Genomic DNA, 53,044 nt, shown 5'->3' on the forward strand with positions numbered 1-53,044 from the left:
TATTATAAAAATATTGATGTCCTATACGAGAAATTTTTGATGAAAGTTAACGATAGGCTATCTCCTCAGGAAAAATTAATCTTTGTTTTAACTGAAGGAATTAAACATTTAGAAAAATTGGGTTCAGAGATTTTAACCATCGTATTATTAAATCAGCTTTCTCAAAAAGAACAGATTCCATTTGTAATGAATGAAAATAGGACAATCTATCGAATTGTTCAACAAATAATAGAGGAAGGCCAACAAAACAATTGTTTCCGTCTTGATCTTAGCTCCCAAGAATTAACTTTTCTTGTCCTTCAATATTACAAAGGTATTTTTTTAGACTGGTGCCTTCTCAAGGGTGAATTTAATTTCTTAAAAATAGGAGAAAATGGGTTAAGGTGTTTTATAAGAGGGATGATGTATGAAGACTCTGATTTTAATAATAGTTTAAGTGAATTTAATCAATTTTAGTTTCTAAAAATAAATAAATTCAATATTTTTTAAAGCTTAATTTGTTTTATTAAAATTCAAAGGGGAGTTTAATTTGAAGAACTTTGATTTAAACGATAAAATTGCGATTGTTACTGGAGCTAATAGAGGAATAGGTAAGTCAATGGCAGTAGCTCTGGCTAAAGCTGGTGCTATCATCGTAATTATTGGCAGAGATCAAGAGAAAAATGAACAATCAGTAAAAGAAATTCATGAATTGGGGAGTAAAGCAATTAGTATCGCAACAGATTTGAGAAATATTAAATCCATTTATGAAATGACTGAGCATGTTGTTAATACCTTTGGAAAGATTGATATTCTAGTTAATAACGCCGGAGTTTCTTTAACGAAATTCGCTCTTGATATTGCGGAAGAAGAATGGGATAGTATTATCGATTTGAACTTAAAATCTTTATTCTTTTGTTCCCAATCAGTTGCTAAAGTTATGAAGGAACATGCTTCTGGAAAAATTATTAATATTGCATCTGTAGCAGGAGCAGTTGGAGATATTGGAATTAGTCCTTATACAGCGAGTAAAGGGGCAGTAATTAATTTAACCAAATCATTAGCGTTGGAATGGGCAAGATATAACATACAGGTAAATGCAATTGGACCAGCTTATATTGAAACAGATATGAATCGTAACGAATTAAGTAATCAAAAGGTACTAGAAAAAATTGTAAACAAAACACCAATGAAAAGATTGGGAACCCCTGAAGAACTTGAAGGGGCACTTCTTTTATTAGCCTCACAAAGTAGCAGTTTTATTACCGGACAGACAATATTTGTTGATGGTGGTTGGTTAGCACAGTAGTTTTGGTTTAATATTTGGCGATACCTCATTTTTGTAGAGGTTGTTGTCCATTTTAAAGTACATTTTTACCTAATAAAGTAATATATAGGTAGTGATACTAAATAAAAAACTAGTTCAGAAGTTGCGAACTAGTTTTTTTGGATTACTTTATGGATTCTTTAATACCTTCACTCATATCATAATCAAAACAAAATTGGTATAATTCAATTATTTCTTCTTCAGTAGGAATTCTTGGATTGTTTGAAGGGCTTCCGCTTGCAATCGCATCTTTCGCCATTTTTCCTACTACTTTGTCTAATTCTTGTTGTTTGATGCCCCATTCCTTCATGTTTGGGATATTCAAATTCAAACAAAGTTTCTTTATTTCTTGTACCACACTATTGGCTATTTCCTTATGAGAATACCCACTTAACTCTGGTTTAATGAACAGGCCAATACTTGCTAACCTCTCAATGCAAGCTGATTGACTATATTCCAAGATTCCCGGTAGCAACATGGCATTGGAAACTCCATGCGGGACATGAAATAAAGCCCCTATTGGTCTGGACATGCCATGAACCAAACAAACAGATGCGTTTGAAAAAGAGATACCAGCCTTTAACGCTCCTAATGACATTTTTTCTCTTGCTTCTAGATTTTGACCATTCTTATATGCTTCTTCTAGATGGTCGTAAATCAATTTGATTGCCGATAAAGCAAGTGTATCTGTAAATGGATGTGAACGTCTTGAAATGTATGCTTCTATGGCGTGAGTTAGGGCATCAATCCCAGTTGCTGAAGTGATATGCTTAGGAGAAGAAAGTGTGAGTTTTGGGTCAACAATTGCTACTTCTGGTATAAACGCAGGTTGTTTAATCATCATTTTTACATCATTGCTTGTATTTGTTATAACTGTCACATCTGTTGCTTCAGAGCCAGTGCCTGCAGTGGTAGGGATTGCAATGAGAGGAATAGCCTTTTTATGAGCGTTTTGATTCCCCATAAAGTCACTAATCTCTCCTCCATTTGTAGCAATGACGGCGATAGCTTTTCCAGTATCAATACAGCTCCCTCCACCTAATGCAATAATGACATCACAATTGTTTTGTTTAAGTATCTCGAGTGCTTCATTTACAAAAAGATCAGTCGGTTCGGAATCAATGCTTAAATAGGTTGAATAGGTTATCTTTTCTTTAGTTAACATCATTTTGCATTCATCCACATATCCAAGACTCTCCATAACCTTGTCACTGATGATAAGAGCCCTGGTTCCTAGTTTCCTAGTTTCAATCCCTACTTGTTTAAAAGAATCATACCCATAAAAAATCGCTTTAGGCATATGGACACTTGAGATTGAATTCATCACTTTCCCTCCCTAGTTACAATCAACTTTTATCTTCTGCTTGCTAGAATGGTTGGACTAAATTGAACGTCCTAAAATATTGATTTCACTTATTACTTTATTCAACGATTTATTAGTAAAGACTACCAGTGTTCAAAAACATCTGTGACAACCTAACAAAATAAAAAACCTAGCATCTATGTGGATACTAGGTTTAATTACAAGCCATTATATTATTTTTGCGCTACAAGACGGCTGAAAATCTGGTCATCATTACGTATTTCTGGTGAAGGAAATGCCTTTTTGCTATGTCCTAAACCTAGTTCAAGAAATACTTCACAGTACTTATACATCACTAAACCAGGATTTATTACAGGTACCGGCAAACGTTCTTTTAAGTATTCATAAGACTGATGCATAGTTGTCGAGCCAAGAACGATGACATCTGCACCATCTTCGTTAATTGCTTTTAGGGCTTCATGCTCAAGCTTTTCAAAGATTATTTCTTCTTTTCCTGCCAATAGTTCAGAAAGATCTGGTCTTGTATGAATGGAACGCAGTGAGGCTAGTTTATGCTGTAATCCATATTCATTTAATGTTTTTTTGTAAAGATGGAACCATTCGTCCCACATTGTGATAACAGAAAATGTATGACCTAGCATACAGGCTACATGAAAGGCGATTTGTCCCGGACCAAACACAGGGATATCCAATCTTGAACGGAGTGCATACAATCCTGAGTCACTAACCGTATCTATACAGACCGCATCAAATCCCTCTTCTTGTGCTTTAAGACCAGCCTCGAAAACAAACATATCCATAAGCATTGTGTCATAATAACTGTCCCCAAGCGCTGCACCATTTTTAACAGATACGAATTCTACATCATATCCAGGTCGAATCAGTTCATCTGGCAACTGTTCTCGACGGTTTTTCACACCATTCTCATCAACAGGGATCGGTACAATAATCTTAATTTTTTTCGTCATCATTAGTACCTTTTATTAACCTAACACGTTTTGGCCGTCACTCATATACACATATACTTCTTTAAACTTTCCGTTCTCGTCTAAATAGAAGAAATTACAGTTTGTTAAAAAGATTTCCGGTCCCCCTTCTGTTGGAATCAATTCAACATTAAATTGGGAAGCTATACGATTATTTTCAACATCGACTACATGCCGGAAATCTTTATGAATCATTTTTGGTTCATAGTTCTTAAATAAATCGAGATACATTTGGCGGATTTCTGTATCTCTTCCTTTATGCACAGAATGTGCTGATTGAATTGTAAAGACTGCATCTTCACGGAAGTTTTCTAAAATTGCTTCAAGATTCCTCCCGTCTACATTTCCAAAATACTTTTCTTCCACCGCTTTTACATAAAACTCTTTCCCTCTTACTTCTGTCTGATTACTCATGTTACTTTCCCTCCCTATTTTTCTTAACATATTTTGTTGATTTGTAGAATTTATAGATGATCTACAAATCCTATTGAAAACAAGTCTATTAAAGACTTGCAACAATCTAAAAAGAGGACTGTGACAATAAGTAGAAACACTAGAATAACGGGATTGTAAATGTAATTTCGAATACTAGAACATTTGGCTTTTTGTTAACAATCAGAAGCTTGTATTGTAGACTTCTTTTTTCAGATTAAATGTATCACTTTGTATACAGTAATTCAACTGAATTTTTTAAATATTTAATCTAATATGATAAAATGAATATAAATTCCCATATTCACTAGGTTTTTAGTCGCTTAATTAAAAACCAACAAACTACTTTAAGACCAGTTTGTATACAATGAGTTCGAGTTACTTAACCAAGTAAGTGGTAAAATTTTTTAATAGAACGAGTTGATTTTACTAGTTTATTAGATAACTTTCTTTTCTTTCAATTCCCTCAAATATACATCACTATACCCAAGCAACTTACCGTAAATCTCTTCGTTATGTTTCCCCATTTTTTCTGGACCTGCATGTTTGATTTGCCCAGGCGTTCGACTTAGCTTCGGAACAACTCCAGGCATCGGAAATTCTCCTAGTTCTGGATGGTCAACCTTTACAATCATCTCTCGTGCTTCATACTGAGGATCTTCCACGATATCTTTTGCCGAATAGATTGGACCTGATGGTACACCTTTCTCACCTAAAATTTGAAGCAAGTCCTTGGAGTTTAGTGTTTTGGTCCATTCTTCTATTAACTTATCTAATTCTGCCATATTGTCGCTTCTTGCATGGTGATTGGAGTATTTCGGGTTATCAAATAGTTCCGGCTGCCCCATCGCCTCACAAAGACGTTTGAACACACCATCAGAATTGGCACCAATCACTACATAGGAACCATCCTTTGACATATAGATATTCGATGGCGCAACACCAGGTAGGATGTTCCCCATCCTCTCACGAACATAACCTGCCAATAAATAGTCTGGGATAATGCTTTCCATAACCGAGAAAACAGATTCATAGATAGCTGTATCAACAACTTGGCCTTTACCAGACTTTCCTCTCTCATGAAGAGCTGTTAAACAACCAATTGTGGCAAACAAAGCCGCCAATGTATCACCGATTGATATTCCAATTCTTGATGGTGCACGATCCGGAAAGCCTGTAACATATCGAAGCCCTCCCATCGCTTCCCCTACACTACCAAACCCTGCACGGCTTTTGTACGGGCCTGTTTGACCATATCCGGATGTTCTCATCATAATAATCCCTGGGTTGATCTCTGAGAGAGTTTCGTAGGATAAATTCCACTTTTCCATCGTGCCTGGTCTAAAATTTTCAATGATAATGTCTGCATCCTTAACGAGATCTCTAAATACTTTTTGACCTTCTTCTACACGTAGATTTAATGTAATAGATTTCTTATTTCTAGATTGAATTGGCCACCAAAGACCATGGTCACCTTTTCGTTGACCCCATTGACGCATCGGATCAGCTTTATCTGGCGGCTCAATTTTTATTACTTCCGCACCAAAGTCTGCAAGGAGGCGACCGGAAAAAGGACCAGCCAGAAGTGTGCCAAGTTCTAAAACGCGTACTCCATCTAAAGGTAATTTTTCATCTTGTTTTGACATAATATTCCCTCCTGAAATTAGTATGTTTTAAGTGTATTCCAAGTAATATCTTTTCTTGTATACAACCACACCTGTTTTACGAGTAATAAACGTGCACTTATCTAGTATTTTCATTTGTTTGTATACAATGAGATAAGTGTGTAAAAAGACAGGATCCCTTTACAAACATTTCGTAAAAGGATGCCTGCAGATGTCCCGAAATGAATGGATTTCTAATTCACTACTTTTTCACGATTACCAAAACTAAAGGCTTCTAACTCTCCTCTTTCTGCTCTTATCTTCGCACGAGTTTCCTCTGTTTTTACGTAATCAATCTCTAATTCATCAGTTAAAACCACACCATAAGATTTCTCAGCTTTTTCCTTTGAAACTAGACCACGTTTCACTTCCAATTGTACTTTCTCAGCTTCACGTTCAAGCGGATCTCCCCAGCCTCCGCTGCCTCCAGTTATAAATAAGATTTGGTCGCCTTTTTCCACGACGACATTATCTATCTTTGAAGCTAGTGGAATTTTCACACCATTTTTCTTAATTAGTACCTTTGATGAGGATGATCCTGGTTCACCGCCATTAATTCCCCACGGTTGGAGTTTTGAACGATCGTCATGGATGGAAACCGTTCCATCAGCTAGACAAGTATATAGTTTTTCATTACAGTTCCCACCGCGATGTAATCCAGCACCACCTGAATCCGTTCCCGTTTTATAAGAATTCACCATTAAAGGATAATAAGTCTCTAGGTATTCTGTTGGGATATTAACGAATGCTGGCCACCAAGAATGACCATCTAATCCATCACCGATTGGTCTGCCTGGAAGTCCTCCATACATGACTTCCATTAGATTGAAATAACGTCCTTCTTCATCATATCCAGAGTAGATGAAATATGGACTTGTTCCATATCCTGCTGCTGGGCTGTTTTCTGGAGTATTAAGGGAAAGTGCACCACTTAATACATCAAACAAACGACTAAGTGCATGTGTCCGACAACCTAATGCCGCAGGTGCCTTTGGTCTCATTAAGCAGCCTTCAGGTGTTTCTATATGAAGAACATCGTAGAAACCATCGTTAAAATTAATAGCTGGGTCAAATACCGAGATTAGAAAGGACCCGATAAACATCTTAAACATTGGCTCACTAAGGTAATAATTGATTGGACCAGGTGATTGTTTGTCTGTTCCAGTCCAATCAAAATAAGCATTATCACCTTCACGCCAAATGGTAAGCTTCATTTTAAACGGACCATTTCCTAGTCCATCGTCGTCAATATAATCTTCAAATGATACTTTTTCAGTTGGAAGGAAGTTTTGAATAAGCTGACGCATCATAATATTTGTACGTGCTAACAAGGCATCAAGTGCAGATAAATAATCCTCAACACCAAATCGATCACAAAGTTCTTTCACCCGTTTCTCCGCTGTACGACATGAAGCCACAATCGCCATTAGATCACTATAGTTTTCCATTGGCGTTCTTGTATTTGCTTTTACAATTTTAATAATAGCTTCGTTTAATACACCCTTATCAAATAACTTAACGGGCGGGAATCGAATCCCCTCTCCATAGATGGTGGTGGCTGTTACTGGCATACTTGAAGGAACGGGTCCACCCACATCCATTACGTGCCCAAACATCGATGAATAACCTACTAATTCACCTTTATTAAAGATAGGTAAAATAATCATCCAGTCATTCACATGCGATATAGAGCCACCACAGCTATATGGATCACTTACAAAAATAACATCTCCTTCAAAAATACCTTCCGGGAACTGATTAACTACTTCAGGCACATGTGAACCAAAATTCCCAACCACCATTCTTCCTTCTGGGTCCGTGATCATCGGAAAACAATCGTGTTGTTCACGAATGACAGGAGACATTGCAGAGCGGAATAGTGTTACATCCATCTCTTCCTTAATATTCTTAAGAGCATTTTCAATAATATCAACTGTAATTGAATCAATCTTCGCCATAGACTTATACCTCCTCTTTAATTAAAAGATTCATATGTTCATCGACTTCAGCGATATTTCCAGGTAAAACTAAGGTCGTGCTGTCCTTTTGGGTGACGATTGCAGGTCCGAAAATTTTATTATTTCGTTTTAATAGATTTCTGTCATAAATTGGAGTCTTCACAAATTGGCCATCAAAATACGCTTGATGATCTCGATCAATAATTGCATGGGTAGCGTCTTCATCTCCTGCTTCATTAATAGGAAGTTCCGGTGAACTTACTTTACCAATCGCAACCGCACGAATATTTACAATTTCCACTTCTGTTTCCATCTTAAATCCATATGTTTGTTCGTGAATTTGATCGAATCTATTTTTAATAGATACTAACCCACTTTCCATAATCTTACTTATCTGAATATCGATAGGTATTTCATGACCTTGGCGATAATAACGAACATCAACCTCATATTTAATCGTTCTATCTGATTCTGCAACACTCTCTTGACCTAGCCAGTCATTACACTCATCACCTAGAGCAGTAAGCTCTGATACGAGTGTTTGCGAATCTAACTGATCTAAAGTATGAATGAATGTCTTTGAGTATTCATTACGAATGACAGATTGTAAAAACCCTAATGCTGAAAGTACTCCAGGTGTCGGAGGTATGATAACCGGAAAACTTCCGGACAATTTACCGATTGCATTTGCATGTAAAGGACCCGCTCCACCTAAGGCTAACACTGAAAATTCTCTTGGATCATAGCCCTTTTCTACAGACACAACGCGAGTAGCACCGTACATATTTTCATTTACAATATCATAGATGCCTTTTGCGGCTTTATATATATCTATGTTTAGTTTTTCAGCTATTTTTCTAATCGCAGCCTTTGCATTATCAACATTTAATTTGATTTCGCCACCTACTAAACTTGGTGGTAAATAACCCAAGACGACGTTTGCATCTGTAACGGTTGGTTCTTCTCCACCACGATCATAACAAGCTGGTCCAGGTTCAGAACCCGCACTTTGTGGGCCGACACGTAAGGCTCCTGTTAATGGAACATGGGCGATCGAACCACCTCCCGCTCCAATACTTACTACTTCTAAGGATGGAGCTTTCACTGGGAATACACCGACTTTTGTCTCTCTTGAGACTCTTGGATTTCCGTCATAGGTTAAGGAAACATCTGTAGAGGTTCCTCCCATATCAAAGGAAATAACATTTCTGTAACCTGTTTGTACCCCAATCATTGCCGATGCCGTTACTCCACCAGAAGGTCCAGAAAGCATTGTATGTACTGGTCGTGAAGATGCCGCAGGAACACTCATTAAACCGCCATCAGAACGAACGATGCTAACACGGCTATTAATATCCTCTGCTTGAATTTTTGTTAAAATATTATTGAGATAACGCTGCATCGGAGGACGAACGTACGAATTCATAACCGTTGTTAATGTTCTTTCATATTCTCTAAACTCAGGTAAAATATCATGTGAAATTGTAACAGGTATAGTAGGATTAATTGACTCCGCAATTTCTTTTATTTGAAGTTCGTGTAGTGGGTTGGCATATGAGTTTAATAGACTAATTGTTAAACTCTCTACACCTTGTTCATAGAGGTCAGAAATTTTGTTGTGTATATCTTCAACATCTAATTCTGTATAGACGTCACCAGTTGCAGTCATTCTTTCTTTTGCTCCGCGCGTATAGATTAAATCTGCTAGAGGTTCTGGTTTTAAGAAACCCATCCAAGCACTGATTGGAGCTGGTGTCCATGAGCGAGCAACATGCAAAATTTGTTCAAAGCCTTCAGTTGTGATTAATCCTACCTTTGAACCTTTTCCTTCCAAAACCGCATTAGTTGCTACTGTTGTACCGTGAATAATAGAGCGAATTTCAGAGATATCAACATTGCATTCCTCACAAACCTTTTTTATACCATTCATTAGACCAATAGATTGATCTTGTGTTGTAGAAGGCGTCTTTGTACCATAAATCTCACCAGTTTCTTCATTTTGTAGGACAATATCTGTAAATGTTCCTCCTACGTCTACTGCGACTCTATACATGACTCATATCCCCTCTCACATTTATTAAATAGTTTTTAACAGACTCAATGCTGACAACGTCCCCGTATTTAGTTTGTATATCATATAGATTCGCTTCATGCGCACTTTGGGATCGGTCACCAACACACTCCTCCGGGATAACCACACGATAACCATGTTGAAGAGCATCCACAGCAGTTGCTCGTACACATCCAGAAGTCGTACAACCCGTTATAATGGTAGTATCTACATTCTCACTGGCTAAAATTGAAGCTAAATTTGTACCAAAAAAAGAACTTGCAAACTTCTTTACAATGAGTGGTTCTTCGTTCTCCCTCCTTCCAAGTCTCTCATCAATTTCAGTCCATTTACTGCCCTGGGTTAATACCTTTAATGCAGGTACTTTTTCTACAAAATAAGCACCATCCTTGAAATGTGGTTCATAGCAGACTGTTGTAAAAATGACCGGAATCTTATTTCCTCTTGCAATATCTAGCAGCCCTTTCGTAGCGTTTACTTCGTTATCTAAGTCAGATCCAAGAGCACACTCTACACTTGTAAACCCTTTCATAAAATCAACCACAATAATAACAGGTTTACTTCCCATTCCTGATGGTTTTCCAAATCCATTAAAATGCTCTTTTCGCAATATTATCCCCCTTTCAATTCTTAAACTACAAATATCTTATCACCATTGTATACAAAGTATCAATAGAATTTTCTGATAATACTAAAAAATAAATTATATAGCCGTTTTTCTATCACAAATCGACCTTTTTGTATCCTTTTTACAGCAGATGTTTAATTATCTGAATCTTCCATTGATTCCGAATGTCATTTTGTATACAATGGATATGAGGTGTTTTAAATGGATCCATTAACATATATCAAAGACGCAATCATTACAGGAAAATACGAACCTGGAAAAAGATTGACTGAAGAATTTTTAGCAAAAGAATTAAATATAAGTAGAACACCCATCCGTGAAGCTATTAAACAACTAGAATCAGATGGATTGATTACCCCATTAAAAAGGGGTGTAATTGTCCGCAACTTTACCAAAAAGGATATACAACAAATCTATGATTTACGAGCATTATTAGAAAGCTATGCGGCTAGTCAGGCTGCGTATTATCGAAATGATATGGATATCAAGAAAATGATCGGTGCTAATAACAGGTATGGAGAGATTATTAATAAACAAGAAGGTAAATCTGGTATTTCAAGTGTATATGAGATTGTGAAGGTGAACCAAGAATTTCACGAAGCTATTTTAACAGCATCGCGAAATGAACATCTCCGTTTTCATATGTCAAAGGTCGTTGTTGTACCTTTAGTGTTTCGCTCATTTTACTGGTACGACTCTGATGAAATGAAACGTTCTCTTGAAGTCCATAAAACAATTTTGCAAGCGATTCAAAATCAAGAATCTGAACGGGCAAAAATTGCCATGCAAGAACATATTTATCTTGGTAGGGATCATGTGTTAAAGCATTTAGATGATATAAAAGAAGAATTGTTGAAAGGAGAAACATATGATTGAAATCGTTGAAGTCGGTCCTCGTGATGGACTCCAGAATGAAAAAAAATTATTAACAACCAATCAAAAGGTACAACTTATTGAAAAGCTCATTAAAAGTGGAATTCGAACAATTGAGGCAGTTTCCTTTGTAAATCCAAAAGTAGTACCACAGATGGCAGATGCGGAAGAAGTCATGAAGCAAGTACCAAGGGTCGATGGTGTTAGTTATGCAGGTCTTGTACTAAGCCGGTCAGGACTTGAACGAGCACTTAATACGAATGTCGATGCCCTCCATATTGTCACGGCTACAAGCGATGAGTTTAACGTAAGAAATGCGAGAAGAACTGTAGCCCAATCTGTTGAAGAGTTGGTAAAAGTCATCTCTGAAGGAGCGACATCAAATAAAACAATTGTTGGTGTTTTGGGAACGGCGTTTGGCTGTCCTTTTTCTGGAGAAGTACCTGTGGCAAATTTATTAAAGGTTGCAGAGGCTTTTGTTTCTGCAGGTGCTAAGGGTATTACCTTGGCTGATACTACAGGACTAGCAAACCCATCCCAAGTTATTGACGTGGTCAAGACGTTTAAAGAAGAATTCAAAAATGAAATTGATCTTGGACTACATTTTCATAACACGAGAGGCCTCGGACTTGCGAATGTTTTTGCAGGCTACCAGGCTGGAGTCCGTCGTTTTGATTCGTCAATTGCTGGACTTGGAGGCTGTCCTTTTGCTCCTAAAGCTGTTGGTAATGTATGTACGGAAGATATGGTTAATATGTTCGAAAGAATGGGCGTCCAGACGAATACAAATCTGGAAGAATTAATTCAGACTGCAAAATATATGGAACAACAGATGGAACGTCCACTTGATGGCATGATAATGAAGGCTGGTATTGCGTAGCAAATTAGGTTGGATAAAAAACTAGTTCAGAAGCAAGTGAACTAGTTTTTTATCTATTTATTAATTTGTGCACCGTTGGTATATCCGCTGGAGCCCAATCCAAGCTGGACAGTTCTACGGGTGTCAGCCATTGTAGAGCCACATGTTCTGTCAGTGTCGGTGCTCCTTCTATTAATTTACAGGAATAGGTGGATAAATGAACAATACCAAAATCATATTCATGGGCGGTTTCATCAATCTGTGAACCGACCTCGATTTCACATAACAGTTCTTCTTTTATTTCACGTTGAAGTGCTTCCTCGGGTGATTCACCTTTTTCGATTTTCCCGCCTGGGAATTCCCACTTTAACGGTAATATGTTTTTTGGTCCTCTTTGGACACATAGAATTTTATCATGTTTTATGATAACGGCTCCTACCACATAGATATGTTTAGGCATGATTGATTTCCTCCTATTTACCAATCAAAATCTTCTGGGTAATCGTCCTTTATAGGTCGTATTTCAGTCATAGAGCAATTATATTCTCTCGCAGCTTCTAGTACTTCAGTCCTTACTCTCTGATAGTCGTCTCCTTTTTCAGCGATTCGTTTTACCATGACGGTAAGGTTCTTCTCACGTTTTTCTTTTGTCATCCTAATAAATTTACCGTTAAGCTTGTCTACGTATTGAGTGGCATATGATCCAAACGAACTGAAATTATCATTCATTAACCTTAAGATTCGGCCATGCGATGTTTCAGGTATCGAATTCAAGAGATGAGTTGCAATGGCAGCTTGAAAGCTCCGAACCGATGCAATGGAAGAATCCCAGATGGCGCGATGATCAAGTGTTTCATAGTAATTATCTTTTGAAACCTTTCTGGCATAGAGTTTAACAAAATCATTTAATGCCATCGTTACAAACAACAGCTCTGGCCAAAGCACATTAAAACCTAAATACACATTTTTGCTCGTTGCGATAAGTGAGTGATATTTCATCATATCTGTTGTTATGCCATTATCTATTAAAACGATGTCTCTATCACCCATTATTGAATGGCGGATATCATAGCATATTCCTAACACACGAATACGCGCACTTTCATAAGAAGGGTATTCTCCCTCCTCGCCTACAATCGCATGTAGAGAGTCGTACAATTTATCAAAATCAAAATGGTCCCCATATACTGCAACGCCTGTAAAATTCGGGGTATTTTCAAGATATATCATTCTAGCTACCTCATTTACTGTTGGAATATCCTTTTATCATAACGTACAGTTGGTCGATGAACAACCTGAAAACATAAAAAAGGTGCACCGTTAGGCACACCTTCATAGTTAAGTTTTCTTACTGTTTATTATTCCATGCCGATTGCATTTTTGACTTGGCCTGCTAAAGTGATAACCTGTGTCCCGTAAATAATTTGTAGTGAGTTTCCATTTCGAACAACACCTTGTGCTCCTAGTTCATTCACCCATTTTTCATCATTATCAACAGCTTTAGCGTCTTTGACTTCAACTCGTAATCGAGTGGCACAATTTGTGATATTGTCAATATTGTCGATACCACCAAGTGCTTTTATGATTCCTGAGATCTGATCATCTTTTTCTAGTTCTTTTAATTGTTTGTAGTCCTTTTTTGTGAACAGTTTAATCATACTTTCTTTATCTTCACGACCAGGCGTTTTAATATTAAATTTCAAAATTGCCCAACGGAAGCTATAATAGTATGCTGCAAAATAAGCTGGTATTAGGAATAACAAGGATAATGCATTAACCTTTTCAGTTTGTAGCAGGTTAGGGAACATATCACGAACAGCTGTACCTATAATTGAAACGTTTAGTGCTTCTGTAATCACATAAGATAATCCGGATAAAGGAACATGAATTATGAAATATAGTAATGGTTGTACAAATAAGAATGTATACTCGATTGGCTCTGTTACACCAATTAATACAGCTGTTGAAACAGCAGGGATTAATAAACTAGCTACCTTCTTGCGATTTTCCTTTTTAGCAGTCATATACATCGCTAATGCTGCACCTGGAAGTCCACCGAAATGGAACAAAATTCTTCCTGTCGTAAAGTTACGAACAATATACTCAGATTCATTAGGTGACCCCATTTGTGCAAGCATGATATTACGAACTCCTTCATATACTGTTCCGTCAACTAACATTGTCCCACCAACTTTTGTATATTCGATTGGGAACGCAATTAGATGGTGAATCCCTAGAGGAAGAAGCGCTCTATCCGCTGCACCAAAGACAAAAGTACCAATTAATCCGCTTGTCGTAATAAAATTACTTAAGCTAGAAAGCCCCATACCGATTACTGGCCACACGTAATACATGATAATTCCTACTGGTAAAACCACAATAAATGCCATAATCTGTACGAAACGTGGACCTGCGAAGAATGATAAAGCGTTTGGTAATTGCTTTTCACAATATTTATTATGGATAAGACTTGCAACAATACCTGCAATTATCCCTGAGAAGATTCCCATATTATAACTAAATATGCCTAATACATGACCAAATAAAGAATTGTAATTTTTTGCATCCTGCTCCGAATAACCATTTTGCATTAAAGCATCAATTGTGGTAGTTTCAGGTGTTAAATTGTTGATTGATAACATCGTATTAATAATTGTATTGATTCCAAGAAAAAGAACAACCCCTGCCATGGCAGCCCATCCTTTTTCCTTTTTCGATAGTCCATAGGCAATCCCTACCGCAAAGAATACAGGTAAGAATCTCATAACCATGAATCCTAAGCTATTAATGATAGTAAAGAAATCATGTAAGAAATTTCCTTCTTTAATAAGCCACCCTAAATGAAGTGCATTTACGTTTTCAATATTAGCAAAAGCGGCACCAATCCCAATAAATACCCCGGCTACAACAAGTAATATAATTGGAATCATCATTGAACCAGCAAAGACTTGAATTCGTTCTTTCATCTTTATCTCCCCCGTTTAAATAAAAATGGAATTGTCTTGATGATTTAACTTGTTGCTAATAGTCGTATTGCCTCACAATAAATAATGATTGCTTTATACAATGTTTCAATTCTGATTTTTTCATTAGGCTTATGGGTATTAGGATTATCGCCATCAAACGTTGGGCCAAAAGCAACACAATTCGTTAAGGCTCTAGAGTACGATATTCCCCCTTTTGTCATCACTTCTGCTTTCTTACCAGTAACATTCCGATAAGCTTCACTTAAATTTCTAATAAGGGTTGAGTCAGGATCCACATATAAAGGTTCTATTTTTTTATGAATCCTTAGAGATACATCGTGGTAACGCTCAATTTCTTTAAAATGTTCACTCACATCTACAATTGATTTCAATTTCGGATGTCTATAGTCAAATCCAATCTCAAATTCCTTGCCATCAAACGTAATAAAGGTAATACCAAAGGTTGAATGACCCATTTCTTCAGTTTCATAAAAAAGACCAATTTTTTTCCCGTAAACGTCATCAAGTAGCAAATTTTTAAAAAATCTTTGAAAACCACTAATATTCGTAAGGTCCTTACCAAGGCTAAGGAGATCTTTTCCGAATGCAAAGAAAATATTGTCTCCTTTATGCGGATTTCTTGATAAGAGTTTTTCACCCTCGTAGTAAGCGGTTACATTTCGGCCATTAATATTTATCTCTGAAGCTCCGACTAAAGAAGTTGATAATTTTTCAGGATTGTTGCTTCGAATAACAACTTTGATTCTTTCGCAGATAAACCCCCATTGTCTTTCTGTCACAATCGATACTAACTCATGGATTCCAGTTTCAGAAGAAAGATTGTCACTCTTTAAAAATATAGAACCCTGAACGACTCCTTTTTCCCCATTTACAATTGGAAAATCTCCATCAGGTGAAAAAGCCATTGTTGGTTGTGGATTGTGTTTAAAATAGTAGTTCATACACTCCCAGCTAGTTTCTTCTGCTCCTCCTATAATAAGGCGGATTTTTCTGTTAAAAGATATTCCTAAGTCTCTTAAAATTTTCATTGCATAGAAAGCTGCAAGAGCAGGTGCTTTATCATCGTTGACTCCTCTTCCGTACAATTCTCCATTAAACTCTGTTAAAATAAATGGGTCAAAGATCCACTCTTCGCGATTTCCTTCAGGCACAACATCTAAATGTGCCAATATTCCAACAATTTCTTCACCACTACCTTGATCTATATGCATTGCGTAGCCATCAAAATCTGTGACCTCGAACGAATCTCTTCTTGCGATTTCTTGCATTTTATCAAAAACTTCGCGGATACCTTTTCCAAAAGGAGAACCTTTACCAGACGTCTGTTCATCTAATACAGATCGAATCGCAACTAATTCTGCCAAATCCTTAAACAACTCTTCTTCATACTGTTGTAACTTTTCGTAGTATGAAAATATTATATTGTTTGCTGGAATCACCTCCATATTCATATAAAACAACTCTTCATATCTTTTTCAAATTGTATGGCACCTGCATTTGTTAACGGATGCTTGAAACTATCTTCTATCAATTGATAAGGGGCTGCAATATAGTCTGCATCCTGTGCAACTCGTTGGAGTTGATATTTAGTGCGAATGCTTGCTGCAACGACCTTCACATGGTATTCTTTCTTTTTTATGATGGTTGAAACATCTTTAACAAATTCCAACCCATCTACTCCCAATTCTTCATTTCTAGCAACAAAGAGGAATAAGTAGGATACACCCGCATTGACCGATAATAGTGCTTGATTGACATCAAACACAAGTGTCATGGCAGTCTTAATTCCTTTTTTCTTTAATACATTCGCTACCTTTAAACTTTGTGGTGAATAATTTAATTTGATGATTATCGCATTCGAGATTTCTGTGATTTTTTCGGCTTGGTATAGCATATCCTCCACACTGTCTCCGACTACTTCAGCAGTTAGTAAACAATCTTTTTGACTGTTTCTTGTTAAAAACTCATAAAAATTGACATTCTCCTTTGAATAAAGGGAGGGATTTGCGGTTATACCGCAAATGCCCATCTCTAATGCTTGGTCAATTTCTATTTGATTTGCTGAGTCAATAAGGTACTTCATCCTTTTTCCCCTCAATTCTTTAGAAATTTTCCTTACAAGCTGCTAACTAGGATTTCTTGAAGCTGTTTCGAATTTGTTAATGGAAGATTAAAGACAAGTTTTTCTTTCATTTGGACCAGCTTTTCTTCATCAATTTCAATTCTTGACAATACGTCTGTCAGTCCAATCGCAGTTAGGAAGTTTTTCATCGTTTCAAATGCTTTTTCTTCCAACGAATATTCCTCTTGTGGTAAATAGTCTTTTAACAAACTAAGCAATGTTTGTACTTTTTCTGGTTTTACTAGACTTACATGTTTCATGAAAGATGGATAAACAAACGCTAATGTTTCTCCATGTGCTAGATTAGGGTAATATCCATTGATGATTTCCCCGATTGGATGCGGAGCTTCTGCACCTGCATTCGACAAGCATATGCCTGATAACGTGTCTGCATATGCGAGCTCTTCTCTGTACTTTAGATTTCCAAGATCATTTATAACCTTCGGTAAAACTTGTGCAATCAAGGATATTGACTGCAAGGATAATGTCTCAGTATAAAGTGAGGCTCTCGGATTCAAATAGCTTTCTAGTGCGTGACTCAAGGCATCAAATCCTGTTACTGCAGTGACATGCTTAGGGACAGATACCATTAACTCCGGGTCTACGAAACTCTCTTTTGGAAATAAACTAGAATGAAATATAGTTAGTTTATCGTTGTTTTCTTTATCAGAAATAACAGCTGCTTGTGTTACATGAGAGCCAGTTCCTGAAGTTGTGGTAATCGCTAAAATTGGTAGTGCCTGGATTGTTTCGTCCTTATCGTTAAACGGATCCGAGCATTCGTTAAAACAATAATCCCAAGTAAACTCCGGATTATATCCTCTCAAGGCAACCGCTTTTGCTGTGTCCATGGAAGAACCGCCACCGTAGGCAAGAATGAAGTCTACATTTTCTTCTATTGCAAGCTTTTTCGCTTTATCTACAATAGTAGTAGTGGGATTTGGTTTTACTTGGTCAAAAACGATATAGTCAATATCATTTTTACTTAAACTGTCAGTAATTTCGTTAAAGTGATTCTCCCGTTCTGAATTTCGAATTGGTGTTCGAATGATTAGACCTTTTTTTCCGTAGACTTTTGCACGCTTTCCTATTTCTTTTCGTTTACCGCTACCATAATGAATTCGTACAGGTGAATAAAATGAAAAATCCATTCTTTCTCCCCCTAATATTATTCGCCGAAATACTCAATACTTGCCTTATCAATCGCTTCCCTACAAGCTTTTACTCCTGCAGTAATCCCCTCTGGATATTTGAAAATGCCAGACGATAGAATAATAACGTCAGGTTCAGCTCCGACCATTTCTGCTAAATTATCAGCTCTTAAACCACCATCAACTGCAAGCTCACATTTTGGATTTTTTTCATTGATTAGTTTTCTTGCTCTTTTCACTAAATCAAGTGAAGATCTTCTCCATCCCCAATTATCCTTACCATCTGTTTCGTCTACTCCGTGCACGACAATATGCAAACGGTCAATATCATAAATCGCTTCTTCTACAAATGATAATGGTGTGTAACAGCCAATTGTTAATCCAACCTTCATTCCAAATTCTCTACAATAGTTGATAATATAAGCTAGTGGTGCACCTAGGAATTGCTCAGCAGGGATGATGAGCATATTTGCCCCAGCTGCAGCAATTTTTTCAATAAATAAGCGATCACATTCACGCGTATAAATATGACATTCGATTGGCTTATCTGTTACAGGACGAATTCCTTCAATAATTTGGTGCCCTCCCATTAGCTGCATGTTTCTTAAATCATACATATCAGCTGCATCTGAATGAATGTAGTCAGCTCCAGCATCTGATGCTTCTTTTACAATTGCTGCAATATGACCATAGTTTACGTGAGCAAGTCCCGCTGCGATTTTAATATACTTTTTCATTTACTATTCCTCCTAAGTTTAACTGGTTGTGTTTTTTCTTAATCTATTACTTTTTACAAAAGCTCAAATCCTGCTGTAAAGTGTCTTAATGATGTTATTGGAGCCTCATAAACAAGTTTCATTCCTTTATATTCGTCACGATTTTTATAGATTTCACCAAGTGCATTTGCGATTACATCCATATGGCTGTTGGTATATACTCTTCGTGATAATGCGATCCTCATTGTTTCAATATCTGGCCATATAGGCTCACCAGTCACCGGATTTTTTGAACCAAACGCACATGCCCCAATCTCCACTGCTCTAACTCCAGCTTCTTCATATAGGGCAACTACTAATCTTTGTGATGGGAATTCTGATTGAGGTATATGTGGGAAAAATCTTCTTCCATCTACATATACACCGTGTCCACCTGTCGGTTCAACAATTGGAACACCTTTTTCTAGTAATCTATCACCTAGGTATTTTGCTTGATTAATACGATATTCAAGGTATTGTTCGTCACAACCTTCTTGAAGCCCTACAGCTAGTGCCTCTAAATCACGACCAGCTAATCCACCATATGTAATAAAGCCTTCATGGACAATAGCAAGTTGTTGAGCCTGCTCAAAAATTTCTTTGTTTCTTGTTACAAAAAGTCCACCTATATTTACCATTCCATCTTTCTTTGAACTCATAGTTGCAGTTTCACAGTATGAAAACATTTCTCTCGTAATCTCTTTAATTGATTTATTACGATATCCTTCTTCCCTTTGTTGGATGAAGTAAGCATTTTCTGCTAAACGTGCACTGTCGAGGACAACAGGGATATTATAGTCTTTTGCCAATTGACTTACTTCCCTGATATTTTGCATGGAAACTGGTTGCCCTCCGTTGTTATTACATGTAACTGTAATAATAACAACTGAAATCTGATCGGAGCCTTTTTCTTCTATTAAACACTTCATTTTTTGAACATCAATATTTCCTTTAAACGGGTGGGCTGGGCTTGACGTATCTTTTCCATCATCGATTACATAATCGACTGCCAAGGCACCTAACACCTCAGCATTTCCTCTAAATGTATCAAAGTGCATATTTCCAATCGCGTATTTTCCTTCTCTAGCATAGAGCTTAGCCATAATATAATCTGCTGCTCTTCCTTGGTGCGTTGGTTGAACATAAGGCATACCAAATATATCTTCTACAGATTCTTGTAATTTATAAAAACTTTTTGATCCCGCATAAGATTCATCACCAAGCATAAGTGCGGACCACTGTTCACTGCTCATTGCTGAGGTACCGCTGTCTGTTAAACAATCAATATATACATTTTCTGCTTTAATCTTAAAAACATTATAACCGGCTTCTCTTAACCACTGTTGTCTTTCTTGTTTTGTGTTTTTTTTCACTCTCTCTACCATTTTAATTCTAAAAGGTTCTGCAGTCATAAACTTCATCTCGAGTTCATCCTTTCTCTGAATGGTAATATTTTTTCATCTTGTAAATATTTTATCACGATGAGAAAACGTTTACAATAGTCAAAAAGATTATAATTGTGACAAAAAAATCTCTTTTCTGTAAATATCCAGAAAAGAGATTTCAAAATTATTTTATAGTTTGTTTATATATCGATAAATCGAAGTTTCAGAAGTTTGTAAAACCTTAGCTAATTCTGCCACTGATCCTTTAAGTAAAAAGGTACCCTTCTCATCTAATGTACGAATTAAATCCATTTTTTCATCATGGGATAAACGATCAGGAGGTACATTATATTTTTTCAATGCATCTTGAATCGTATTATTCATTAGGTCTTCGAATGATAAATTAAAGCTTTCATAAAAGTTTTCGCCTTTAAAGGTGAATTGCTCTGAACCGCTAATTAAACGATTTAATGTGGATCGAAGTTCAATTAATTCATCCACCTTATAATTAATAGTCAATATCCCAATTAGCTCGCCTTCTGAATTTTTTATAAAATATGAGGCAGATCTTAATTTATTCCGTTCAGAAGAAAAAGCCCGATAATTCACAATAAATTCTTCTTGTTTAAATAATTCTTGTGAAATAAACCTTTTTTCCATTTCAGGAATAGGGCTTCCTTCCTTTATTCCTGAATTGAATGGATTATAGACAAACTCAATCATTTCTTTTTTTGTATCATATAAGATTAGTTCTGCATCTGTCCCGAGAAATTGACCGAAAAACTTAATTAAAGGTATGTAGCTGCTTAGGTTCTCCATAGATATCTCCCTTCATGTTCTCTATGTTTTATCACGTTTCCTTAAATTGAAAGACATGTTGTAATTTTATATTACCTATAAATGACATTAACTAGCAATATAAAAACTAAAGTTGATACCAGGGTAATCATGATAGAAAGACGTGTCATAATAAAATCTCCTCCCTCATACCTTTTGTAGTAAAAGGAGGGGAAAACATGTTAAACAGAGTGTCAGAACGCTTTTCTCGTGTGATTCAGCGGTATTTGCCAGATGCGTTTGTTATTGCTGTGTTGATGACTTTGTTTGTCTTTGTCTTGGCCATTTTTACGACTCCTGCTGATCCGATGAATTTGTTCCAGTCGTATGGGGATGGTTTTTGGACTTATTTAGCGTTTACGATGCAAATGGTGCTCTTGCTTATGACGGGGATGGTTCTTGCTTCGGTTCCTTTTATCAGGAGAGGGTTGGAAGCGATTTCAGCTAAGGCGAACACGGCAAAGAAAGCCTACCTTTTTACGTTCCTAATCACATCTGCAGCCTACTATATTAACTGGGGATTGGCTGTAATCGTTGGAGCGATTGTGGCTCGTGAGGTGGGAAAACGAAATCAAAATGCCCATTTTCCATTGTTAGTAGCTTGCGCATATGCACCTACTGCACTTTACACGGCTGGACTTTCAAGTTCGATTGGTTTAACGGTTGCAACGGAAAACCATTTCCTTGCCGATGTGATGGGGGTCATTCCAACCTCTGAAACGATTTTTCATCCTGGTACGATTATTATCCTTTTAACTCTCGTTATTACGATGCCTATTTTTATTCTACTAATGGCCCCAACAAAGAACATCATCCCATATACCCCAAAGGAAAAAGAAAGACATACTGCTGAAACGGAAAGTCAGGATTCAAAAACACCTGCTACTATTTTAGAGAACACCCCAGTACTCGGAATTCTAATCGGACTCGTTGGAGTTATTTATACGGTTCTACAATTTGCAAACGGAACGGATATTAATTTAAATCTCATTAATATCCTGTTTTTATCCTTGGGTTTAATTTTTCACCGTTCCCTTAGTCAGTACGGTAAAGCATTTCAGGAAGCAGCTGGTTCTATTTCACCGATCATTCTTCAATTTCCGTTTTATGCGGGAATCATTGCACTTCTTGGAAGCTCAGGGCTTGCGGATCTCATTATTAAAGGGATGACTTCCGTTTCAAGTACGGAGTCATTCGGGGTCTTTACGTATTGGACTGCTGGAGTTGTCAATATGCTTGCCCCATCTGGAGGTGGCCAATGGGCCCTTCAAGGACCGCTTTCAGTCCCGGCTGGGATGGAGCTAGGAGTCAATCCCGGTGTTATTGCCATGGTTGTCGGTTGGGGAGATGCCTGGACGAACCTCATTCAACCGTTCTGGGCACTGCCAATCTTAAGTATCGTCGGACTTCATATTCGTCATATTATGGGCTATTGTATCCTGCTCGCCATTTGGATTGGGATAGTAAGCTCGATTTTGATTTATTTTGTGTATTAATAAAGTAAGTATCCGCCCGTATAATGGGCGGATATGTTTTTGCCCTATAAAAGGGTCCATACCAACGAAGTCCCAGAATTGACCTCAACCATTTCCTGCTTAGAAAATCAAATTACCATCACTTTGCTACAAACCATCTTGGCCCGCCTTCTCTACTGGAAGTATTTTCCTCACAGGAGAATTGTCCTGGTTGCATCATTATTCATCGTAAAACATGAGATTAGGCCTAGTTTTTTCTAAGGACAAGTTCACTTATCGGAATTTTCAAAATGATATAAAATTTAGCATGATACTATTAATCTAGTAAAGGGAGGAAACTCATGAAAAAACTAGTTATCTCGCTTGGACTTACCACAACTCTCGCATTCGGAGCCATTGCAACACCTGAAGTATTCGCAAAACCGGTAGAAGTAACCCAATCTCAGAAGGAGAAGTTCTTTGATCACAAGGTGATTAATCAACTTAATGTAGACAATATTTATAACAATATTGCCTACCTTTCTGAAACACCACGCGTCGCGGGGACTGATGCAGAACACAATGCTGTTCAATACATAAAAGAACAGTTCGAATCCTACGGCTATGAAACTGAAATTCAACCGTTTACCTTCTATGGCTATACTCCTCCAAGTTCAATCGAACTTTCAGTAAATGGCTATGACGGGACCCTCCACCCAAGTTCCTTTACATACACTGTAAATGGACAAATATCCGGTGAACTTGTCTACGCTGGATTAGGGACGGTTGCAGAACTTCAAGACACTGACCTTACTGGTAAAATTGCTCTTATTAAACGTGGCGAGATCTCGTTTGCAGAGAAAGTGTTGAATGCTGCTGAAAAAGGAGCTGCAGGAGTCATTATTTTCAACAATACTTCAGGGGCTTTAAATGGGACTCTTGGAAAAGCGAATGATAACTATGTGCCTGCTGTTGCGTTAACGAAAGCAGAAGGTGATGCACTTTATGAGGCACTAGCAAGTGGAGAAGTTCTTCATACTTCCCTTCAGGTTGAAGGTGCAAGAGCAGGTGAAAGTATTTCTCATAATGTAATCGCAACAAAGAAACCAACGAATAAGAATAAAGATACAAATGATGTAATTGTCGTTGGTGCGCACCACGATTCCGTAGCTGGTGCACCTGGAGCAAACGACGATGCATCGGGAACAGCTATGACACTTGAGTTAGCCCGTGCATTTAAAAACATTCCTACAGATACGGAAATTCGTTTCATAACATTTGGTGCTGAGGAGCTTGGTCTACTTGGCTCTGCACATTATGTAGCAAACTTACCTGAAGACGAACTCAATCGTATTATTGCAAACTTTAATTTAGATATGGTAGGAAGTCGTGATGCTGGTAATTTAACAATGGCTACACTTGATGGGAAACCAAATCTAGTAACTGAGCTTGCCCAAGCATCAAGTACAAGACTGAATGGGGAGCCTACTCCATTTTATGCTGGTGGTAGAAGTGACCATGTTCCATTTGCAGAAGCTGGAATCCCAGCTGCACTATTCATTCACAGTCCATCAGAGCCTTGGTATCATACACCAGAAGACTCACTTGACAAAATAAGTAAAGAAAAACTTCAAGATGTTGCTGAAATCGTAGGTTCTGCCATCTATGATCAAGCTCGTTTTGACAATATGGGACCAAAACCTAAAAAAGGACCTGAAGTTAAAGCAGACCCAGAATTATATCATGAGCAATCCTTAAAGTAAGAAAGCGATAACCAAGCTGTTATCCGTCTAAAGAAAAAGCTGTGACAATTCTAAAAAAATAGATTGTCACAGCTTTTACAATTATATTTGAGCAATGTTTTATTCACCCAATTGCTGAATTTGATCAATTGTATTAGTTACGTTTTGTAACGTTTGAAAAACTTCGCTATTTTCAAAAAGAGCTGGATCTATTTGTCCATTCTCGATATTATCTAATAAAAGGCTGATGCCTGCTTCTGCTTGTTGATTGTGATCAACAATTTGCTGATGAAGGTCTTCAGCCATGCCTGGTGGCTGTAGCTCATTGAAAGTGACCATGTCATCCTGCATTTCCGTAAGCATTGTCTCTAGATCGGCTCTAGCCTGCTCATCCGTAACAGCCTGTTCTGCTAGAGTTGGAGCCTCATTGATAAAAGTACTCACCTCATTGACATAATCCGTTGCCTCATTCACATAGGTTAACGTATTATTTACATCATCAAGGACGGAACAAGCTCCAAGAAAAAGCAATCCAATCAGAGAAAAGGCTAAAAATCGTTTCTTCAAAAAATCCCCTCCGTTTTGCGGCATACTTTATATACGAACCAAAACGCAAAAGGTTTCATTGAAACTTCTCGGAGCCCAATAACATAGCCTCAATTACTAAAAATGATATGAATCATCATAGAGCATCACGTGCTTGCGATTCCCAATTCCATGCCCTTTTACATCCCAAAATGGTAGAAAGTCAACCTTAATATGGTCAATAATAAATGGTTCTTCCACCAAGTTATGATGAACATCATCTTCCCTCTCCGAACCACTGTACTCGACGGCAATATCCAAATCACTTTCCTCCTCAACATATCCGCTAATCCTGCTACCAATAATGGCTACCTTTTTTACTTCTATATCAAGAACTTCCAGTGATTTGTTAATATGGAACATAATGATTGCTGCAAGTTCATCCTTGGAATAATGGCTTAACCCATAAACTTCTAACGTATCCAGAATGACACCTCAATTCTTGCTTTTCAATAGTGTATTTCTTTTTACTATTATGTGTGTCCCGTTCTGGCAGAAATTAAAACAAAGTGATATATACCTATAATTCTTGAAGCTCATTCACTGTGACAAATGTATAGCCCTCTTTTTTAAGCGTTTGGATAATCCCCTCCATTTCTTGGAGGACTTTATCACTATCCTCATACATGGGATGCATCAGGATGATGGATCCAGGGGTTATTTTTTCTTTGACATACTGGATTCTGTCTTTTGTTTCGGTGTAGAAGGTATCTGGTTCAATATTCATGGTGATTGTGTCTTTCTTTTGCTTATACAAATAATAAGGTAATCCGACAAGCTTTTTGCTGTTTGGTGGGCGGAAGTCAATCTCCCCTTCACCCTGCTTCTCGGATCAGTTCATCTGCTTTTTCGATTTCTTCTTTAATAAAAGATGGCGATTTGAAAATCATGCGGTGATGAGAGTATGTATGATTTCCAACCTGATGCCCCGCTTCCACGATTTTCTTTGCCGCTTCCGGATGGTTCTCGATATCTTGTCCAATTAAAAAGAAGGTTGCTTTCACCTCAAATTTTTCCAATAGCGGCAGGATTTCGTTCACATGTTCAGATGTGCCATCATCGAAAGTAAGAGCAACCACCTTTTGATCCGTTTCAACTTGCTGTGTGAGTCCTCCAAATAATTGATATGACCTTGCATTCATTAACTTGTAAGTCCCAAATAAGACAAGAAAAATAAGAAAAATAATTGCACAACTTACCACTAATTTCTTTTTCATAATTTGCTTCCTTTTCATTTTATTGAACTTCTATTATAGTAAAATAAACAGCATAATATAAACCAAAATTTGGAATAGGTGATATATATGTTCAAAAAGTTTGTAAAATCGTTTGTTGAAAAAGGCAATGTGATTCGATTTGAGTTAGATGAGTGGTACAAATGGTACAAGGAACCGGAGAAGTTTCATGAGGCAGTTGTTGATTACCTAACCGAGGAAGGGAAAATTGTTGAAACTCTATCCATCGTAAAAAACATAACAAGCAATAAAGTTTCGGAGTTGCTCATTGATGGAGTGAAATATGAACTGACGGTTCTCTCTGGAAATGTAGGGGCAACTGTGCAAACGGTTGTATTAAGGAGTATCGATTAAGAAGGGATACTGGAGTGTCCTTGCTTTTTTTCAGGAACTGAACCTAAAAAAGAAGCATACCGAATTCGGCATGCCTCTTTGTTGTTAATGGCTATTAAGCTTTTCTAACGTTAGATGCTTGTGGACCACGTTGTCCTTGTTCAACATCAAATGTTACACTTTGACCTTCGTCTAAAGATTTGAAGCCTTCGCCTTGGATTGCTGAGAAGTGTACGAATACATCGTCTCCACCTTCGCGCTCGATGAATCCAAAACCTTTTTCTGCATTAAACCACTTAACTTTACCTTGTTCCATATTAATTTGCCTCCTAGTGTGACCATCCACACATGTGTTACTATCTTGTTCAAATACCTTAGACGAAAAACAAAATTACATTCTTAATCTGAAAAAGAACAAAGATAATTCTTCTTAAGAATAACAGATGTTATCCTAAATAGCAAATAATAATTTAGGTAAAACAAAAATGCCTCCTTTTGGACTACAGGGACGGGTGCTTGTGGCTTCAATTTTTTAGAAACCACAAGAACCGTCACAGGTTCCTAATATACTCTAAATGAAGTAGAAGCTGTGCTGCTCGAATATCCGCTCTTTGATGCAGTTGCATCCAATCTATAGGTTCCCGTTGCTGTTGAATAGGTTGTGCCGATTGACCAAGTAGCTACACCCGATGAGTTTGTTGTTGCCGAAGATGTAACTGTTGTGCCATTTGGTCGTGTAATTTTGAAGTTTACGGTTGCATTGGCAACGGCCGCCCCATTCGAATCTTTTACGGTACTTGTCACATAAACTGTTTCCCCACGATAATAATAACTGTAATTCGTTGATACGGTAGTGACGGTTTCCGTCGAGGATGGTGGTGGAGGTGTTGTTCCTCCTCCAGATGCGGCAACAACTGCTGCATGAGCATCCACAATTCCATAACCGTATTGGGTAAAGCTACCAGCCGCTTGGGCTGTATCGCGTAAAATTTGTCTAGCTTGTGAGACTGAAATGTTCGGATTTGCCGCTCGTATTAAGCCCGCTACCCCTGCGACATGCGGTGTCGCCATTGATGTTCCGGATAAAGTCGCATATCGACTATTCGGATAGGTACTATAGATATTTGAGCCCGGCGCCATTAGCTCTAGACCAGATCCATAGTTTGAAAAGTTTGAACGAGTTTTGCTTGATGTTACGGATCCTACCGCGATTACACTACTGTAGGCAGCTGGATAGGAAATACTTGATGCGCCATCATTTCCAGAAGCCGCTACGACAATCGTCCCTTGTGCCGTCGCTGTTTGAACCGCCTCATCCATGCTTTGATTATATCCACCGCCGCCTAACGACATATTAATTACATCTGCAGCAATATCAGCAGCGTATAAAATACCCTGTGTAATCCCATACAAAGATCCGGAACCATCGTCACCCAGAACCTTAACCGGTATGAGGGTTGCATTCTGCATCACTCCGGAAACCGAGCCATAGCTTGCAATCGTTCCTGCCACGTGAGTTCCATGGCCTTGAACATCCATCGTGGTTCCACCTACAAAACTCCTGCCTAAGTTCGTGTTCACGAAATTGGCCAGACTTGGGTGGTTATGATCGATCCCTGTATCCAATACGGCCACCTTCACGGCACTTGATCCATTTGTTACCGTCCAAGCTTGTGGTGCTTTAATCATATCGTAATGCCATTTTTGATTTTGGTGAACAGCCTGGATTGTCGCTGTTCCTTCAATAGCCATCATCTTATAGTTTTCAGAAATATACCTGACTTTGAAACCAAGATTCAGGAGTTCTTTTCGTAATTCATTTTTTGCTAGAGTACTAGATTTGAAATTGTCCGGGGAGTATTTTACTAGGTAGACTAAGCCCATTTTCTCGACTACTTTTTTGTTGAAACTTTTGCTTAGGAGTGGTTTGACTGAAGTATCTTCTGCATGGAGTGTATCAATGATTGAGAATCCTTTCGCTTTTAGCACATCTTCCTGCCCTTTAAGTGTATCTGCACTATGAATGGTGAGATCAGCATTTCCCTTTTGTTTCGGTTCAACCGAAACGATCAGTTCGCCTTCAACAAAATCTTGGTTACCTTTCCCTACTTCCGGCTGATTAGCAAATGTTACCCCTGCAAACATGGATAAAACGAGTAAAAGAGTAATCGAAATACTAACTATTTTCTTCATCCACATACCTCCTTTTTGTTTGGTAAAACACGTTAGCCAATCGCACGCTCCCTTCTATGTATCGTATCTACAGTTAAAAAGTAAGAAAGACATTTTAAGGCCTTACTTACTTTGACTGTCGGAAATTATGTATTTTTAACAAATTTGTAAAATGTAGCGCTGGAAAAGGTGCAGTGAGCTCTGCCCTCCATTACACTACAATTTTTCAATTACGAACGTCAATATCATTTTCAATATTCAGTTATTTATAACCACAAAGTTTTTACCGTCCCAAATTCAAACAAGCCAAAATATCTAGCCCTGCTAGTATGATAGTCTTTCATATGCATTCACCGCTTTTGTGCGTTAAATAGACATAACAGGTACTTCCCAAAAGAAGTACCTGTTTCGGCATATTTCCAGTTTAATGAGATCATTATTATATATAATTTCCTCTATCTGTGGAATAGGGAACCTGTCCCTCTGTCCCAGTTGAAGATCCAGTTTTGGGATATCATTTGTTTAAGGGTGAGAGCTTGATCTTCATTGAGTTTTAGGTTTTCAATACTTGTTTCTGTGAGTTGATAGTCTTTGTCTTTCTCTTTTCCGAATCGGAGTTTGATAAGATTTTGTAGCCCTTTAAATGTTACATATTTTACCTTGTAGCCATCCAACAGGATTGATTGAAATGAATTTATATCCTCTTCGGCAAATTTCAGTAAGTCATTAAAATCAAAGTGCTCATGCAAATCCTTCCACACATCCACATTGCCCTGCTTTATCTGAGTAAGTATTTCTTGATTGGAAATACCGTTACTGCGGAGGGTTTCAATCATATACGCATCCATTAATGTAATTTTTTGTAATTCCACCAGAATTCCCCCTATTCTTTTCTATTTGTTAAGCCCATTATGGAAAGGAAACCTGTCCTTCCGTCAATTATTTATTTGTGACAAGTTGTTTGTTTTCCACGTTCATTGGATAGAAACATGAGACGAGATGTCTATTGTCTCCATCAGTAGCTTCCAAGGCTGGTACGTCTTTTTTACAGGCATCCGTAGCAAAAGGACATCTAGTATGGAAAACACAACCTGTTGGTGGGTTACTCGGAGAAGGAAGTTCTCCCTTTAACACGATTCGCTGACGCACTTTTTCTTTTTCCGGATCTGGCAATGGAATCGCTGAGAGCAAGGCATTGGTGTACGGATGTCGTGCATCCTTGTAAAAAGATTCACTATCGGATATTTCCATCACTTTTCCTAGGTACATGACTGCCACCTTATCAGCAATATGCTTTATGACTGATAAATCATGGGCAATAAAGACATATGTTAACCCGAGTTCTTTCTGTAAATCTTCCAGCAAATTGATAACCTGTGCTTGTACCGATACATCTAGTGCACTAACTGGCTCATCAAGGACTATCAATTTTGGATTGAGTGCAAGCGCGCGAGCAATCCCAATTCGCTGACGCTGACCACCGGAAAATTGATGGGGTAATTTATGGTAGTCATCTGCTTTTAAACCAACGAGATCCATCAACTCTACTACTCGACGTTCCAAATTATCTGTCATTCGATATGCTTTTAGTGGGGCTGCAATAATATCGCCGGCCTTCATCCTAGGGTTTAAACTAGTAAATGGATCCTGGAACACCATTTGAATATCTCTTCTAAGTTGGTGCATTTGCTTGTGGTTATAGTTAAGGATGCTTTCACCCTCAAACAAAATATCACCAGACGTTGGCTTTAGGAGCCCAAGGATTGTTCGAGCAAGGGTGCTCTTACCACAACCAGACTCGCCAACAATTCCAAGAGTTTCCCCTTGATTTACTGTTAAATTCACTCCATTAACAGCCTTAACATCATTTTTCGTTCGACTGAACATTCCTCCCTTAACAGGAAAATGCATGTTCAAATCACGTATTTCAAGTAGTGGTTTAGTCATGAATCAGAACACTCCTTTTTTCTTTGGAAATTCTGAACTGTTCCTTCTTTTCTTCAAATTCCTGTTGCGTCAAGATACAAGCCGCCAAATGGTCTTTCCCTCTTACGGTTAACTCTGGATCTACTTCTAAACATTTTTCGGTCGCAAATGGACAACGCGGATGAAAATTGCATCCTTTAGGCGGAGACACTAGGTTTGGTGGCTGTCCTTCAATATTGATGAGGCGCTCATGTGCCGTGGCATCTAAACGAGGCAACGAGCGTAGCAGCGACCAAGTATATGGCATCGACGGATGGTAGAAAATATCGTTAACGAAGCCTTCCTCCACAATCCGACCCGAATACATGACCAAAACCTTATCAGCCATTTGCGAAACTACCCCTAAATCATGAGTAATGATAATGATAGCAGTCCCATATTTCCTTTGGATATCTCTCATTAATTCCAATATTTGCGCTTGAATCGTTACATCCAAAGCAGTCGTCGGTTCATCTGCAATTAATAATTTCGGATTACAGGCCAGGGCAATAGCAATAAGTACTCGCTGTCTCATACCTCCGGAAAATTGATGAGGATAATCATGCATCCTCGCTTGCGCATCCGGAATACCAACATCTTTTAATAACTCAATCGCACGAGCTTTCGCTTTAGAACGAGTCATCTTTTGATGAGTCAAGATAGCTTCCACCAGTTGATCACCAATTTTAAAGACAGGGTTTAAACTAGACATCGGATCCTGGAAAATCATTGCAATCTCATTTCCGCGAATTTTTCGAAGTTCCTTTTCCGAAAGTTTTAGCAGATTTTTTCCTTCGAATAAAATCTCTCCTTCCGGATAAAAGGCAGGCGGTTTTGGGTTTAACTGCATGATTGAATGGGCTAATACGCTCTTCCCACTACCAGATTCCCCAACAATCGCAACCGTTTGTCCAGATTCCACGGTAAACGAAACACCATCTACCGCTCGAACAATTCCTGCATCGGTATCAATTTGAGTCTTTAGGTTTTTTACTTCCAGCATTGTTAAGTGTCCTCCTTTTCTTCTAGGCTGCTTCAATCTGTTTATTCGTCCGACGTTTCTTCCTTTTCCCCATACCTTTTGCATGTGGATCAAAGGCATCTCTTAATCCATCACCAAGCAAATTTAAGGCAAGGACTGTGATAACAATAGATACCCCAGGAAAAATTGAGAACCAAGGGGCAATCGAAATATAGATTTGCGACTCCTGAAGCATATTTCCCCATGTTGGTGTAGAAGGTTCAACACCGACACCTAAAAAGCTCAATGCCGCTTCTGCCAAAATGGCTTTAGCAAAAATAAACGTTCCTTGGACAATGATAGGTGAAAGTACATTTGGCAACACATAGCGAGTCAAGATTACTAGGTCACTAACCCCCGAGGTTTTTGCAGCTTCAATGTATTGAATGGAATTGATTTGCAAAACAGCCGAACGGACAATCCTTGTCATAACAGGAAAAAACGAGAAGGATAACGCAATGATGATATTCGTCACACTTCCCCCAAGTGCAGCCACTAACGCCAGTGCTAACAGCAGTGATGGAAATGCGAGCATTCCATCTATAATACGCATAATTAGAAAGTCAGCTTTTTTATAATAACCAGCTATCAATCCGGTAATTGTTCCTAATACAGTAGAAATCAGGGCTACGGTTAAACCAACAAGTAAGGAAATTCGTGCAGCCACTACGGTTTGCCCAAATATATCTCTCCCAAAATGATCCGTACCAAACCAATGCTCTCCAGATGGAGCCAGTAACCGCTGCGCGGAATCCATTTTAGATGGCGAAATGGGTAGCCACCACGATGCTGTGAGTGTCCCAATCGTAAGTAACACTAGTACCCCTAAAGCTATCAGATTTCGTTTTTTCTTAAACATACGAAAATCCCCTTTTTTCATTTTTGAAATCACTCTTCTCAGTCATATCGAATTCTCGGATCTAAGAAAGCATATAAAAGGTCGATGAGTAGATTCACAATAACATAGACCACGGCAATGAACAGGACAACCCCTTGTATAACCGGATAATCTCTTCGGTAAATGGAGTCAATTAAAAGTTGACCAATACCTGGAATGGTGAACATTGTTTCGATAATAACCGTTCCCCCAAGCAAACCAGCTATCGTTACACCGATAACGGTTGTTGTTGGGATGAGAGCATTGGAAAAGACATGCTTCATTAAAACAATGCCCTCTCTTACACCTTTCGCACGGGCGGTTTTCGTATAATCTTGATTAACTGACTCCAGCATGCCATCCCGAAGCATCCTTGCGATGAGTCCAATTTCTACCGCTGCAAGGACAAATGCCGGTAAAACTAAATGATAAATCCAGTCTACAAAGCCTTCTGCAATCGGTACATATCCAGCCACTGGAAAAATAGGAACTGCTACCCCAAGTCCTAAGACCAATAATAACGCGAACCAAAATTCCGGAATGGACGTTCCAACAAGAGAAAAAGAAGTAAACAACGGATCCAGAAAGGTATTTCGGCGCCAAACTACAAAAATAGCTGTTGGGATTGCAATGATTAAGGCAATCGTCATGGAAGTAATCATTAAACTAAATGTCGGACCAATCCGATCCTTAATTACGTCTGTAACTGGTTCAGAGGAATAAATAGACTGACCAAGATCTCCCATAAGAATATTTTTAATCCAATCAACAAATTGCAACGCCATTGGTTTATTTAACCCCATTTGTTCTTCTAGCTGCGCAACCGCTTCTGGTGAGCTATCTTCACCGAGGATGAGATAGGCAGGGTTTCCTGGAGTAAGGTGGACGATCAGAAAGACAATCACACTAACAATGAACATAACGGGAATGATTGAAATAAATCTGCGTATTGTGTATTGCAGCAATGTTTTCCCCTCCTCTAATTCTATTAATAAGCTTAAAAAGGGAAGTCACGTCATAACACTCCCTGACACGACTTCCCACTTTGACACTAACTATTTATTGATTCTTCCATGTATTCCAGAATCGTTGGCCAACCCAATTATCGTAGACTGGTATTTTTTCACTCTTAATATCTAATTTTGTTTCATTTGCAATTTTTATAAATGGAAGCTCATCATTTACAGTTTGGTTCATGTCTGCTAATATCTCTTTTCTTTCCTCTGGAGATGCAGTTACACCCCATGTATTAAGGAGACTACCCCAACGTTCACTAGTGTACCAACCACTGCTTGCTGTATCCATTACTAGCATACCTAATTCACTAGGTGAGAAACGGGTAGACCATCCAACAACAACTAAATCCCAGTTTTTTGGATCTTGCCATTTTTCAAGATATGTTGCCCATTCATATGGAACTAACTCTACCGAAAAACCAATTTCTTCCATTTGTTGCTTCATCATTTGTGAGATTCGCTTATACGTATCTGAATCATTTGAGAACATGATTTTAACTGGTTCTCCATTGTAATCAGACTCTTCTAGTAATTGCTTTGCCTTCTCTTTGTCATATGTTAAATAGTCATCGAAACCTTGATCACTATATAGTTCTGTTTGTTCTGGATCAAATAATGCACCATCTAGTAGGTAAAAGTCCGGATTCCCATAAGTTGATTCAGCAATAGCTTTTTTATCTAAGACAAGATTCAATGCCTGACGAACTTTTAAGTCATTAAATGGTGGTTCCGATTTATCCGGAGTCGTAACTGTATATCCATTAATATACGTTACTGGATCAATATTTGGAGTCGTTTCAACTACCTCATACAAGTCAGTAGGAATCGACTGCGCGTAATCATAAATTTCCGTTTTCAGACCATTGATCATGACTTGCGGATCTTTTACAATTAAAAACTTAATTTCATCAAAATATGCGGTCTTTTTACCTGTTACTCCACCCCAATCTTCTTCCTCACGGGCAGAATAATCTTCAAAGCGAGTTAGAACAATTTCTTTGCCTCGTTCCCATTTTTCAAATTGGAAAGGACCAGTTCCAATGAACTGTTCTGTTGTCAGTGGCTTTTCACCGGCTGCTTCTGCAATTTCTTTTGGAATAACCATTAGCGCTGATTTCGGTGCTGCCATATCAGACATTAAAGAGCTGTAAACTTGGTTTAGTTTGACTTCTACAGTTAACTCATCTAGTGCCTTCACAGATTCAATGTAATTATACGTATTCTTCCCTACAGAAGAAACTTTCCCCCAGCGTTCAAATGATGCTACAACATCTTCAGCCGCAACTGTTGATCCATCATGGAAATTTACACCTTCACGAATTTTGATCGTATATACCTTTTGGTCATCACTAACATCGTAGTTCTCAGCAACCATTGGTTTTACTTGGTAATCTTTATCAAGTGCAAATATGTTTTCAAAAATATGCCAAGCAATATCTCTTGTTGGCGATGAACCGTTAGACATCCAGTCAAGTGTATCTGGTTCTGAAGCATAAGCAACTTTCAATGTCCCGCCTTTTACCGGTTCCGCAGCTGCTTTGTCTTTTTCACCAGTACTCTTAGCACTTCCTGCATCGTCCTGGTTACCACAGCCGAATAATAATACTGTTAATAATAGAGCAATTAATAACTGAAAGCTTCTTTTCATCTGTATGTTTTCCTCTCTAATTGAAAGATTTATAGTTTGCTAGTTTTTAAAATAAGTAATGGGATACGATTTTCACGAAAGATTTAGAGATGTTAACCAATGCTCTTTCATCAAAATCAAATCTTGGATGATGATGTGGATAATGGGTAGCTTCATCTTCATTTTGAGAACCGACATTAAAAAATGTTCCCGGTCTTTCCTTTAGAAAATAAGCAAAATCTTCAGCTCCCATTGTTGGTGTTTTCTCGACAACATTCTGTTCGGAAAATACTTCTGACAAAAGTCCTCTCACTGTATCCGTTTCTTTTTTATGATTATAAAGAGCTGGATACCCTCGTAGGTAATCAATGTCATAGTTTGCATGATAGGCACTCGTTATTCCTTTAACAATGTTGTTAATCTCGGCCTCCACTTGGTCACGAACGTCTTCATCAAATGTACGAACGGTTCCTTCGATTTTCGCAGTATCTGGAATAACATTAAAGGCACTGCCAGCATGGAAGACACCGATTGTAACAACAGCTGATTTCAGTGGATCTATACTTCGGCTTACGATTTTTTGTAACCCCTCCACGACACTGCTTCCAATTACAAGTGAATCAACTGTTTGATGTGGTCTTGCACCATGACCACCACGGCCTTTAATCGTAATCTCGAATTTATCAACCGCAGCCATTTGATATCCTTCCCCAACTGCGACCTTTCCTAGTGGAATATCGGAAGCGAGATGGGCTCCAAACACATAATCTACTTCATCTAGAATACCTTGCTCAATCATAAACTTCGCCCCGCCTGGAGGTTTTTCTTCAGCTGGTTGGAAGACAAAAACGATTGTACCTTTTATTTTTTCACGGTATTTACTAAGCGTGCGCGCTGTACCTAATAAAGCAGAGGTATGTCCATCATGCCCACACGCATGCATCACCCCAGGTTTCGTAGATTTATAGGGCACCTCTTTTTCATCTTCAATTGGCAGGGCATCAAAATCAGCTCTAAGGGCGATGGTTTTCCCCGGTTCATCCCCTCTTAAGATAGCAACAAGCCCATTTCCACCAATTTGCGTCTGTACCTCTAAGCCAAAACTCACCAACTTCTCCTCGATATATTTGGCAGTATGTACTTCTTCAAATGAAAGCTCTGGATGCTGATGCATGTATCTTCTCCAGTTCGTCATATCTTCAAAACTATTATCTAACTCAGCAAAAATAGCTGATAAACTTTCATTTTTCAGTGCTTGGCTCATTCCTAACCCTCATTTCTATTTGAATCAAAAACTTCCAATTCATTTTAATCCCATAAATCCCATATGTCAACTAGGTTATCTCGGGATTAGAAAAAAGCAGGTGCTACCCTGCTTTTCAACACTTTCTAACTATTTAATAGCCGGAATCCTCTGACGTGAGGTTATCCAACATCGTATAATCGTATTGCTGCAATGGCTTTTCAGCAGGTCCTTCTAGCACTTCGCCTGTATATGAAAATCTCGATCCGTGGCAAGGGCAGTCCCATGATTTTTCACCATTATTCCAATGTACTTCACAGCCTACATGGGTACATGTTGTATCTACAACGTAAAGCTTACCATTTTCGTCTTTATAGGCGCCTTTTCGATGTCCATCAATCGAAATGACCGCACCTTCTCCATTTGGTATATCAGCCACATTTTTTTGTGGAATTTCCATTTTTCCTTGGATTAAGTGCTTGACGACTTTCGCATTGTTGACAAAGAAATTTTTCAACGAAGGATGCGCATAGAAACGAGCTGGTGAGTACAAGTCGCGATACGGATTATTCCGCTTTAAAATGATATCCCTAAATAACAGCGCAGCAGCTGTACTATTTGTCATGCCCCATTTACGGAATCCGGTTGCCACCAAAATATTCGGTTCACCCGTTGTGAGTTCCCCGATATAAGGGATTTTGTCCAAGGTTTGAAGATCTTGTGCGGACCAGCGGTATTGAATATCTTCTACATTAAATACTTTCTCTCCAAACGTTCCTAATGAATTGTATTCTTCCTTCGTTTCAGTTCTTTCCCCAGTCTGATGGTTACCCCCTGCAATTAAAATATAATCTTCACCATTTTTCGATGCCGATCTTAGCGAACGAGTAGGTTGATCAGCGCTGAGGTACATTCCACCTGGATAGTTTTCCTTTGCTTTCACAGCAACTATGTACGAACGTGAAGCCTTCAACCTCGTTGAATAAAATCCGGTACCCTCATAAAATGGAAAATGAGAACAAGCAAGGACAAAACCACCAGTAACCCGATTGCCATCACGTGTCAGAACAGTAGGCTTTTCTCCTGTTTCTACATTGACCGCAACTGTATCTTCAAATATCTGTCCACCTTTTTCTGTAATAATCTTAATCAGATGTGATAAATATTTTACAGGGTGAAATTGTGCCTGATTTTTCATGACAATTGCATTTTTGATGTCAATTTTAAAAGGAATACTGTCAACGATCCCCCCATCAATTCCGATTTTTTTATACGCTTCAGCTTCTTTTTCAATCTTTTGGGCATACTCATCTGTCGTTGAGTAAACATACGCATCCTGTTCTTTAAAATCACAATCAATCTGATGTTCTTCTACTGTTTGTTGAATGAATTTTTTTGCATCGGTGTTTGCTTCATAGTAAAGCCTAGCTGTGGTTTTTCCGAAATTTGTGATGAATTCATCATAGATGAGGTCATGCTGTGCCGTAACCTTCGCAGTCGTGTGCCCTGTTGTACCATTGAGAAGACGATCTGCCTCCAATACAGCAACCTTCAGTCCTTCATTTACTAAAACATAGGCTGAAGTTAGCCCCGCAATTCCTCCACCTACAATCACTACATCAACCTCAAGGTCCTCCTTAAGTGGAGGAAATTGCGGAATGTCAACATCGACTCTCCATAATGGCTCAGGTGTTTTAGGAAGTTTTTCGTTGTTTGCCACATTAAACCCTCATTTCCTAAATAAGTAATTTTGCCATTAGGTTTTCCAGTAATTTGGGTATCATACATGGAGGGTGAGGGAAATGATGAGTGTATCTTAGAAATAATTGGGAGATTTACTTTTGTGGCTTTGGAATGAAGTAATCTTTCCTTAGATTCGTTCGGGACTACATAGGATTAACCAACTCCAGAATGTATTTCAAAATAAAAGGCAAAACTAACTTGAATCGAAAAAGGGGGTTATTCAATGGCTACAAGCTTTTATCCGAAAGAAAACATAAAACATTTTGCAAAAATTAAGGACCTTGCACCAGAACAGTTACAAGCCTATAATGCGTTTGGTAAAGCGGCTATGCAAGATGGAGTCTTATCTAGGAAGGAAAAGGAAATAATTGCGGTTGCGATTGCACATGTGACAGAGTGTCCTTATTGTATTGATGCACATACAAAAGGTGCGAAAAAAGCGGGTGCATCATTGGAAGAGTTAACAGAGGCCGTTTTTGTTGTCGCTGCGGTTGAAGCTGGAGGAGCGGTAACCCATAGCACACATGTACGTAATGCCAAAAATCAAGAAGCTTCCGATACACTTTATACTCGCTCTAATTTAAAACATCTTGGCCAATTAGGAAAGTTTGCGCCAGATGGTTTCAAAGCTTATGCCGCTTTTAGTGCCACAGCAACAAAAGAAGGAATATTAAACAGTAAGTTTAAAGAAATTATTGCCGTTGCTGTCGCAAACGCAACTCAATGTCCATACTGCATTGATGTTCATTCAAAGAATGCCGTAAAGCTTGGGGCGACGAGTGAGGAGCTTGCAGAAGCCATTTTGGTAACTGCAGCACTCCGAGCAGGCGGTGCTTATGCCCATCTAGCGAATCTCATTCAAAGCTACGAAGAATAAAATGACCTTCTTCCCCAGAATACTCTGGGGCATTTTTGCCCGGATTGTTTCTTTCACGCTAAAAAGCACCCATCCAACTGGACAGGTGCTATCGTTCATTTAGTATTTACAGAATGTACTCCATCACAAAATACACAACTAAACATAGGAGTGATCCTGTTAAAAACGGACTAATTTTTAGCATCGCTTTTTCATGTTTTGGTTTATAGCTTCCTAGAAATGAATTAAAAACGGCAACCTCTGAGTTTTTTGTGAAAATATCGCCCGAGGAGCCTGTTAGAAAGGCAACTAGAATAAAGAAACAAGAGCCGAAAAACATGGTAGTTAACAGATTTGCATCTAAATAAAGGGAAATCCCAAATAGGATTGCGACCTCTATGGCAGTAATAAGGAGCGCAAATGTCATGTGTCGTACCATTGTTCATCCCCCCTTCCCCAAACTGCTGATACCATTACATACGAATGAGCGCGAGAAAAGTTTCGGAATGTTTTGTATATCATATTCAACTATTTCAATATTTAGTCCTTACATGAAATATGCCTGACTAGACTAAATTTATTCACCTCTATTGCAATGTATGCAGTTGCCACGACGACGATAATAGTAGGAAATTGTAGCAAGCCCCAGAGCAACTCCCCAAGGAACCCATGTCAACATCGGCCCAATTGTCCCTCCAATTTCACTTAATACAATCCCCTCAGCTGGAACAAATCCAAACTTTAAGGCGAAAAAGCCAATGGTAAAAATAAAACCAGCTGTTGTCAAAGCGATTGCGATTATAGATGCAGGAATAACAGCCATCATAATTGGTACTCTCTTGCCCCGAATGAACGGAACCCATCGTGGAATTTCTTCTCCCCACTTCTGGATTAATCCAATTGTTAAAAGTCCTCCTCCTATACACAACCCTCCAAAGACCCATTCAGTCAAAGTTGCCGCAGGATTCACTTTTACACTTTCTTCTAAGAATTGCCCCCCAACACCAAGAGGGATTCCTAATGCCCAAGCAATTCTGGTAACAGCATATGGCAGTGGAGCAAGTGCAGCTATGATTGTTATCCAATTTGCCCACCTAATTAACACAAATGGCTGACCATTTTCTTTTCTCCCGCAATACCTGCAAGCATTTCGTACTTTACGTTGATAAGAAACAGCTGCAAAAATCCACAATAGTGCACCAATAATGCAAAAAACTTGATTTAACATCTGCCAGCTAAATGCAAACTTAAACAAAAAAGCATAAGCTATGGCAGCAATCAATCGAGAGTCAGGTATAAAAAGGAGTAAGAAAACAGCAAACACCCACGAAAAAAGAATGATAAATGAGTGATTGACCATTTTTCCCCATGGACGATTCATAGCTAAACCAAGAAATAATCCGAGAAAACAAAGAACACAAAAGACTAAACTACCTGCTTGAACTGGCAGATAAGTAAATAATGCTGAAAAGATTCCCGTTCCTGGTTCCTGATGAAAGGGATAGCCTTCCCCACCGAGTAACCAGTAAAAATGCATCAATCCATAAAGTAATGACCAAAAAGTTGCTGCATACCCTATCCAGGAATACCATTTTATCAGCTGTTTTTCTCGATTACTTTCTACCTTTTGAGTACTAAACTCCATTTGAACACAGTCCTTTCTATTTGTAGCTAATAAAAAGGATATACTTCAAAGGTGTTCATTAAGATGACTTCAAGTTTAAGAATTGTTTAAATTTGCATACCTAAGTAGATGCTGGTTCCCTCTGAAGAAGTAGATATTTCCCAATCTAAATTCATTTCCTTAACCATGAGTGAAACGATCGATAGTCCAATTCCAGCCCCTTTATCTTCGGATTCTTGTTCTAATCCGTAACCCTTATCCTTAATAACAATAAAGGTTGCCCCATTCTGTTCCACGATTTGAATTCCAATATATCGCCCTGATTGAGCATGTCGAGTGACATTTTGAATTAAGTTATCTAAGATACTTTTAAACCAAATTGGGTCTACCTTCCATATCAGCGATTTTTCCGGTAAATCAATATCGATTTCAAAGCTTAGCTGTTCGAATATGGGATACCATTCCGCTATAACTTTCCTTACTTCATCCACTATATCCGTATCACGTATTTCGATGGGATGTTTACCAGCTGAAAGCAGATTATAAGAAAGAAGATTGTTAATCATTTTGTCCATATCATTTAGCTTGTTTTCAACAATTTGAAGTGATTCTATTTCTGCTGCTGATGATGCCTGATACTTCTTTACGGAATATACGTGTTGCCTCATGACTGTTAAAGGTGTTCGTAAATCATGAGATATATTAGCAATCAGCTGTTTTCTAAGATTCTCTTCCTCTTTCTCCCTCTCTCGACTGCTCTGCAACTGATTTATCATCTCGTTAAAAGCACCTTCCAGCCTACCAATCTCGTCGTCTCTACTAATTACGACTTCATCAGGAATACCTTCATCTCCTGTTTTAGACATCGCCATTTGAAGACTAACAAGCCGTTTGCGAATATTAAAGAAGAAAAACCAAGAGATTACTAGAAAAGCTCCACAAATGGAAATAAAAAATAGTAAGAATAGAAAGTCTTCATAAAGGGAAATACTGCCGAGGTTTGTGTCAGTAATCGGAACTTGTAAGACCATAACCCCTTGACTTGGATCATTTCCAATTAATGCCGTAATCGTATAGACTTTTTGAGTCTCCTTATTCTGTAAAAAAGTATCCACATGAAATTTGCTTTCTTCCATAAAAACAAGGGAATCGATAAATGTCCAATTTTTAGGAATATCAGGAGACCGATTTCCGATGAAACTCGATTCGCCTTGTCCATTTATCCAAAACACATCTGCCTTAGGATACTTATTTTTTATAGACTCTAGACGGTGATGAATAACCTCCACTTCTTGTCCATCTAGATCAGCTGCCTCTCGTTTCCATAACTCCTCAATTTCCTCTGAATCGTACAATTCTTTATTAAACAGTAGGGGAGAATAATAAATAGCTGGAATAAGAGGAAAAAGAATTAAAGCAAGTAGAATTAGAAACAAATATCTAGTCATTAAAGATTGAAGGAAATTCATGATTTCATCCTATACCCAATCCCTCGGATTGTTTCGATGATTTGAGGGTTGCTCGAGTCTACTTCTATTTTTTCACGCAAGTGGCGAATGTGGACCATTAATGTTTTATCCCCTTCAATATATGGATCTCCCCACACCGCTTCATAGATTTGTTTTTTGGTCAATATTTGATTTAAGTGGTCTACTAAATACATAAATATATGAAATTGTTTTCCAGTCAACACGATGTCTTCATTCGTTTTTGTATTTAAAATACGGTTTGCCTTCTGATCAATTCGCAAGTGCATAACTTGGATAATCTCTGGTGACACAATTCCAAACCGCCTTACTAATACTTGAATTCGTGCAGCTAGCTCATCAGGATGGTACGGCTTTGTCATATAATCATCGGCGAAAGTAAGTCCCTGTAACTTATCTTCCATTGACGTTCTTGCTGATAGCATCATGACGGGCGTATGCGGGTACTTCTGCTTCAAACGCTGACCGATTGTATATCCATCTAAACCCGGCAGCATAATATCTAAAATGACAAGATCAACCCGCTCCATATGCTTCATTGCCTCATGACCTGATGTAATCCAAATGACTTCATATCCAAAATCTGTTAAAAACTTACTTACCCATGAGCCAATTTCTTGATCATCTTCTATATGCAAAATCGTTAGCTTCATAAACTTGGTCCCTCCCCTCATTCATAAAACAGGAAAATTCCACCTAATTTTACCATGCTACCCGTATAATTTATCTAATTATTTTAAGTTGATTGACATTTAAATACTAAGTTTATCGACATAGTCAAAAATGATAGCCCATGAGAAAAATGCTGTTAAAAGAAAAACTATGATTATAAAAAGGATAGTCCCATTTCTAAAAAAGGATTCTCGAACACCAGAAGCTAGTGCATAATGAGCTGCAGTTAAGACAGCCATCATACCCATTAGGCAAAAAAATGGTTCGTAGACTAATAAGTCCCATAAAGCTAGATTCCGAACTTCTACTTCTACAAACCCAGAGAAATCGATTGTAATGAAACCTGCCAACAGAAGCGCTTTTGTGATTATACCACTTACACCATGAGCAATTAAAAAAGCCGTGCTCAAAAGAGTCGGAGTCAATAAAAGAAGTGGAGGAACTTTTCTTCCTCCAATTAACGGTACCGTTTTCGGAACAATCCTGCTCCATGGCTTTATAAGCGCAATCAAAGTGAATCCACAAAACATAATAATAATACCTGCCATGTAACTTCCCATGTAAAATACTGCAGGATCTTTTATTTTCCCCGGCATACCGATTGTGCCACCAGCAGCGTGATAAAACCGGATGAATACCGCATATAGTAAAGCGTTTATACAGCCAATGTATGCTGGCCATACAGAAGATTTTGAAAAGCCTACAAACCGTCCAAAGTAACTCACTCTTGCAGATAATGATATTTTACTGATATTCACTTCTTTCATAGTTGTTGACCCCACCATTTCCAATATATTTTGGTTGGGTTTCGCTTTCTCATTAAACCCAAATACCTCACATTCATCTTAACGATCAAAAGTTAAATGAAAGTGAGGTCATGTTTAAATTCTGTTTAAATTTGTTTGTTGGATACACGCGAAAAAACTATGCCCATAAAAGGTTCTTTTTCCACTCGTCCCCTTCTAACCGATACTTTACTCTCGTATGCTTCCGCTCTTTATCTGCTTGCCAAAACTCCACTTCAATTGGATTGACTCGATACAAAGTCCAATAAGGATAGATTCGATTTGGATTTTCCTGCATCTTTTTCATTTCATGATGTAATGCGTCTTCAAACTCACGCTGCTCATGTAGGATTGAACTTTGTTTTCCAAGTAAAGCAATTGCCCGTGCAAGACTACCACGTTTTAAAAAATCCTTGGCACTTAAATCCTTATTCATTTCAACAACTTGGCCCCGTATTCTAACTTGTCTTCCTATCAACGACCAATAAAAAGTTAAAGCTACATTTGGGTTCACCTTCATTTGTTTCCCTTTTTCACTTTGAGAGCTTGATGCAAAATACCAGCCAAGCTGATCAACATCTTTAACAATAAGGACACGCGCATCAGGAAAACCATGATCGTCGGTTGTAGAAAGTGTCATTGCATGAGGTTCGTGTTCCCCTTTCTCTACTGCTTCTTTAAACCATTGTAAGAAAAGTTCATAAGGATAGTCAGGTGTGTTATTCACACTAAAGGCTGGAAAAGGTCCAGCCAGTGTTTTACTCTGTCTAATTATTTTTCTTATGTCTTCCATATAAAATCCTCCAATCTTCACAAAGTCCATCTCCCATAAGATACCATTCTTTTCATTAGAGGGTGACAAACGTTACAGTTTACAATGCATATTAATATTCAACCTTTTCACTATTTAGTCTGCATAAGAATATCTGCCAATTAATAGAATTTCAAAACAATGAAAGCGTTTTATTACATAAGAGAAAATTAATGATATAATGAGGTGGTGTTAAGAAACCATCTTGTAAGAAAAACATAAATTACTAGTATGCATATGTATAAAGGGAGAGAACATCATGGCTCAATTTCGTATTGAAAAAGATTTTCTTGGAGAAAAAGAGGTTCCGGTTGATGCCTATTATGGCATTCAAACCATTCGGGCAGTTGAAAATTTCCCGCTTACCGGTTACCGGATACATGAGGATTTAATTGTTGCTTTAGCTATCGTTAAGAAGGCAGCGGCATTGGCTAACATGGACGTTAAGCATTTATATGAAGGCCTTGGCAATCCGATTGTACAAGCCGCAGACGAAATAATTGCTGGAAAACTGCATGACCAATTTATCGTAGATCCAATTCAGGGTGGTGCAGGTACTTCCATTAATATGAACGCAAATGAAGTCATTGCTAATCGAGCACTCGAGATCCTTGGGCATGATAAAGGAAAATATTACGAATTAAGCCCAAACAGCCATGTGAATATGTCTCAATCTACAAATGATGCTTTTCCAACAGCACTTCATATTGCCACACTTAACTTAGTTGAGAAATTACTGAAAACCATGGAGCATATGAGAGATGTTTTTCAAGAAAAAGCAAAAGAATTTGACCCTATCATCAAAATGGGTAGAACACACCTTCAGGATGCCGTGCCAATTCGCCTTGGACAAGAGTTCGCTGCATATGCTAGAGTTGTACAACGTGATATAAAGCGCATCGAACAATCTCGCCAGCATTTATATGAGGTGAATATGGGGGCAACTGCGGTTGGAACTGGGCTAAATGCATCACCGCGATATATTGAAAATGTCGTTAAACATTTGGCGGAAATTAGCGGGCTTCCTTTAGTAGGTGCCGAACATTTAGTCGATGCCACTCAAAATATCGATGCCTATGCGGAAGTCTCTGCAGCATTAAAAATCAGTATGATGAATATGTCAAAAATCGCAAATGACTTGCGGTTAATGGCATCAGGCCCCCGTGCTGGACTCGGTGAAATCATCCTGCCAGCAAGACAACCAGGGTCCTCTATCATGCCGGGAAAAGTCAACCCTGTTATGCCTGAAATGATTAACCAGGTTGCATTCCAAGTGATTGGAAATGATCACACCATCTGCTTAGCTACAGAAGCTGGACAATTAGAGTTGAATGTAATGGAACCAGTGCTAGCGTTCAATTTAATCCAATCACTTAGCATAATGAATAACGCATTTCATGTATTTACGGAATACTGTCTGACTGGAATCAAAGCAAATGAGGAACGTATGAAGGAGTATGTAGAAAAAAGCGTTGGACTGATTACCGCGGTAAATCCACACATCGGCTACGAGGTCGCAGCACGAATTGCAAGAGAAGCCATTTTGAATGGCAAACAAGTCCGTGAACTTTGCTTGCAATACGATGTGTTAACCGAAGAAGAATTAGATCTAATTTTGAATCCTTATGAAATGACAGAACCAGGCATTTCTGGAGTGTCATTATTAGAGAGAAATTAAAAATAGTACTGGTCCCCCGATTGGGCACTGATAGCTGTTATAAATAAAAAAGGTATCATCTCTCACCAATTTTGAGAAATGATACCCTTTCTTTATTGTGAACTCATCACAGATGAAGAGGCAAGCGATAAAGCTATCCGCTTGAATTCCCCTTCATCTTTTTCATTTTTACTTCCCAGCGTGGTCTGGTTTACCCGTTTCTTCCGCATGGTCTGGTTTACCTGGCTTTTTCGCATGATCAGGTGCTTTCCCTTGATTGTAGGAAAGGCCAAACCCAAACCAGTACTCATCCCCCGCTTTGTTTTTATACACATAGGAAGGATCTTCTTCATATCCAGGAATGTCTCCATTTTCATTCGCTACTGCCTCTTCATCGGCAGGGATGGTGAATGGAAGTTTTCCAGTTGGATTAAATTTACCGCGAATTACATCAACCAATGCTTCCGCTTTTACTCCAAACGTGCTAATGACTGCTGCTGCATTCGGTTCAATTTCATCAATTAACCATGGATTTGTCATATTAATCGCAGTAATTGTTGGTACAGTTTTTTGAATATCAACAATGCGGTCCACATCTGCAATTCCTGTTTCAGGTCCTAATGTAATTGTAGGATTTGCTGTTGTATTGTTTGGATGGACCCAAACTAATGCATGTGTTGCATCTTCTAGATTATCTACTACTTGAATTGATTTATCGTAGTTTGCAATCTTTTCTCTTAAAGCTGCAGTGCTACCTTCAGCATTGTTTCGTGTGAATACTTCTACATAAAGCTTAACCTTCTTAATTTGCCCGTTATTTAGTGGAAGAAGCTTATCATCATTACGTAAAAGAACGACTGATTTACGATGAGCTTCGTCTGCTAGTTTCTGAGATTCAGGATTAGACGCCACCTCAACTGCATTTTCAGGGTCCACATATGGGTCCTCAAATAAGCCAAGTTGCATCATTTCTGTTAATAAAAACTCAACCGACGCATCCACGAATTCTATTAGTTCTGGTTCATTCGTGATTGCCTCAATTATATATTGAGGATCTGCTTCACCAGAGAAAATATTCACTCCTGCTTTTAATGCATAGGCAACTCTTTCGGAACGTGTTAATTCTTCAACACCCCAAGGCATTGCTGTTGTAATCCCAGTATCCGTGTTCACATAGCCCTTGAAACCAAGCTGGTCACGTAATAGATCGCCAATAATCGCTTTATTATAAGCAAAACCTACTTCTTCAAACGGCTCGCCAGTACCTAATTGATCAGGTGCGCTATGCTCATTGCTTGGGTACGCATAGTAAGGCATGATTGATGTTGTGCCTGCTTCAATCGCAGCTTTGAACGGAGGGATATGGTACTTAAGTAAGCTACCCTCGGTTGGATATGGATTAAAGTTCCCATCTAAGTAATGTGGATCCTTCCCGTCATCACGTGCCCCGCCACCAGGGAAATGCTTCGTTGTTAAAGAAACACTACTTGAACTTAATTGATCACCTTGGAAGCCTTTGACAATTGCATAAATCATATCTGCCGCAAGCTCAGGGTGTTCACCAAATGTACCATTTGTTCTTCCCCAGATTGGATCTGTAATGATATCCGCCATATACATATAACCCTTCTGGATTCCAGACGCTCTCCATTCTTTTGCCGCAATTTGACCAAATTCCTTAACCAAATCCGCATCTCTTGTAGCCGCTAAACCAAGTTCACCCGGCCATACAGAGAACACTCCACTAGCTTCTGCAAACCCGAAAGCTAAGTTATTGTTAATATGGTTACGTGGGTTTGACGTCATCACAACCGGAATTCCAAGTCTAGAACTTTCAGCTACTTCTTGGAGTTCATTCGTCCATTGTGCTAATACATCCGCCTGTGGGTTATCACGAATGATGAAATAGCGTAAGTTTCGCTCAAGAATCCCTTTTGTCGCTGCAGATGCATCTAATACTGGTGCATCAAATTCATAATTCGGGTCACCAGGCTGTGCCCACATATTGGTCTCACTCCATGTATCTGTTTCACATAGGAGTGTACCTTCTTCTGCAGGGCATTTAACCGGTCCAAAGCCCCCGCCTTGCATGAACTGAGAGGATATGAGCATTAAGCCCGCTTTTTCTTCAACAGTCATCTGATTTAGTAAATCTTCTACTCTATCTTCTACTGGTAGTCTCCAGTCTTCATATGTATCTAGTTGGCCATTCGAATTTAAATCTTTAAATTCTTTGCCATCTACTGTTAAAATATCTTTTGCTCTCGCTTCTACTTCCTTAATGATTTCATTCTTCTTTACGTCTTCATCCCCTTTTGCACTCACGTGTGGAATAACAAGTGGAATGAAAAACAATGCAGCTAGTAAAACAATCGTAATTTTTCTCCATTTGGACGATTTCGCCACCATACTCTCCCCTTCTCCTACAAAATGATCATTACATCGTTTTTCGATTCCTATCCCCCTTTCTGTTGATGTGTAAGCCCTTTCACATTAAAGTATAAAAATAGAAACTAGCGAAATATATTAGTATACTTTAATATCAAATAGAATAGCACCATTAAAATAAAAAGCATATCCAACTTTCTGATTATTTTTATAATTCATACTTCAATACCATTTCGACAAAATCCAAGAAAAAACATCCCTTATTTCGTACCATTTCTTTAGTCACACATGACTTATAATTAGAAAAAGCCTGTCATCCCTTTTTATTGGGAAACAGGCCTCCATTTTTTAAATTGCCTTTACACTTCCACCGTCAACCAAATAGGCTTGTCCGGTCATATAGGTATTGGCATCCGATACTAAGAATGTTACAAAATTCGCGAATTCTTCAGGTGTACCATAGCGTTTTAACGGAATAGCTTCCTTGGCCATTCGTTCAATTTCTTCAATTGGCTTTCCCAGTTTCTCAGCTCTCACGTTATCCAAATGAGTCACACGATCCGTAGCAATACGTCCAGGTGCGACTGTGTTAATGAGGATATTATAGGGTGCTAATTCGTCGGCTAATGTTTTGGATAACCCGACTATTCCTAGGCGAAATGTATTAGAAAGAATCAACCCAGGAATAGGTATTTTGATAGAGGAAGAGGCAATATTGATGATTTTCCCACCATTTTTTTGCATATGTGGTAGAGCCCCTCGAATCATTCGGATATAACTTAATAAATTTAATTCAAATGCTCCCTGCCAAGCTTCATCATCTAATTGATCAAATGTCCCTGCTGGAGGGCCTCCTGCATTGTTAACAAGAATATCAATCGTGCCAAACGTGTCTGCGGTATGTTTTATGAGAGCTTCGATGTCTTCTTTCTTAGTGATGTCCGTTTGAAGATAAGAAACTTTACCCTTGTTAAATGCTGAAAGTTCTGCTTGAACAGCCTCTAATTTGTCCTCACTCCGGCTTGCCAGCATCACATTTGCGCCTTCCTTTACTAGTTGAGTGGCAATTGCTTTTCCGAGTCCTTGACTAGATGCCACAACGATGGCTGTTTTTCCAGTTAAATTTAAATCCATATGTATTTCACTCCTTTAGAATAAATCTATACCTCAATTTTAGCTCACATTTTTTGTTTTGTGTGTCGATGATTGAATAATTATGCCCTACCTTCGAATAATTGTCCCCTGCCTTTCATTCATTCTGCCCTAACTCAAGATAATTGTGCTTTACCTAAAAAAAGGCCAACTCCGATAAAAAGAGCTGACCCCTACATCTATTTTGAAACAGAAACCCCTACTTGTTTTTCAACCCTTGGTTTTCGTTCAAATAATTCTGTTCCCAATAAAACACCGATTACAATTAATATAAAACCAACTAACTGGACTAATTTAAAGGCTTCATTTAAAAACATGACTGATCCCACTAATGAAAAGAATGGTGAGAGATTAAGGAAAATGGCAGTTTCACCTGCGCCCAGCTGTGAAATCGCAAAATTATAACATAGATTTCCGATTCCAGTTGAGATAATCGCTGATGCAATGAAAACCCACCACACATAGGATGGAGCTGCACCGATTTGATGGATGGATTGACTCTCTAAGGCAAAGCTTAACATAACCAAAAAACCCGCCCCCATTAACAACGCATAACAGGTAATTGTTTTAGGGTTCAATGTGTAAGAAGCCTTACGGATAAAAATAAAGCTTAGCGCTTGCGCAATGACTGATAAAAACACGTAAAAATCACCGCTTGAAAGCTTCGTAAAAGAGCCCCCACCGAGGACCAAAATAAAGTAAATACCAATGATTCCAAAGAACACACCGCATATTTTTAAAAGTGTCAGTCTCGCTTTTAGAAAAAGGACTGCTAAAATATTCGTTACAAGCGGTATTAAAGCTAGAATGGACGCGCCATTAGTGGCACTGGTGTTGACCAAGCCGATGGATAATAGAGCCTGGTGGGCAAAGATTCCCGTTAACGCACTTAATGCGACATACCCGAACTCATGTAGATTCATTTTTTGAAGATCTTTCTTTATATACAAAAAGACAAAAATCACTAGGCCAGCGGCAAGAATGCGTAGACCGGTAATGGTAAACGGAGGAAAGTTTTGAACCAATATCTTGATGGCCACAATATTTAATCCCCATGCCATCATCACAAATAACAAAATCCCGTATAGATAATGTTTCCGCACACACACCCATCCAATCTGAAGTCCATACTTTGATACATTAATGCATTCTATTATACTTCATTTCAAGTAAAAAAAGGCTCAAAAAAAAGAAAAATCCGGTAGACCACAACATGTGTCTCCTACCGGACAAGTCCCTTTTTCAATAAATTGATTTCCGTCATAAAATTCTTCATCGCCATCTCGCGGGATAAATCATGGGCAAATGAATGGATTAAATTGCGTAACATGACCGATGTGATGATTTGCAACGCATGAAATAACTCTACCTCGTCTGAAACATTCAATTTGCTAATGTTAATCCGTGAGCATAATTTTTTGAAATTATCATTGATTTCTTGTTCACTGATCATTTTATCAAACATGCGTTCAATTTTATGGGTCATATTCAACAAAGCTGTTTTTAAAAAAGCCAGATTTTCAGCTTCTTTTAGGAACAGCTCAAAAAAGTCGATAAAGGTTTGAAATATATCACCCTCGTCCCTTTCAAGCATAAAAAGAAACGATTCCTTTTTTTCTTTTGCAAATTCACCTAATAAAAAGAAAAAGGCATCCTCTTTGTCCTCAAAATATTGATAAAAGCTGCCACGAGAGATTCCTGCAGATTTGATGATATTCGAAATGGAAGCGTCAAACAAAGGAACGTTAGAAAATTCCTTTTTGGCCGCTTCAAGTAATGTTTGTTTTTTATCCTCAGGTAAATTGAAAAAAGTTAGTTTTGGCATTTCCACCCTTCCCTTTGCGTTGCTATTTAACTAATGATAGAAAGTCATATGGAAGAAGGATTTGTTCATCATTTTTTTGATAGAGCTCTTCCGCTTTCGCTGATTCCTTTAGTTTGTTCATTTCTTGCTGAAGCTTTTCCATTTTTTTATCGAGTTGGGCTGCTGTAACAGCTGCTTCTTTCAGTTCATCCTTCATATGCTGCGGAACTTCTTTATTATATTTATAGTAAATTTTGTGCTCCAAACTCGCCCAGAAATCCATGGCGATGGTTCGAATTTGAACTTCAACACAGACATGGTCCTCGCGGTCTGACATAAAAACAGGGATTTGGACAATTAAGTGCAAGCTTCGATACCCGTTTGGCTTCGGATTTTTAATATAATCCTTACATTCAATAACCGTAACATCCTTTTGTTGTTGCAGCATTTCACTAATTTTATAAATATCTGAAATATACGAGCATGTAATCCGTATTCCTGCGATATCACGGATATTTTCTTTAATTGACTCTATTGAATAGTCATATCCTTTGCGGTCGACTTTATTTAAAATACTTTCTGGTGACTTTAATCGAGATGAAACATGCTCGATGGGATTGTAATCATGGATATACTTAAATTCCTGCTTTAAAATATTGATTTTCGTCATCATTTCTTCAAGTGCAAACTTATACGACATCATAAATCGCAGCAGTTCTACCTTCATATCCTTAAACTGATCAATTCTAATACCTACAGACATCATACGTCTCCTTTTTTACTGTGAAGTCAAATGCGCCTTGGCGTATTTGCGCCCAGATTTTTTAGGCCCACACGATGTGGGTCACAAAGACGTTGCCACAGGAAGTGGCGTTTTTAGTCTTTGAACCTATGCTCGAAAACTTTCCTTTGAAAATCGCATGTCTACGCCGGAGGCTTAACTTTATTCAAACGATGTTATACCAACAACTGAATTGTAAATTTATTTCACCTTGATACTAGCCTATATAAAAATGTTGTAGTTATTTGAATAAAGTTATCGGTTTCTTGATGATTGAAGCTTTGACACCTAACTTTTGTAGCCTCACTACAAGCTTTCGTAGTTTATGTTTGTCTAGTTCATTTTTCGATTCCACTTTTAACATGACATCGTGTCACCTCACTACTTAAATTTTAGATGACACGATGTCACAAGTCAAATAAAAGTGACACATTGTCATATTTTGTTCACACAAAAAGCCTTCCTCATTTTTGAGAAATGCATAATGGTTATAAAGCTGTACTAAATGGCTTCTTGATTCCTAATCTTGTCGTTGTGTTTGGACACTAAACCGATAGTACCTACTTGAACTGTCCGAAATAGACTTGGATTTTGACTCGCTTCCCTCATTTTTTTCAAGGGCCTGTCAAAATCAAACCTTGATGTGGATTCACTTCGCTCATTTCTTCCGGGACCT

At 38.3% G+C, this 53,044-nt stretch carries 48 protein-coding genes and 1 pseudogene; 9 read left to right on the forward strand and 40 right to left on the reverse strand.

Annotated elements, in window-relative coordinates; all coding sequences use genetic code 11:
- Both V7138_RS23515 and V7138_RS23520 read left to right on the forward strand, forming a co-directional pair.
- Positions 1-456, forward strand: a 456-nt coding sequence (locus V7138_RS23515) for a TetR/AcrR family transcriptional regulator C-terminal domain-containing protein (protein WP_335402274.1), incomplete at its 5' end; no start/stop codon positions are given.
- A 73-nt stretch (positions 457-529) separates the two neighbouring features.
- Entirely contained in the window at positions 530-1,288 is a 759-nt protein-coding gene (locus V7138_RS23520) for an SDR family NAD(P)-dependent oxidoreductase (RefSeq protein ID WP_335402275.1), read from the forward strand.
- A 142-nt stretch (positions 1,289-1,430) separates the two neighbouring features.
- Here the strand turns inward: V7138_RS23520 and V7138_RS23525 are convergent, their stop codons facing one another.
- From V7138_RS23525 to V7138_RS23555, 7 genes are all read right to left on the reverse strand, one after another.
- Complete coding sequence (locus V7138_RS23525) at positions 1,431-2,630, reverse strand: iron-containing alcohol dehydrogenase (protein ID WP_335402276.1); 1,200 nt, start codon at positions 2,628-2,630, stop codon at positions 1,431-1,433.
- Between the two features lie 212 nt (positions 2,631-2,842).
- The gene (locus V7138_RS23530; protein ID WP_335402277.1) at positions 2,843-3,598 is read right to left on the reverse strand and encodes an aspartate/glutamate racemase family protein; all 756 of its coding nucleotides are present in this window, start codon (positions 3,596-3,598) and stop codon (positions 2,843-2,845) included.
- A 15-nt stretch (positions 3,599-3,613) separates the two neighbouring features.
- Positions 3,614-4,030, reverse strand: a complete 417-nt coding sequence (locus V7138_RS23535) for a nuclear transport factor 2 family protein (RefSeq protein ID WP_335402278.1) — start codon at positions 4,028-4,030, stop codon at positions 3,614-3,616.
- A gap of 455 nt (positions 4,031-4,485) precedes the next feature.
- Positions 4,486-5,694, reverse strand: a complete 1,209-nt coding sequence (locus V7138_RS23540) for a CaiB/BaiF CoA transferase family protein (protein WP_335402279.1) — start codon at positions 5,692-5,694, stop codon at positions 4,486-4,488.
- A gap of 212 nt (positions 5,695-5,906) precedes the next feature.
- The gene (locus V7138_RS23545; protein ID WP_335402280.1) at positions 5,907-7,670 is read right to left on the reverse strand and encodes a hydantoinase B/oxoprolinase family protein; all 1,764 of its coding nucleotides are present in this window, start codon (positions 7,668-7,670) and stop codon (positions 5,907-5,909) included.
- 4 nt (positions 7,671-7,674) lie between these two features.
- Complete coding sequence (locus tag V7138_RS23550) at positions 7,675-9,723, reverse strand: hydantoinase/oxoprolinase family protein (RefSeq protein ID WP_335402281.1); 2,049 nt, start codon at positions 9,721-9,723, stop codon at positions 7,675-7,677.
- Positions 9,716-10,351, reverse strand: a complete 636-nt coding sequence (locus tag V7138_RS23555; RefSeq protein ID WP_335402282.1) for an isochorismatase family protein — start codon at positions 10,349-10,351, stop codon at positions 9,716-9,718. The genes V7138_RS23550 and V7138_RS23555 overlap by 8 nt, the downstream gene beginning before the upstream one ends.
- 219 nt (positions 10,352-10,570) lie before the next feature.
- Here V7138_RS23555 and V7138_RS23560 point away from each other — a divergent pair, with 219 nt between their 5' ends.
- Together V7138_RS23560 and V7138_RS23565 are read left to right on the forward strand one after the other, a co-directional pair.
- Positions 10,571-11,245, forward strand: coding sequence for a GntR family transcriptional regulator (locus V7138_RS23560; protein WP_335402283.1), 675 nt, complete (start codon positions 10,571-10,573; stop codon positions 11,243-11,245).
- Positions 11,238-12,122: a hydroxymethylglutaryl-CoA lyase gene (locus V7138_RS23565; RefSeq protein ID WP_335402284.1), complete on the forward strand. Its 885-nt coding sequence runs from the start codon at positions 11,238-11,240 to the stop codon at positions 12,120-12,122. The genes V7138_RS23560 and V7138_RS23565 overlap by 8 nt, the downstream gene beginning before the upstream one ends.
- A gap of 49 nt (positions 12,123-12,171) precedes the next feature.
- On the opposite strand, the gene V7138_RS23570 is transcribed toward V7138_RS23565, so the two are convergent.
- The 9 genes from V7138_RS23570 to V7138_RS23610 all read right to left on the reverse strand — a co-directional run bounded on the left by V7138_RS23570 (position 12,172) and on the right by V7138_RS23610 (position 21,320).
- The gene (locus tag V7138_RS23570; RefSeq protein ID WP_335402285.1) at positions 12,172-12,561 is read right to left on the reverse strand and encodes a (deoxy)nucleoside triphosphate pyrophosphohydrolase; all 390 of its coding nucleotides are present in this window, start codon (positions 12,559-12,561) and stop codon (positions 12,172-12,174) included.
- A 17-nt stretch (positions 12,562-12,578) separates the two neighbouring features.
- Complete coding sequence (locus V7138_RS23575) at positions 12,579-13,331, reverse strand: DUF6904 family protein (protein WP_335402286.1); 753 nt, start codon at positions 13,329-13,331, stop codon at positions 12,579-12,581.
- A gap of 128 nt (positions 13,332-13,459) precedes the next feature.
- Complete coding sequence (locus tag V7138_RS23580; RefSeq protein ID WP_335402288.1) at positions 13,460-15,067, reverse strand: PTS transporter subunit EIIC; 1,608 nt, start codon at positions 15,065-15,067, stop codon at positions 13,460-13,462.
- A gap of 44 nt (positions 15,068-15,111) precedes the next feature.
- Positions 15,112-16,539, reverse strand: a complete 1,428-nt coding sequence (locus tag V7138_RS23585) for a Sapep family Mn(2+)-dependent dipeptidase (protein WP_335402289.1) — start codon at positions 16,537-16,539, stop codon at positions 15,112-15,114.
- Positions 16,536-17,171: a transaldolase family protein gene (locus V7138_RS23590; RefSeq protein ID WP_335402290.1), complete on the reverse strand. Its 636-nt coding sequence runs from the start codon at positions 17,169-17,171 to the stop codon at positions 16,536-16,538. The genes V7138_RS23585 and V7138_RS23590 overlap by 4 nt, the downstream gene beginning before the upstream one ends.
- 32 nt (positions 17,172-17,203) lie before the next feature.
- Positions 17,204-18,361, reverse strand: a complete 1,158-nt coding sequence (locus V7138_RS23595; protein ID WP_335402291.1) for an iron-containing alcohol dehydrogenase — start codon at positions 18,359-18,361, stop codon at positions 17,204-17,206.
- A 17-nt stretch (positions 18,362-18,378) separates the two neighbouring features.
- Positions 18,379-19,098: a ribulose-phosphate 3-epimerase gene (locus V7138_RS23600; protein ID WP_116350910.1), complete on the reverse strand. Its 720-nt coding sequence runs from the start codon at positions 19,096-19,098 to the stop codon at positions 18,379-18,381.
- A gap of 53 nt (positions 19,099-19,151) precedes the next feature.
- Complete coding sequence (locus V7138_RS23605) at positions 19,152-20,537, reverse strand: tryptophanase (protein ID WP_335402293.1); 1,386 nt, start codon at positions 20,535-20,537, stop codon at positions 19,152-19,154.
- Between the two features lie 153 nt (positions 20,538-20,690).
- The gene (locus V7138_RS23610) at positions 20,691-21,320 is read right to left on the reverse strand and encodes a helix-turn-helix transcriptional regulator (RefSeq protein WP_335402295.1); all 630 of its coding nucleotides are present in this window, start codon (positions 21,318-21,320) and stop codon (positions 20,691-20,693) included.
- 197 nt (positions 21,321-21,517) lie between these two features.
- Here V7138_RS23610 and V7138_RS23615 point away from each other — a divergent pair, with 197 nt between their 5' ends.
- Positions 21,518-22,834, forward strand: a complete 1,317-nt coding sequence (locus tag V7138_RS23615; RefSeq protein ID WP_335402296.1) for a short-chain fatty acid transporter — start codon at positions 21,518-21,520, stop codon at positions 22,832-22,834.
- A gap of 320 nt (positions 22,835-23,154) precedes the next feature.
- Positions 23,155-24,555, forward strand: a complete 1,401-nt coding sequence (locus V7138_RS23620; RefSeq protein WP_335402298.1) for a M20/M25/M40 family metallo-hydrolase — start codon at positions 23,155-23,157, stop codon at positions 24,553-24,555.
- A 99-nt stretch (positions 24,556-24,654) separates the two neighbouring features.
- Here V7138_RS23620 and V7138_RS23625 read toward each other — a convergent pair whose 3' ends face one another.
- The 3 genes and pseudogenes from V7138_RS23625 to V7138_RS23635 form a co-directional block, all read right to left on the reverse strand.
- Entirely contained in the window at positions 24,655-25,101 is a 447-nt protein-coding gene (locus V7138_RS23625; RefSeq protein WP_335402299.1) for a DUF6376 family protein, read from the reverse strand.
- A gap of 96 nt (positions 25,102-25,197) precedes the next feature.
- Positions 25,198-25,482 (reverse strand): nucleotidyltransferase domain-containing protein, encoded by a 285-nt coding sequence (locus V7138_RS23630; protein WP_335402301.1) that lies wholly within the window; start codon positions 25,480-25,482, stop codon positions 25,198-25,200.
- Positions 25,483-25,639: 157 nt separating this feature from the next.
- Positions 25,640-26,336, reverse strand: a pseudogene (locus V7138_RS23635) (polysaccharide deacetylase family protein).
- 87 nt (positions 26,337-26,423) lie between these two features.
- Here V7138_RS23635 and V7138_RS23640 point away from each other — a divergent pair.
- On the forward strand, positions 26,424-26,708 hold the full coding sequence (locus V7138_RS23640) for a hypothetical protein (protein WP_335402303.1): 285 nt from the start codon (positions 26,424-26,426) through the stop codon (positions 26,706-26,708).
- A gap of 94 nt (positions 26,709-26,802) precedes the next feature.
- Here the strand turns inward: V7138_RS23640 and V7138_RS23645 are convergent, their stop codons facing one another.
- The 10 genes from V7138_RS23645 to V7138_RS23690 all read right to left on the reverse strand — a co-directional run bounded on the left by V7138_RS23645 (position 26,803) and on the right by V7138_RS23690 (position 38,328).
- Positions 26,803-27,003, reverse strand: coding sequence for a cold-shock protein (locus V7138_RS23645; RefSeq protein WP_077617474.1), 201 nt, complete (start codon positions 27,001-27,003; stop codon positions 26,803-26,805).
- A 245-nt stretch (positions 27,004-27,248) separates the two neighbouring features.
- Positions 27,249-28,880, reverse strand: a complete 1,632-nt coding sequence (locus V7138_RS23650; protein WP_335402305.1) for a S8 family peptidase — start codon at positions 28,878-28,880, stop codon at positions 27,249-27,251.
- Positions 28,881-29,314: 434 nt separating this feature from the next.
- On the reverse strand, positions 29,315-29,731 hold the full coding sequence (locus V7138_RS23655) for a hypothetical protein (protein ID WP_335402307.1): 417 nt from the start codon (positions 29,729-29,731) through the stop codon (positions 29,315-29,317).
- Between the two features lie 67 nt (positions 29,732-29,798).
- Positions 29,799-30,806, reverse strand: coding sequence for an ABC transporter ATP-binding protein (locus V7138_RS23660; protein WP_335402309.1), 1,008 nt, complete (start codon positions 30,804-30,806; stop codon positions 29,799-29,801).
- On the reverse strand, positions 30,799-31,827 hold the full coding sequence (locus V7138_RS23665; RefSeq protein WP_335402311.1) for an ABC transporter ATP-binding protein: 1,029 nt from the start codon (positions 31,825-31,827) through the stop codon (positions 30,799-30,801). Before V7138_RS23665 ends, V7138_RS23660 begins: the two co-directional genes overlap by 8 nt.
- Before the next feature lie 22 nt (positions 31,828-31,849).
- Positions 31,850-32,704: an ABC transporter permease gene (locus V7138_RS23670; protein ID WP_335402313.1), complete on the reverse strand. Its 855-nt coding sequence runs from the start codon at positions 32,702-32,704 to the stop codon at positions 31,850-31,852.
- Between the two features lie 38 nt (positions 32,705-32,742).
- Positions 32,743-33,687 (reverse strand): ABC transporter permease, encoded by a 945-nt coding sequence (locus V7138_RS23675; RefSeq protein ID WP_335402315.1) that lies wholly within the window; start codon positions 33,685-33,687, stop codon positions 32,743-32,745.
- Between the two features lie 94 nt (positions 33,688-33,781).
- The gene (locus V7138_RS23680; RefSeq protein WP_335402317.1) at positions 33,782-35,386 is read right to left on the reverse strand and encodes an ABC transporter substrate-binding protein; all 1,605 of its coding nucleotides are present in this window, start codon (positions 35,384-35,386) and stop codon (positions 33,782-33,784) included.
- A gap of 46 nt (positions 35,387-35,432) precedes the next feature.
- Positions 35,433-36,629, reverse strand: a complete 1,197-nt coding sequence (locus tag V7138_RS23685; protein ID WP_335402318.1) for a M20 metallopeptidase family protein — start codon at positions 36,627-36,629, stop codon at positions 35,433-35,435.
- A gap of 133 nt (positions 36,630-36,762) precedes the next feature.
- On the reverse strand, positions 36,763-38,328 hold the full coding sequence (locus V7138_RS23690) for an FAD-dependent oxidoreductase (RefSeq protein WP_335402320.1): 1,566 nt from the start codon (positions 38,326-38,328) through the stop codon (positions 36,763-36,765).
- 246 nt (positions 38,329-38,574) lie between these two features.
- Between V7138_RS23690 and V7138_RS23695 the strand changes: the two genes are divergently transcribed.
- Entirely contained in the window at positions 38,575-39,228 is a 654-nt protein-coding gene (locus V7138_RS23695; protein ID WP_335402321.1) for a carboxymuconolactone decarboxylase family protein, read from the forward strand.
- 106 nt (positions 39,229-39,334) lie between these two features.
- On the opposite strand, the gene V7138_RS23700 is transcribed toward V7138_RS23695, so the two are convergent.
- From V7138_RS23700 to V7138_RS23725, 6 genes are all read right to left on the reverse strand, one after another.
- Positions 39,335-39,646 carry a hypothetical protein gene (locus V7138_RS23700; RefSeq protein ID WP_335402322.1) on the reverse strand — a complete coding sequence of 104 codons (312 nt, stop codon included), beginning with the start codon at positions 39,644-39,646 and terminating at the stop codon, positions 39,335-39,337.
- 138 nt (positions 39,647-39,784) lie between these two features.
- Entirely contained in the window at positions 39,785-40,852 is a 1,068-nt protein-coding gene (locus V7138_RS23705; protein WP_335402324.1) for a hypothetical protein, read from the reverse strand.
- 86 nt (positions 40,853-40,938) lie between these two features.
- Positions 40,939-42,300 carry a sensor histidine kinase gene (locus V7138_RS23710; RefSeq protein ID WP_335402326.1) on the reverse strand — a complete coding sequence of 454 codons (1,362 nt, stop codon included), beginning with the start codon at positions 42,298-42,300 and terminating at the stop codon, positions 40,939-40,941.
- On the reverse strand, positions 42,297-42,971 hold the full coding sequence (locus V7138_RS23715) for a response regulator transcription factor (RefSeq protein ID WP_335402328.1): 675 nt from the start codon (positions 42,969-42,971) through the stop codon (positions 42,297-42,299). Before V7138_RS23715 ends, V7138_RS23710 begins: the two co-directional genes overlap by 4 nt.
- Positions 42,972-43,070: 99 nt before the next feature.
- Complete coding sequence (locus V7138_RS23720; RefSeq protein ID WP_335402330.1) at positions 43,071-43,757, reverse strand: DUF3995 domain-containing protein; 687 nt, start codon at positions 43,755-43,757, stop codon at positions 43,071-43,073.
- A 157-nt stretch (positions 43,758-43,914) separates the two neighbouring features.
- The gene (locus V7138_RS23725) at positions 43,915-44,568 is read right to left on the reverse strand and encodes a pyridoxine/pyridoxamine 5'-phosphate oxidase (protein ID WP_335402331.1); all 654 of its coding nucleotides are present in this window, start codon (positions 44,566-44,568) and stop codon (positions 43,915-43,917) included.
- Positions 44,569-44,845: 277 nt separating this feature from the next.
- Here V7138_RS23725 and aspA point away from each other — a divergent pair, with 277 nt between their 5' ends.
- On the forward strand, positions 44,846-46,264 hold the full coding sequence (gene aspA, locus V7138_RS23730) for an aspartate ammonia-lyase (RefSeq protein WP_335402332.1): 1,419 nt from the start codon (positions 44,846-44,848) through the stop codon (positions 46,262-46,264).
- A 168-nt stretch (positions 46,265-46,432) separates the two neighbouring features.
- Here aspA and V7138_RS23735 read toward each other — a convergent pair whose 3' ends face one another.
- The 5 genes from V7138_RS23735 to V7138_RS23755 all read right to left on the reverse strand — a co-directional run bounded on the left by V7138_RS23735 (position 46,433) and on the right by V7138_RS23755 (position 52,350).
- Positions 46,433-48,652, reverse strand: coding sequence for a glycoside hydrolase family 3 protein (locus V7138_RS23735; protein ID WP_335402334.1), 2,220 nt, complete (start codon positions 48,650-48,652; stop codon positions 46,433-46,435).
- 327 nt (positions 48,653-48,979) lie between these two features.
- Positions 48,980-49,765 (reverse strand): SDR family oxidoreductase, encoded by a 786-nt coding sequence (locus V7138_RS23740; protein ID WP_335402335.1) that lies wholly within the window; start codon positions 49,763-49,765, stop codon positions 48,980-48,982.
- A 197-nt stretch (positions 49,766-49,962) separates the two neighbouring features.
- The gene (locus V7138_RS23745) at positions 49,963-50,886 is read right to left on the reverse strand and encodes a DMT family transporter (protein WP_335402337.1); all 924 of its coding nucleotides are present in this window, start codon (positions 50,884-50,886) and stop codon (positions 49,963-49,965) included.
- Between the two features lie 119 nt (positions 50,887-51,005).
- Complete coding sequence (locus V7138_RS23750) at positions 51,006-51,608, reverse strand: TetR/AcrR family transcriptional regulator (RefSeq protein ID WP_335402339.1); 603 nt, start codon at positions 51,606-51,608, stop codon at positions 51,006-51,008.
- Positions 51,609-51,630: 22 nt separating this feature from the next.
- Complete coding sequence (locus V7138_RS23755; RefSeq protein WP_335402340.1) at positions 51,631-52,350, reverse strand: GTP pyrophosphokinase; 720 nt, start codon at positions 52,348-52,350, stop codon at positions 51,631-51,633.
- Between the last annotated feature and the right edge of the window lie 694 nt (positions 52,351-53,044).

Source organism: Bacillus sp. JJ1533, from assembly GCF_036965045.1.
In the GTDB taxonomy this organism is placed as follows: Bacteria; Bacillota; Bacilli; order Bacillales; family Bacillaceae_L; genus Ferdinandcohnia.

Coding starts and splice junctions, on each gene's coding strand:
- V7138_RS23660 (WP_335402309.1), bottom strand. CDS start 30,806: ATGACTAAACCACTACTTGAAATACGTGATTTGAACATGCATTTTCCT.
- V7138_RS23725 (WP_335402331.1), bottom strand. CDS start 44,568: ATGGAAGACATAAGAAAAATAATTAGACAGAGTAAAACACTGGCTGGA.
- V7138_RS23650 (WP_335402305.1), bottom strand. CDS start 28,880: ATGAAGAAAATAGTTAGTATTTCGATTACTCTTTTACTCGTTTTATCC.
- V7138_RS23590 (WP_335402290.1), bottom strand. CDS start 17,171: ATGAAGTACCTTATTGACTCAGCAAATCAAATAGAAATTGACCAAGCA.
- V7138_RS23595 (WP_335402291.1), bottom strand. CDS start 18,361: ATGGATTTTTCATTTTATTCACCTGTACGAATTCATTATGGTAGCGGT.
- V7138_RS23535 (WP_335402278.1), bottom strand. CDS start 4,030: ATGAGTAATCAGACAGAAGTAAGAGGGAAAGAGTTTTATGTAAAAGCG.
- V7138_RS23685 (WP_335402318.1), bottom strand. CDS start 36,629: ATGAGCCAAGCACTGAAAAATGAAAGTTTATCAGCTATTTTTGCTGAG.
- V7138_RS23645 (WP_077617474.1), bottom strand. CDS start 27,003: ATGGAACAAGGTAAAGTTAAGTGGTTTAATGCAGAAAAAGGTTTTGGA.
- V7138_RS23720 (WP_335402330.1), bottom strand. CDS start 43,757: ATGAAAGAAGTGAATATCAGTAAAATATCATTATCTGCAAGAGTGAGT.
- V7138_RS23545 (WP_335402280.1), bottom strand. CDS start 7,670: ATGGCGAAGATTGATTCAATTACAGTTGATATTATTGAAAATGCTCTT.
- V7138_RS23615 (WP_335402296.1), top strand. CDS start 21,518: ATGTTAAACAGAGTGTCAGAACGCTTTTCTCGTGTGATTCAGCGGTAT.
- V7138_RS23585 (WP_335402289.1), bottom strand. CDS start 16,539: ATGAATATGGAGGTGATTCCAGCAAACAATATAATATTTTCATACTAC.
- V7138_RS23525 (WP_335402276.1), bottom strand. CDS start 2,630: ATGAATTCAATCTCAAGTGTCCATATGCCTAAAGCGATTTTTTATGGG.
- aspA (WP_335402332.1), top strand. CDS start 44,846: ATGGCTCAATTTCGTATTGAAAAAGATTTTCTTGGAGAAAAAGAGGTT.
- V7138_RS23575 (WP_335402286.1), bottom strand. CDS start 13,331: ATGATATATCTTGAAAATACCCCGAATTTTACAGGCGTTGCAGTATAT.
- V7138_RS23630 (WP_335402301.1), bottom strand. CDS start 25,482: ATGTTCCATATTAACAAATCACTGGAAGTTCTTGATATAGAAGTAAAA.
- V7138_RS23605 (WP_335402293.1), bottom strand. CDS start 20,537: ATGAAGTTTATGACTGCAGAACCTTTTAGAATTAAAATGGTAGAGAGA.
- V7138_RS23620 (WP_335402298.1), top strand. CDS start 23,155: ATGAAAAAACTAGTTATCTCGCTTGGACTTACCACAACTCTCGCATTC.
- V7138_RS23540 (WP_335402279.1), bottom strand. CDS start 5,694: ATGTCAAAACAAGATGAAAAATTACCTTTAGATGGAGTACGCGTTTTA.
- V7138_RS23530 (WP_335402277.1), bottom strand. CDS start 3,598: ATGACGAAAAAAATTAAGATTATTGTACCGATCCCTGTTGATGAGAAT.
- V7138_RS23695 (WP_335402321.1), top strand. CDS start 38,575: ATGGCTACAAGCTTTTATCCGAAAGAAAACATAAAACATTTTGCAAAA.
- V7138_RS23665 (WP_335402311.1), bottom strand. CDS start 31,827: ATGCTGGAAGTAAAAAACCTAAAGACTCAAATTGATACCGATGCAGGA.
- V7138_RS23565 (WP_335402284.1), top strand. CDS start 11,238: ATGATTGAAATCGTTGAAGTCGGTCCTCGTGATGGACTCCAGAATGAA.
- V7138_RS23610 (WP_335402295.1), bottom strand. CDS start 21,320: ATGGAGAACCTAAGCAGCTACATACCTTTAATTAAGTTTTTCGGTCAA.
- V7138_RS23600 (WP_116350910.1), bottom strand. CDS start 19,098: ATGAAAAAGTATATTAAAATCGCAGCGGGACTTGCTCACGTAAACTAT.
- V7138_RS23670 (WP_335402313.1), bottom strand. CDS start 32,704: ATGTTTAAGAAAAAACGAAATCTGATAGCTTTAGGGGTACTAGTGTTA.
- V7138_RS23750 (WP_335402339.1), bottom strand. CDS start 51,608: ATGCCAAAACTAACTTTTTTCAATTTACCTGAGGATAAAAAACAAACA.
- V7138_RS23710 (WP_335402326.1), bottom strand. CDS start 42,300: ATGAATTTCCTTCAATCTTTAATGACTAGATATTTGTTTCTAATTCTA.
- V7138_RS23560 (WP_335402283.1), top strand. CDS start 10,571: ATGGATCCATTAACATATATCAAAGACGCAATCATTACAGGAAAATAC.
- V7138_RS23755 (WP_335402340.1), bottom strand. CDS start 52,350: ATGTCTGTAGGTATTAGAATTGATCAGTTTAAGGATATGAAGGTAGAA.
- V7138_RS23580 (WP_335402288.1), bottom strand. CDS start 15,067: ATGAAAGAACGAATTCAAGTCTTTGCTGGTTCAATGATGATTCCAATT.
- V7138_RS23550 (WP_335402281.1), bottom strand. CDS start 9,723: ATGTATAGAGTCGCAGTAGACGTAGGAGGAACATTTACAGATATTGTC.
- V7138_RS23740 (WP_335402335.1), bottom strand. CDS start 49,765: ATGGATTTAAATTTAACTGGAAAAACAGCCATCGTTGTGGCATCTAGT.
- V7138_RS23715 (WP_335402328.1), bottom strand. CDS start 42,971: ATGAAGCTAACGATTTTGCATATAGAAGATGATCAAGAAATTGGCTCA.
- V7138_RS23700 (WP_335402322.1), bottom strand. CDS start 39,646: ATGGTACGACACATGACATTTGCGCTCCTTATTACTGCCATAGAGGTC.
- V7138_RS23735 (WP_335402334.1), bottom strand. CDS start 48,652: ATGGTGGCGAAATCGTCCAAATGGAGAAAAATTACGATTGTTTTACTA.
- V7138_RS23570 (WP_335402285.1), bottom strand. CDS start 12,561: ATGCCTAAACATATCTATGTGGTAGGAGCCGTTATCATAAAACATGAT.
- V7138_RS23705 (WP_335402324.1), bottom strand. CDS start 40,852: ATGGAGTTTAGTACTCAAAAGGTAGAAAGTAATCGAGAAAAACAGCTG.
- V7138_RS23640 (WP_335402303.1), top strand. CDS start 26,424: ATGTTCAAAAAGTTTGTAAAATCGTTTGTTGAAAAAGGCAATGTGATT.
- V7138_RS23680 (WP_335402317.1), bottom strand. CDS start 35,386: ATGAAAAGAAGCTTTCAGTTATTAATTGCTCTATTATTAACAGTATTA.